Source organism: Kribbella pratensis (assembly GCF_004365355.1).
Classification (GTDB): Bacteria; Actinomycetota; Actinomycetes; order Propionibacteriales; family Kribbellaceae; genus Kribbella.
In genome coordinates this window covers 734189-791859 of record NZ_SODP01000001.1, presented here as the reverse complement: position 1 = coordinate 791859, position 57671 = coordinate 734189, and the positions used below count along the sequence as shown (strand labels likewise).

The window sequence follows — 57671 nt, the reverse complement described above, 5'->3', positions numbered from 1 at the left end:
CGGGCTGACCATCTGCTACAACGGCGAGCTCTACAACTACAAGGAACTGCGGGCCGAGCTGTCCAAGGCCGGCGTCGGTTTCCGCACCAACGGCGACACCGAGGTGGTTCTGGAAGCGTGGCGCCGCTGGGGTCCGGATGCGCTGAAGCGGTTCCGGGGCATGTTCGCGTTCGCGATGCTCGACGAGGACAGCGGCAGCATGTACCTCGCCCGCGACCCGCTCGGCATCAAGCCGCTGTACTTCCTGCGCCGGCAAGACGGAGTTGTCTTCGCGTCCGAGCTGAAGGCACTTGTCACGGCAGTCGGGTCCGAGCTGCGGACCGAGCCCGGGGCGTTGATCGCGTCGATGCTCTATTACTGGCTGCCGGAGCAGCGTTGCGCGATCGACGGTGTGGAGAAGCTTCCGCCGGGTTCGTGGGCCGAGTTCCGCCCGGACGGCAGCAGCCGGCACGAGATGTACTGGCGGGTGACCGACGTCGCCACCGAGGCCGCGGCCGGTCCGCCGGCCGACCTGCGCACGATCATCGAGGAGTCGGTCGCCGCTCACATGGTCGCAGATGTCCCGGTCTCCACGTTCCTCAGCGGCGGGCTGGATTCCAGCTTGGTGACCGTGCTGGCGAAGCGTATGGATCCGAGTGTCGACTCGTACACGATCACGTTCCGCGCGCAGGACCAGAAGCTCGAGGCGATGCCCGACGACGCGATCTACGCGCGCAAGGTGGCGCAGCAGTTCGGCATCGACCTGCACGAGATCGAGATCGCTCCCGATGTCGTGGAGTTGCTTCCGCGGATTGTCGACATCCTGGACGAGCCGATCGGCGACCCGGCCGCGATCAACACGCTGCTGATGTGCGACACCGCACGCGACGCCGGCGTGAAGGTCCTGCTGTCCGGGATGGGCGCCGACGAGCTGTTCGGCGGTTACCGCAAGCACCTCGCGTGCGTGATGGGAGCGCAGTACCAGCGGCTTCCCGGCGTACTGCGGAACGGTGTGATCGGGCCCGCCGTACGACGCTTGCCGGTGACGGTGAACGGGCGCGGACTGCGGTACGCGCGGTGGGCCAAGCGGTTCGAGACGTTCGCGAACCTCTCCGAGGAGACGGCGTTCCGGCGCAGCTACACGATGTACGACGGGGACCAGCTCGCCGGGCTGCTGAGCCCGGACCTGGAACCGTACGTCGGGAAGCTGCTGTCCGAGCACGCCGACATCTACCACGACACCACGCTCGACGATCACGTGAACCGGATGTGCCTGGCCGACTCGCGGATGTTCCTGCCGGGGCTGAACCTCGCGTACACGGACCGGTCCAGCATGGCGGCGTCGACCGAAGTACGGACGCCGTTCGTGGACCCGATCGTCGCGCGCGCGGCGTTCTCGATCCCGGGCAGCGAGAAGATCCACCGCCGGGTCAGCAAGCTGGCGCTGAAGAAGGCGGCCGAGGCGTGGCTGCCGAAAGAGATCATCTACCGGCCGAAGGCGTCGTTCAGTGCGCCGCTGCGGGCCTGGGTGCGGAACGACCTGCGCGAGCTCGTCGACGACACGCTGCTGCGCGGTGAGCTGGTCGGCAGCGGGTTCCTGCAGCGGGCCGCCGTACAGAAGCTCGTCGACGACGAGCGGGCCGGGCGCGAGGACTACTCGAAGCAGATCTGGCAGTTGCTGACCTTGGAGACCTGGACCCGCCACATGCGGTCGCTGGGCGTGACCATTACTTCCCTCTGACAATTTGGCAAGGACGGACATGAAGCAGGTTGCACAGAACTACAAGTCCGGTGAGCTGGCTGTGCTGGACGTGCCTCCGCCCACCTGTGCGCCCGGTGGCGTGCTGATCCGTTCGCTGTACTCGCTGATCTCGACCGGCACGGAGCTGATGAAGGTCGGCGAAGCGAAGCTGTCGCTGGTCGGCAAGGCGAAGGCGCGGCCGGACCAGGTGCGGAAGGTGCTGGACTCCGTTGCGCAGCAGGGTGCGTTGAACACCTACAAGAAGGTGATGAACAAGCTCGACTCGTACACGCCGCTCGGGTACTCGCTGTGCGGTGTGGTTGTCGAGGTCGGCGCCGGTGCGGAGGAGTTCAGTGTCGGGCAGTTGGTTGCCGCGGCGGGGAACGAGTTCGCGTTGCATGCGGAGTACAACTGGGTGCCGCTGAACCTGTGCGTGCCGGTGCCGGACGGCGTGCCGGCTGAGCAGGCTGCGTTCTCGACGGTTGGTGCGATCGCGATGCAGGGTGTGCGGCAGGCTGAGGTGCAGCTTGGCGAGACTGCGGTGGTGATCGGGCTCGGTTTGGTCGGGCAGCTCGTGGTGCGGTTGCTGGTCGCGGCCGGGGTGCGGGTGTTCGGCATCGACACGGTCGCGGACCGCTGCCGGATGGCGGAGAAGGCCGGTGCGCTCGCGTGCTCCTCCCCCGACGAGGCTGGTATCGCTTCGCTGGAACGGTCGTTGCTGGAGGCATCGAACGGGCTGGGCGCCGACCGCATCCTGCTGGCTGCGGGCGGTCACTCCAACGGTCCGGTCGAGACGGCTGCCCGGCTGGCACGCGACCGTGCCCGGGTTGTCGACATCGGCAAGACCAAGCTGGACCTGCCCTGGAACGCGTACTACGACAAGGAACTAGACGTCCGGTTCTCGCGCTCCTACGGCCCCGGCCGCTACGACGACCGGTACGAACTCCAGGGCATCGACTACCCGGCCGGCTACGTCCGCTGGACCGAACGCCGCAACCTCGAATGCTTCATCGACCTGATCGCCCGCGAACAGATCGACGTAGGCTCCCTCATCGCAAACACCTTCCCCATCGCCGACGCCACCAACGTCTACCAACAGCTGAGCTCAGGCGCCCTCCCCGGCGTCGGCTTCCTCTTCGAATACCCCAACGACGCGCCGGCCCCGGCGCTCCGCGCCGAAACCGGCGCGGAAGAAGCTGCGCTGGACTCCGGCCTTGACACCAACCGCCGGCGGGAGCCGGCCGGGCGACCGGCTCCCGCCGGCGCCGCTCGGATGGGATTCATCGGGGCTGGGAACTATGCGTCGAGCATGCTTCTGCCGCATTTGCAGAAGGATGAGGATGCGGTGTTGGCTCGGGTGGCGACCAACAAGTCGTTGTCGGCCGCCAATGCTCAGCGGCGGTTCGGGTTCGAGCAGATTTCGACGGATGCGCAGGAGGTGCTGTCCGACGACAGCCTCGACGCGATCTTCGTGGTGACCCGGCACAGCTCCCACGCCGAGCTGGCGTGCCGGGCGCTCGAGACCGGGAAGGCCGTCTTCGTCGAGAAGCCTCTGGCGCTGACCGACGAGGAGCTGGACCGGATCGTCGCCACGGTCGATGCCACCGGCAACGACCGGCTGATGGTCGGGTTCAACCGCCGGTTCGCGCCGCTGCTGACCGACCTGAAGGGCCGCTTCGGCGACCCGGGCGGCGCGTTCTCGCTGCGCTACCTCGTCAACGCCGGCAAGCTCGACTCCACCAGCTGGTACCTCGACGCCGGCAAGGAAGGCACCCGGTTCGCCGGCGAGGGCGGGCACTTCATCGACACCCTGACCTGGTGGCTGAACAGCCTCCCGACCGAGGTGTACGCCGTACCCGGTCCCGACACCGGCGACGTGATCGTCACGCTCCGGTTCGCAGGAGGCTCGGTCGGCACGATCAACTACGTCGCCGGCGGCAACTCGCGCTTCCCGAAGGAGACGCTCGACATCACCGGCGGCGGCCGCAACGGGCGACTCGACAACTTCCAGAGCGCCTCGGTGTGGACCGGCCGCAAGCCGTCGACGAAGAAGACCCGCAGCACCGACAAGGGCCAGCGGACCGAGCTGGCACAGTTCGTCGCCGCGGTGAAGTCCGGCGGCCCGATGCCGATCTCCTTCGACGAACTCGTCGCAACCACTCGCGCCACCATCGCGGTGGACCGGAGCCTGGCTTCAGGTAAACCGGAGAAGGTGTGAGCCGCCAGCCCCTGGGCTGGTACGTCCGCCGCCTGCGCCGGATGTCCCCCACCGAACTCGTCCTGCGCGCTCGCGATACCGGACGCCGTACTGCCTGGGCCTACCAACAGGTCAGGCCCGGGCAGAACACGGCAACCCACCTGCCCCTCCGCAAAGAGCTGACCTTCAGTACGACGCTCCCGGCGCACACCGCCTGCATCGCGCCGGAGGACGCCCGCAAGGCCGTGATCCGGACGGCCGACGCGATCATGGCCGGCAACCTCGAAGTACTCGGCGTCGACCGGACCGACCTGACGAAACCGGACTGGTTCCGCGACCCGATCACCGGCCGTCGCTCGGACCCGGCGCAGTACGTCTTCAAGCTGAACCACCGCAACGAGGAAGCGGTCGGCAACATCAAGCAGGTGTGGGAGCTGTCCCGCCACCACCACCTGACCCAGCTGGCCGCCGCCTGGTTCCTGACCCACGACGACCGGTACGCCGAACGCGTCGCCGACCACCTCAACGACTGGTGGCGTACGAACCCGTTCCTGTCCGGAGTGCACTGGGCCAGCGGGATCGAGATCGGCATCCGTCTGATCAGCTGGACGTGGATCCGCCGGCTGCTGAACGACTGGCCGGACATCACCGACCTGTTCGAACACAACGAACTGGCGCACCAGCAGATCTACTGGCACCAGCGCTACCTGGCCGCGTTCCAGAGCCACGGGTCCTCGGCCAACAACCACGTGATCGCCGAGGCCGCCGGTCAGCTCGTCGCCGCCTGTGCGTTCCCCTGGTTCACCAAGAGCACCCGCTGGCGCCAGGACGCGACAGCCCTGCTGGAGAAGGAACTCGACGCCAACACATTCCCCTCCGGGGTGAACCGTGAGCTGGCCACTGACTACCACCGCTTCGTCTCCGAGCTCGGCCTGTACGCCGCCCTGGAGGCAGACTGGTCCGGTCACCCGCTCAGCCGGCACACCTGGGCACTCCTGACCCGCACGGTCGACGTTGCCGCAGCAATCGTCGACACCTCGCTCCGGCCACCGCGCCAGGGCGACGACGACGAGGGCATGGTGCTGGTCCTCGATCCGCCGGACATCCACCACTGGTCGGCGTTCCTGTCGCTCGGCGCGGCGGCTGTCGGTGCAGCGCCCTGGTGGCCGGACAGCCCGCCCACTGCGACGTCGTACATCATCAGCTCGCTGGTCGAGAAACAGCAGCCGGACCGCCCCGCCGTACGACCGGATCACTTCGAGGACGCCGGTCTGACGATTCTGCGCAGTGACGACGCCGGTCCGGAGATCTGGTGCCGCGCGGACGCCGGTCCGCACGGTTTCCTCTCCATCGCCGCGCATGCGCACTCCGACGCCCTCTCGCTCGAGGTCCGCGTCGGCGGCGTCGACATCCTGGCCGACCCGGGCACGTACTGCTACCACGGTGAAGAGGAGTGGCGGAACTACTTCCGCTCCACGATCGCCCACAACACCGTCGAGGTCGCCGGCGCCGAGCAATCCACCCTGGGCGGAGCGTTCCTCTGGCTGCGCGGCGCGACAGGCAAGGTACGCCGGTACGCGCCCAACACCTGGGAAGCCGAGCACGATGGCTACCGGGTCGGCGATGCACCCGTCACGCACCGGCGGACCGCAGTACTCGACCACGGCGTACTGCGGGTCGAGGATCGGCTCGATGCGGCGTCCGACGTACGTATTGCCTGGCATCTGGGGCCAGAGGTGTCCGTCGAGCTGGACGGGTCGAGCGGACGGCTGGAGTGGTCCACCGGCTCGGCGACCGTCGAGTTGCCGGCTGGACTGACCTGGACAGCGCACCGCGGTGGCGACGATCCGTTGCTGGGCTGGTACTCACCGCGATTCGGTCGCAAGGTCCCGATCACGACACTCGTCGGAACCGGAAACCTGGCCGCCGAAGAGCCCGCGGTAAGCACCTTCCGATTCCGGTCCTAACTGCATCACGCAGCATCAACCTGTATCAGCCTCTGGCCGACGCCCTCTATTAACACGACAGAAAGTGGCGTTCGACTGGAGGGGACTGTGAGCACACAGCAGCTCGACGTCAAGAAGTCTTGGCGGGCCATCCGCAGGCATCGCTGGATCGTGGCGGCCGTAGCGGCGGCAGGCCTGTTCGGCGGGGTCGCCGTCGGGTTCTTCGTGCCGCCCCTGCACACCGCCACCTCGCTGGTGGTGCTGCCGCCCGCGCCGACGACCGACGCGCAGAAGGCCGCCGGCACGCAGAGCACCGACACGCAGGTGTTCATCGCGGAGAGCGAGCCGGTGCTGAAGAGCGCCGGGCAGAACCTGAACCCGCCGCTGTCGACCGAGGTCGTCCGCAGCCGGGTCAAGGTCACCGCCGTCACCCAGGACGTCATCAAGATCGACGCCAAGGGTACGACGGCCAGCCAGTCGATGGCGCTGGCGAACGCTGTTGCCGGGGTTTACCTGGTCTTCGTCACCACGGACCAGAACCTGCCCGGCGATCTGGGGAAGAAAACGGGGGCACGGATCTTGGAGCAGGCGACAACCGCACGCGGTGGAAGCGTGCCGATTCATCTCGGCATCTACGGACTTCTCGGCGCCCTGATCGGCGCGGTGGTCGGATCGATCGGCGTACTGGCCAAGGAGCGCGGCGACCGCCGGCTGCGGCTGCGGGACGAGATCGCCGACGCGGTCGGCCTGCCGGTGCTGGCATCGGTCTCGTCGTACCAGGCGAACGACGCCTCGGACTGGGCCTATCTACTAGAGCATTACTCGCCGACAGCGGTCGAGGCATGGGGGCTGCGCAAGACGCTGCACCACCTCGGCCTGGACGTGAAGGACCGGGCGCCGGTTTCGCTGGCCGTCCTCTCGTTCGCCGGCGACGACAAGGCGCTGCCGCTCGGCCCGCAGCTGGCCAAACTGGCCAACTCCATCGGCATCTCCACCTCGATCGTGGTCGACTCGCACCAGGAACCGTCGGGTGACTCGATGCTGAGCATCCATCTGATCGTCGTCGACCGGGAGGACCCGATCGTGGTCGGCTCGGAACCGACGACCAACACGATCATCGCCCTGTCGGCCGGCACCGTCACCGCCGAGGAACTCGCCCGGCTGGCGGTTGCCGCCGCGGCCGACGACCGCTCCATCGACGGCATCGTCGTCACCGATCCGGACCCGACGGACCGCACCATCGGACGCGTCTCGCAGTCGATGCGCCGGTCGAGCTCGCGGCTGCCCACCCTCCTCACCGGCACTGCGAGGAGGACCAAATGAGCAACCAGCCCTACACCGAACCGGTGGTGAGCGATCCGGCGTGGGCGGACGACGACGGGCTGTTCGACGACAAGCCAACGAACGCACACCCGCCCGACGCACTGGTCACGCTGCGGTTCCTCCGCGACGCGATCCGCCGCCATCTGCGGATCTGGCTCATGCTCGGGCTGGTGGGCTTTCTGCTCGGACTCGGGTCCACCATCGCGGTGCCCGCTCCGAGCGTGTCGGCCACGCGATTGCTGATCACCCATCGCGACGGTGAGGACCCGACCAAGGCGATGGCCACGGATGTCAGCCTGGCGACCACGCACACCGTGGCGCAGCGCGTGATCGACCTGCTCAAGCTGCCGATCAGCCAGGACGACCTGCTGAAGGAATACACCGTGGTCTCCGAGACCGACCGGGTACTCCAGATCAGCGCAGCCGGGAAGACCAGCGACGAGGCGACCGCGCTGGCCGGCGCGATCGCCAAGGTCTTCCTGACCTACCGCAAAGAGCAGATCGCCTTGCAGGACGCCCCGCTCCTGCGTGACGAGGCCGCGGCCAAGGACGACCTGACCTTGGCAGAGCAGGCAGTCAAGGCAACCGGCGACGACCCGACCGCGAACGAGTTGAAGCACCCGAACAGCCCGGAGGGGGTCCGGCTCAGCGCCGCGCGCGACCAGTATGTGTACGTGCGGCAACAGCTGCTCGACTCGCAGGTCGAGGCGCTGCGGATGAACAGCAGCCGGGTGCTCGACGTGGCTGCACCGGTACGGGTCTCGATGAAGCGCACGCTCGTGATCAACGCCGCCACCGGCCTGATCGCCGGTCTGTTCATCGGCCTGGCGTTCGTCGTCGTGCGCGCGCTGATCTCCGACCGGCTGTGGAAGCGCCACGACATCTCGCAGGCACTCGGCGCACGGATCCGGCTGAGCAGCCCGCGACCCTCGCGTCTGCGGCTCCTGCCCCGGCCGCGGTACCTGCGCCCGTCGCAGCGGACCGCGCCGGAAGTGCAGCTGATGGTGCAGCACCTCGATCAGCGCATCTTCTGGGGTGAGCACCCGACGCCGGCGATGGCCGTGGTCAGCGTCGACGACGTGCAGACCTGTGCGCTCGTCGTGGCGTCGCTGGCGGTGGCGCTGGCCGAGGACGGCAAGCATGTGCTGGTGGCTGACCTGACCGAGTCCGGCCGGCTGGCCGCAATGCTGGGGGTCAAGAGTCCCGGCACGCACGAGTCGCGCTTCAGCGCGCCCGGCCAGCGTGTCGACGTCCACCGGCCCGACCAGACCCGCGGACCGGCCCAGGGCTGCTACCTGCACCTGAGCGACAGCAACCGGCCGTCGAGTTCCGGCGACATCCAGCTCGACTCGGCCTGGGAGGTCGCCGACGTCGTCCTTACCCTGACCACGTTGACCCCGGAACTCGGCGCCGATCACCTGGCCACGTGGGCGTCCAACGCCACCGTCGTGGTGACCGCGGGTGAGTCGACCACGACCAAGATCCAGGCCACCGGCGAGATGCTGCGGCTGGCCGGGCTCGAGATCAGCAGTGCCGTCGTACTGCGTCCTGACCGCACCGACGAGGGCGTCGGCGTGACCGAGGCCGAGGCCGGACGTCCGCTGACCGTGGATGTCGAGATGTTCCGCCGATGACGACGATCACCACCCGCCTCGGTACCCAGGGGACCACCCGGGTCCGCCACCGCCCCACCAGGCGCGTCGTCGCGCCGGAGGTACGGCGGCGGCACCGCGTCCAGTTGGCGTGGGCGCTGCTGGTGCTGAACGTGATGACGTTCTTCCCGGGCGCGCCGCACATCCTGCCGATCCCCGGATCGGTCGGCAAGCTGCTCGCCCAAGGAGCGCTGGTCGGCGCGTTGATGGTGGCGTTGTCGGTGAACCGGCCGGTGCGGATCCGGCCGAGCGTCTTCATCTTCCTGGTGATGCTGCTGGCGGCGGAAGCGCTGCTGGCCAGCATCCGGGCCGAGTTCCTGCTCGGTGCGCTGTTCCGGGCCGGACGGCTGTGCGGATTCGCGCTGGTGCTGTGGCTGCTGACGCCGTGGTGGCCGCGCCGCGACCTGCTGCTGGTGCGGACGCACCTGATGGTCCTGTGGGCGATCGTGGCCTCGGTGGTCGTCGGCCTGCTGGTCGCACCAGGCCTGGCGATGACCGAGAATCGCCTCGCCGGCGTCCTCTGGCCGATCCCGCCGACCCAGGTCGGGCACTACACCGCGGGTGCCGCCGGCCTCACGATCGTGCTCTGGATGTCCGGCCACCTCCGTCGGTGGATCGCACTGACCAGTGTGCTGGTGTGCTTCCCGGTTCTGCTGCTGACCCACACCCGGACCGCATTGCTCGCGCTGGTGGTCGGCGTGCTGGTCGCGGGACTGAGCCTGTTCACCGGACGCTCGCGGGTCCGCAAGGCATTCACGATCGGCATCGTCGTCTTCTCGGTCGGGGCGCTCACCCTCAGCTCGGTCGTGACGACCTGGCTCGCCCGCGGGCAGGACGCCCAGGAGCTCGGCGCACTGACCGGACGCAAGTTGGTCTGGGACGCGATCCTGGCCCAACCGCGATCGACCTTCGAGACCCTGTTCGGCTTCGGGCTGTCCAACAAGTCGTTCAACGGCCTGCCGATCGACAGCAACTGGCTCGGCACCTACTACGACGTCGGCCTGGTCGGCGTCGCGATCACGATCATGCTGGTGCTGTTCGTGCTGATCGCCGCCTGGTTCCGGCCGCAAGGCCCGCATCGGGCGCTCGCACTCTTCCTGGTCACGTACTGCGTGATCGCGTCGTTCACCGAGAGCGGGCTGAGCGAGGCGTCGTCGTACCTGCTCGACCTGACGCTGGCCGCGTCACTCGTCTACAACACGTCGACCCGCGAGGGACCGCGATGAAGATCCTGCTGGTACACAACAGATACCGGTCGACCGCGCCGAGCGGCGAGAACCGGGTCGTCGATCAGGAGAGCGCGGCGCTGACCGCACTCGGGCACGACGTCCGGCACTTCGAACGGCACAGCGACGACATCGAGGACTGGCCTGCCTGGCAGAAGGCGACGCTGCCCGGCCGCGTGGTCTGGAACCCGGCAAGCCGGCGCGATCTCGCGACCGCGCTGGCGGAGGAAAGGCCCGATGTCGTCCACGTCCACAACACATTCCCGCTGCTCAGCCCGTCCGTGCTGTACGCGTGCCACTCGGCCGGCGTACCGGTGGTCATCACTCTGCACAACTACAAACTGCTGTGCGCCAGCGGTGACTTCTTCCGCGACGGCCAGGTGTGCCATGACTGCGCCGGCGGCAATCCGGCCGCCGCGGTCGTCCACCGCTGCTACCGCGGATCCGCGCTCGCAACGTCGACGACGGTGCTCAACGCCCGCGGTCACCGGCGGAGCTGGCAGCGGCTGGTGTCGGCGTACATCTTCATCTCCGAGTCGCAGCGTCGGTTGCTTGGGGCAATGAACTTCGATCCGGAGCGGTCGTTCGTCAAGCCGAACGTCGTGCCGTACGACGGTCCCGTCGGCGGATCGCGGCAGCGGCAGGTGACGTACGTCGGCCGGCTGGACGCGGCCAAGGGCGCTCCGCTGCTGATGAAGGGCTGGGACGCATACCGCGCCGTCGCCGGCGACGACGCGCTGAAGCTCGTGATCGCCGGCGGAGGCCCGATGCTCGACGAGGTGACCGCCTGGGCGGCCACCCGGCCGTCGGTCGAGCTCCGCGGACTGATGAGCAAGGAGCAGGTGTTCGAGCTGATCGGGCAGTCGCGCGGGGTCGTGCTGCCCTCGGAGTGGGAGGAAACGTTCGGCCTGGTGGTGATCGAGGCGATGGCGGTCGGAGTACCGCCGCTGGCCTCGGGCCACGGGTCGTTCCCGGAGCTGATCACCGACGGAGTCGACGGCGCGCTGTTCGAGCCGGGCCGTCCGGATGCGCTCGCCAAGCTGCTGCTCGACGTCGACGCGTCCCCCGCGCGGTACGACGAGCTCGGCCGGCAGGCGCGCACGACGTACGAGACGAAACACCGGCCGGAGCAGAGCATCGAGCAACTGCTCGAGATCTACCGGCACGCGATCGAACACCCTGTCACCGCCCACCGTTGAGGTCGAGGACGCCATGCCCCCCGAAGCACACAGCACCCAACGCCGCGAGCCGCCCGCAGCTCGCGCGTGGTACCGCCGTCCGCCCGTACTGGCCACGGGAGGGCTCGTCGTCGCTGCTGCCCTGGTTGCCGGCGGGATCACCTATTTCAGCAACGATCCGACCGCGAAGGCGGACCCCCCGACGTCCGCACCGGGCGTGTCGGCGACGCCCGCACCGCCGGCTCCGACGGCGCCGCCCGCAAGGATCTGCGGGAACGCGAGCATACTGGCCGGCCCGGCCACGGCCCCGGCCGGCGCAGTCGTGGTCAGCACCACCCAGAACCTGAACGACCTCACCACGCACAACCCGGCCGGCACCACGTTCTGGCTGGCACCCGGCACGCACCGGCTCGGCACCGCACAGTTCGCCCAGGTCATCCCGAAGGACGGAAACGTGTACGTCGGGGCGCCGGGAGCGATCCTCGACGGCGGCAGGAAGAACCGATACGCGTTCACCGGGTACGCCAACGGCGTCACGATCAAGAACCTGACCATCCAGAACTTCGGCGCGCCGCGGACCAACAACGACGAGGGCGTGGTCAACCACGACGCCGGCGCCCGCTGGACGGTGCAGGCCAACACGATCCAGCACAACGCCGGCGCCGGGCTGATGATCGGCGACCACAACGTTGTCCGCAGCAACTGCCTGACCGAGAACGGCCAGTACGGCTTCAACGCCTACAACCCGGGCAAGGTGGCCGGCATCACGATCGACCACAACGAGATCTCCGGTAACAACACCGACGACTGGGAGCGGCTCAAGGGCGGCTGCGGCTGCACCGGCGGCGGCAAGTTCTGGGAGGTCACCGGCGCCGTCGTGCGCGGGAACTGGGTGCACGACAACCACAGCGCCGGGCTATGGGCCGACACCAACAACACCGGCTTCGTGATCGAGGGCAACTACATCTCCAGCAACTCCGCCGAGGGCCTGATCTACGAGACCAGCTACAACGCCGGGATCCGCGGCAACGCCTTCGTCCGCAACGGCCTCGGCAAGGGGCCGGAGAACGCGGGCTTCCCGACGCCGGCGCTGTACATCTCCGAGTCCGGCAGCGACCCGCGCGCGCCCGGCGTGTTCAACCAGACCTTCGAGATCAGCAACAACGTCTTCACCGACAACTGGGCCGGCGTCGTGCTCTGGGAAAACGCCGACCGGTTCGCCGGCTCAGCCGCGAACACCAGCAGCGGATCAGGCACGCTGGTGAACCCGTCGGTCGTGACGGCGAAGACCTGCAACGCGACCACGATCAACACCCAGCCGTACCGCAGCGACTGCCGGTGGAAGACGCAGAACGTGCGGGTGCACGACAACGTCTTCGCGCTCGACCCGGACAACATCGGGAAGACCTGCGCCGTCCGCACGGGCTGCGGCTACAACGGGCTGTTCTCGAACTGGGGCACGTTCCCGACCTGGTCGCCGTACCAGAAGGCCACGATCCAGGACGCGATCACGTTCCACCAGGGCAACCGGTTCTTCAACAACACCTACTCCGGCCCGTGGAACTTCATCGTGCACGAGCAGGGCAACGGGGTGAACTGGGCAAGCTGGCAGGGCGCGCCGTACGGGCAGGACACCGACAGCGTGATCAAAGTCAGCGGTGAGCGGTGATGATCGGGCCACCGGAGCGTGCGGTCGGTGAGCAGATCGCCTTGCTCCGCTCGGTCGGCTACGCCGCGTTCGGGCGGCACGAGCGGGATCTCGACGTACTCGACCTGATCTTCGACAGCATCATCGACGCGCCCGGCTCCGGCGACGTACGCCGGCTGCGGTTCTCCGGCCACGGCATCACGCTCGACGTCGACATCCACGAGAGCGGCCGCACCGGTCTGACCATCGAACTGCGGGTCACGCCGTCCGGGCCGCTCGTGGTCGAGTCCCGCGGCGGCGACGCCGAGGGACCGAACGGCGCCCGGCTGGTCAGCTTCCTGCTCCGCTGGCCGGGCACAGCACAACGCCCGGTCCGGACCGCGTGGATCATGCTCTGAGCTGAACACGAACCACTGCGCGGCCCGGACCGGGCTCTGCTGCCTCAGGAGGCAAGCAGCAGTCTGAGTTTCTCCAGGCAGCGGCCGCGGATCGGGCCGATGCTGCCGATCGGGATCCCGATCGTCGCGGAGATCTCGGCGTACGGCGCCGGCGGGTCGGCCATCAGCATGCCGAGCAGCTGCTGCCACCGGTCCGGCAGGCTTTCCAGCGCCCGCCGTACGTCGTCGGCCCGCTCGCCGGCCAGCAGGTCGGCGTCCAGCTCGGGCAGGTCACCGGCCACGTCCTCGAACGCCGTCGCCTCGTAGGTCAGCAGCACCCGCTTGCGGAACGCCAGCACCCGCAGGCATTCGCGCCGGGTGGTGACGACCAGCCAGGCGCCGACCCGCTCGGGGTCGACCCGGTTGATGTGTTCGAGCAACCGCAGCCAGACCATCTGCGAGACGTCAGCGGCGTCGCTGTCGCTCAGCCGGAAACTGCGGGTTACGGCCCAGACGAGCCGCGCATAGTGGTCGACCAGCCGGCTCCAGTCCCCCTGGTCCCCCGCCGCGGCCCCGATCACCAAGGTCGCGGCGTCGGATCGGGCCACGCCTGATCCTTCCAGTACAGCAGTCACGAATTCCCCCCTCGGGAATGCACATCCATAAAATTGCGTCGCTTCAGTACGCGCCGTCGCTCCCCAGCACGGCACGAGCGGTTTTCCACAAAATGAGCAGATCCAGTGCGATCGACCAGTTGTCGGCGTAGCGCAGGTCGAGCCGCATCGACTCCTCCCAGGTCAGGTCGCTGCGACCGCTGACCTGCCACAGGCCGGTCAGACCCGGCTTGACCAGCATCCGGCGCGCGTCGTCGATCGCGTACTGCGCGACCTCGGCCGGTAGCGGCGGCCGCGGTCCGACCAGTGACATGTCCCCCCGGAGCACGTTCACCAGCTGTGGCAGCTCGTCGATCGAGAACCGCCGCAGGTACTTGCCGACCTTCGTGATCCGCGGGTCGTCACGCATCTTGAACAGGATCCCGTTGCCCTGGTTCAGCGCGTGCAGCTCGGCCTTGCGGGCCTCGGCGTCGGCCACCATCGTGCGGAACTTCAGCATCTGGAACTCCACACCGCCGCGGCCCACCCGGGTCTGCCGGAACAGCACCGGCCCGCGACTGGTGAGCTTCACCAGCACAGCGGTGACCAGCAGGATCGGCGAGACCCCGAGCAGCAGCAGGCATCCGACCACGCGGTCGAAAATGCTCTTCAGCATGTGCGGCCCGCCGCTCACCGACGGCCGCTCCAGGTGCAGCAACGACAGGCCGGCGACCGGCCGGATCGAGATCCGCGGACCGGCGACCTCGACGATGCCCGGCGAGACGATCAGCTCGACCCCGCGCTGCTCGAGCGCCCAGGACAGCTTGCGCAGCGAGTGCCCGGCGAGCTCCGGATCGGCAGCCACCGCAACCACTTCGACGTCGAACTGGTCGACGCCGGCCAGGATGTCCATCTCGGTCCGGCCGAGCCGTTCGAACTCGGCGTCCTCGAACACGTCGCCGCGGGGCAGACAGCTCGCCACCACGACGTACCCGTCGGCCGGCCGCTCCTCCAGGTGCCGCGTCAGCGTCATCACCTGGTCGTTGCGTCCGACAACGAGCACCCGGCGCATGCAGCGCCCGGCGAACCGCCGCCAGGAGATCTGCCGGTGCAGGAACCAGCGGCCGACCATGGCCGCGAGACAGGTCGTCGGCACCGCGAGGATCACGAATCCTCGGGCCACCTCACTCTTGGTCGCGTACGACGTGATCGCGACCACCGCGGTCAGTGCGACCGCGGCCCGGATGATCGAGCGGAATTCCTCCGGTCCGGTGCCGAAGTACCTGGTTTCGTAGCCGCGCTGCAAGGCCACACACGCGATCCACGCGATCGGCAGCAAAGCCCCCAGCACGAAGTAGCCGAGGTTGATCGAGGCCCCGAACCGGGCCACCAGCGCCAGCGCGGCGCCGATCACCCCGGCGCCGAAATCAGCCGCCAACGATGCCCGACGGTACTTCGCCACCCACCGTGCCTCGGTGAACCGGGCCGAGCGCGGCAAGACTGCCGGCACCTCGTCCGGAACGACCCAGACCGGCCGACGACGCTCCCCTGACGGCGCCGGCCGTAGATCAGCCGGCTCAGCGAGCCCTTCGGACATGACAAATTCGGTCACGCACAGTCACCCCCCACAGGTGATACCGAAACCCGCGACCAACCCACTCCCCGTCACGGACCTCGTCCAACACCGCCCCCACAACGGCGTGTCCCGAACAGTACTACGGGAACGCGGCAGACAAAAGCACTGATGACCAGTGTTTACCGGCGCGCCACCGCGCTCACAGCAAAAGACCCCCGGAACCCGTTTTCGGGTCCCAGGGGTCTCGTTCGGCTACTGGAAGTGATCAGCCGGCGATCAAGCCATCGCCGCTGATCAGTTCACGCATCTCGGCGAGCGAGCTGTCCGACGGGGGCAGGATGGCGTCGGAGTCGTGCAGCTCGTCGTCCGGCACCTTCTCACCGGAGCGGACGAAGTCCAGCAACGCCGCGAAGGCGGACTGGTACGCGGTCTCGTCACCCGACGACACGGCCTTCTCGAGGTCGCCGTCGACGGTGTTGAGCGCGTCGAGCTTCTCGTCGGCCAGTCGCCACTGACCCTCACCCATGATGCGAACGATCACCGAACATCTCCGTCCTGAGGTCTCACCGGCTCGGCGGCCGGCTGTTGCACTGGCTGCTGGGCGGTCTGGGCGGACTGCTGGGCCGCGCCCGGTGCCTCACCGGAGATCTCCTTCGGCGCCCCGCCGCCGGAGAGCTGGGCCTTCATCGCGGCCAGCTCGTTCTCCACGTCGGAGCCGGACGACATCCGGTCCAGCTCCAGGGTGATGTTGTCCTTGACCGTGCCGCTGGCGTCGTCCAGCGCGCCGGAGGCGAGCAGCTCGTCGATCGCACCGGCCCGGGCCTGCATCTGCTGGGTCTTGTCCTCGGCCCGCTGGACCGCGAGACCGACGTCGCTCATCTCCTCGGAGATGCCGGAGAAGGCCTCGTTGATCCGGGTCTGCGCCTCGGCCGCGGTGTAGGTGGCCTTGATGGTCTCCTTGCGGGTCCGGAACGACTCGACCTTGGCCTGCAGCCGCTGGGAGGCGAGCGTCAGCTTCTCCTCCTCACCCTGCAGCTGGGCGTGCTGGGTGGTCAGGTCGTCGATCTGGCCCTGCAGCCCGGACTTGCGGGTCAGAGCCTCCCGGGCCAGGTCCTCACGGCCCATCGAGAGCGCCTTCTGGGCCTGCTCCTGCAGCTTCGCCGACTGGGACTGCAGCTGGGAGGCCTGCAACTCCACCCGCTTGCGACTGGTGGCCACGTCGGCCACACCCCGGCGTACCTTCTGGAGCAGCTCGAGCTGCTTCTGATACGAGTAGTCAAGGGTTTCGCGAGGATCCTCGGCCTTGTCCAGGGCGGAGTTCGCCTTGGCCTTGAAGATCGTCGACATCCGCTTGAAGATGCTCATCGATATCCGTACCCCTTCTGTGCCGGACTGACGACCCGGCGTGCGTGTCATCCACCCTATGTGCCTATGGGTCACCAGACCATCAGGACCGGCCCCGATGCTGTCCCCTATAAGATTCGGGGTAACGAGGTCCGGGGACCACCCCGAGTCGTGACCTTCCCTGCGAATGAGGTTCTGACCCCGTGTTCCGTCGTTCCAAGTCTGAATCAGATACCACCGTACCTGCCGAGCCCCAGGGCAAGGCCGGAGGCAAGGGTCGCCCGACCCCGAGCCGCCGCGAGGCCGAGGCAGCGCGCAAGGCCGCGTTCAAAAAGCCGCGCAACCGCAAGGAGGCCTCGGCGATCCGCCGGGAGAAGGTGCGGACCGAGCGCTCCAAGATGCAGGCGGCCATGCAGACCGGCGACGACCGGTACCTGCCCGCCGCCGACAAGGGCCCGGTGCGCCGGTTCGCCCGGGACTACGTGGACGCGCGGTACTCCGTGATGGAGTTCGCGCTGCCGATCCTGCTGGTGGTGTCGCTGGTCGGCGTGGTGTTCTCGCCGCAGTTCCCCTGGCTGGCGGGGCTGGTCAACCTGCTGTTCCTGGCGATGATCCTGCTGATCGCGGCGGACTGGTTCCTGCTGACGGCCGGCCTGCGGAAGTCGGTCGGGATCAAGTTCCCCAAGGAGTCCACCAAGGGCCTCGGGTTCTACGCGGTCCGGCGGACCATGCAGATGCGCCGCTGGCGGCTGCCCAAGCCGATGGTGAAACGCGGCGAGAAGCCTTCCTGATCGGACGGTAGGGTCGGCGTATGGACTTTCGCTTTCTCGGCAACAGCGGTTTGAAGGTCAGCGAGATCTCGTACGGGAACTGGCTCACGCACGGGTCGCAGGTGGAGAACGAGCAGGCGAGGGCCTGCGTGCGGGCGGCGCTGGACGCCGGCATCACGACGTTCGACACCGCGGACACCTACGCCAACACGGCGGCCGAGTCGGTGCTCGGCGAGGCGCTGGCCGGTGAGCGACGCGAGTCGCTGGAGATCTTCACCAAGGTGTACTGGCCGACCGGCCCGAAGGGCCCGAACGACACCGGCCTGTCCCGCAAGCACATCCACGAGTCGATCAACGGCTCGCTGAAGCGGCTCGGGACCGACTACGTCGACCTGTACCAGGCCCACCGGTACGACACCGAGACGCCGCTGGAGGAGACGATGGAGGCGTTCGCCGATGTCGTCCGCCAGGGCAAGGCGCTGTACATCGGCGTCTCGGAGTGGACCGCGGAGCAGCTGCAGGAGGGCCACAGGCTGGCCCGCGAGCTGCGCATCCCGTTCGTCTCGAACCAGCCGCAGTACAGCATGCTGTGGCGCGTGATCGAGGCCGAGGTGGTGCCGGCCTCGGAGGAGCTCGGCATCGGCCAGGTGGTGTTCTCGCCGATCGCGCAGGGCGTGCTCACCGGTAAGTACCTGCCCGGCCAGCAGCCGCCGGAGGGCTCGCGGGCCACCGACGAGAAGGGTGGCGCGACGTTCATCAAGCGGTTCCTGACCGACGACGTGCTCACCCGGGTGCAGGAGCTGAAGCCGATCGCGGACGAGGTCGACCTGTCGCTGTCGCAGCTGGCGGTCGCCTGGGTCCTGCAGAACCCGAACGTCTCCTCCGCGATCGTCGGCGCCTCCCGGCCCGAGCAGGTCACCGAGAACGTGAAGGCCTCCGGCGTGAAGCTGGACGACGGCCTGCTGAAGCGGATCGACGAGGTTCTCGGCGGCATCGTCGAGCGCGACCCGGCCAAGACCGCGCAGAACTCACCGCAGGCGCGGGTGGCGTGATGAGCTGGAACTGGCGGTTCGAGACCGCGTCCGGTGCCCTGGTCGACCCGGGTGAGGTCGGCGGGGCGGAGTTCTCGGCCCAGGGCGACGCCGAGAGCTGGCTGGGCGAGGTCTGGCGCGACCTGGCCGACCGCGGCGTCAGCCAGGTCTACCTGCTCGAGGACAACCGCGAGGTCTACGGGCCGATGAGTCTGTCGTCGGCAGAGTAGAGTTCCGGTCGAACCACACGTCTGCGTCACAGGGAAGCCGGTCGAAGTCCGGCGCTGACCCGCAACCGTAGGCCGCCCTCGGCATCTGTCCGAGGGCGGCGAGCCGGAACACTGGGACACAGGCAGACAGGCTCACCTACCCGCCGTGGTCCGCGGGTGGAGCCCCTACCCTGCCGGTGCAGGCGGGACCTCCTCCACCGGGCTGCGGCCCGAACGAGGACACGAGATGACTGCACATCGGACCGTACGACTGGTCTTCAGCCTGCTGGCGGGTCTCCTGCTGGCTGGGACTGTCGCAACCGTCACAACCAGCGCTGCTCAGGCCGAGGACGGCTACCGGTTCTGGGGTTACTACCAGTGGACCAACGGCGCGTGGACCTTCTCCCAGAAGGGCGCCGACGCCTTCGTACCGGCCGACGGCGGCGTCGAGGGCTGGCGGTTCGCCGTCGGCGGCGCCAAGCCGCGGGTGCCCCGGGCCGCCGGCGACTTCGACGCGATCTGCGGCAAGACCCCGGCCGAGACCGGCAAGAAGCGGGTGGCGCTGGTCGTCGACCCCGGTACGCCGGAGGACGCGGTGAGCGGTGACACTCCGGCCCAGCCGACCGGCACCTGTGTGGTGACGGATCCGAAGTCGAACGGCGCACAGGTCCTGGCCGCGGTCGCACCGGTCCGGATCGAGAAGGGCCTCACCTGTGGCATTGCCGGCTACCCGTCCAAGGGCTGCGGCGACCAGGTGAAGAGCATCAACGTCCCCGCTACCGACGCCCCGGTCACGCTGCAGGTCGGTCCGGCAGTGGGTTCGACGGCCGTCCAGCCGACACCGGCCGCGTCCTCGAAGGACGACAGCGGAGCGCCCTGGACCGGCATCATCATCGCGGCAGTCGTCGTGATCCTGCTGGGCGGAGGCGGCTTCTTCCTCAACCGCCGCCGTGCTGCGGCCAAGTAGTAGCCGAGTAGCAGTGCGCGCCGTCCACCGCCTGACACTCCCCCGGGCACTCCACCCGGGGGCCTGGTGGTTGTGGGCACTCTGCATGGCTGTGGCGGCCAGCAGGACCCGCAACCCGGTCCTCCTGGTCCTGATCCTCGCGGTGACCGGATTCGTCGTGGCAGCGCGCCGGAGCGATGCTCCGTGGGCCTACAGCTTCACTGCGTTCCTGAAGCTCGGCCTGCTGGTGATCGGCATCCGCGTGGTCCTGCAGGCGCTCCTGTCGACCCGCTCGCAGGGCACCACGGTGCTGTTCACACTCCCGCAGCTCCCGTTGCCTGATTGGGCTGCGGGCGTCAAGCTCGGCGGGGAGGTGACCGCAGAGGCTCTGGTGACCGCTCTGTACGACGGTGGGCAGCTGGCCGTCATGCTCTGCTGCGTGGGTGCTGCCAACGCACTGGCCAGTCCACGGCGCCTGCTGAAGTCGTTGCCAGCCGCCCTCTACGAGATGGGCGTGGCCTGCGTGGTCGCACTGACCTTCGCACCTCAACTGGTGACCGACGGCCGCCGCATCCGCGCTGCCCGCCGTTTGCGCGGCCGTACGCGCGCCTCCTTCCGTACAACAGCTATGCCGGTGCTGGAAGGCGCACTGGACCGGTCGGTCGAGCTCGCTGCTGCAATGGACTCCCGCGGCTACGGCCGTACGGCGCATGCCCCGCGGGCTCAGCGTCGGCTCACAGCGCTGTGTGTGTTGCTCGGGCTGCTGGGCATCCTGCTCGGCGTCTACGCGTTGCTGACCGACTCCATGTCGTTCCCGCTCGCCGGGGGCGCACTGGCGATCGGCGTACTGCTGGCGGTCGGTGCGATGGCGGTCGGGCGCCAGCGCGTGGCCCGGACGCGGTACCGGCCTGACCCGTGGGCGCTGCCCGAGTGGCTGGTCGTGGCGGCCGGTGCGGTGGCTGCGGGCGCGATGGTGACTGCCGCGGTGCGTGGAGTGCACGGTTTGCTGCTGGACGGTCCGTTGGTCGTCCCACCGGTTCCACTGCTGCCGGTTGTCGGCGTACTGATCGGACTGGTGCCTGCGTTGGCCGCACCTCCGTTGAAGAAGGCGGTCGCATGATCGAGTTCGACCGCGTGTCTGTGACCTACGACGGCGCCAGCGAGCCGGCGCTGCGGGACGTGAGCCTTATCGTCCCGGAGGGTGAGCTGGCGCTGGTGATCGGGCGGACCGGGTCCGGCAAGTCGACACTGCTGCGGGCAATCAACGGACTGGTGCCGCACTTCACCGGCGGCACGCTGTCCGGCCGAGTGCTCGTCGACGGACGGGACACCCGGGAGTACCGGCCGCGGGACCTCGCGGATGTGGTCGGGATGGTCGGCCAGGACCCGATGGCGGGGTTTGTCACCGACACCGTCGAAGACGAGCTCGCGTACAGCATGGAGTCGCTGGGCATGGCGCCGGACGTGATGCGGCGGCGCGTCGAGGAGACGCTGGACCTGCTGGGGCTGGCCGACGTACGGGACCGTGCGCTCACGTCGTTGTCGGGCGGCCAGCGGCAGCGGACCGCTATCGGGGCAGCGCTCACGTCGCATCCCGCCGTACTCGTCCTGGATGAGCCGACGTCTGCACTGGACCCACAGGCGGCCGAGGAGGTGCTGGCTGCGCTGCAGCGGTTGGTGCACGACCTGGGTGTCACTGTGGTGCTGGCGGAGCACCGGCTCGAGCGCGTCATCCAGTACGCCGACCGCGTGATCGAAGTACCGGGTGGTGCCGCTGCTGTCTCGACAGGGCTGCCTGGCGAGCGCATGGTCACCGCACCGGTCGCACCACCTGTCGTCGAGCTGGGGAGGCTGGCTGGTTGGTCGCCGCTCCCCCTGTCCGTGCGGGACGCCCGGCGGGCTGCGGTCGCGCTGCGTCGTCAGCTGGACAGTGCTGCACCGGTGCGGGCAGCTGCTGAGCTAGGTGATGAGCTGGCCCGGTGCAGTGATCTGGTTGTTGGCTATGGCAACGTGATGGCGTTGCGTGGTGTGTCGCTCAGCGTCAAGTCCGGTGAGGTCGTCGCACTCATGGGCCGCAACGGCGCAGGGAAGTCCACATTGCTCAACACCCTCGTCGGCATCCTGCCGGCTCGGTCGGGCACTGCGGTCGCATCCGGTACAGACCCGCACCAGATGAAGCCGGCGCAACTGGTGAAGGCCGTTGGCCTGGTCCCACAAGAGCCTGCCGATCTCCTGTATGCCGCCACGGTCGCCGACGAGTGTGCTGCCGCGGACTCCGACTTCAAAGTCCCCGCAGGTAGTTGCCGTGCACTCCTCGAGCGGCTGGCACCAGATGTGGCTCTGGATCTGCATCCGCGGGACTTGTCCGAGGGACAGCGGCTCTGCCTGGCGCTGGCCGTCGTATTGTGTGGAGCTCCGCCATTGCTGTTGCTGGACGAGCCGACGCGCGGGCTGGACTACGGCGCCAAGCGGCGGCTGGTGGCGATCCTGCGGGAGCTGGCCGCGGCCGGCCATGCGGTGATTCTGTCGACGCACGACGTGGAGATGGTGGCCGAGGTCGCCACTCGGGTGATGGTGCTCGCCGAGGGCGAGTTGGTGAGTGACGGCGAGGCGGCCGAGGTGATTGCCGGGTCGCCGACGTTCGCGCCGCAGGTGGCGAAGATCCTTGCTCCGTTGCCGTTCCTGACCGTCGGAGAGGTCGCGGACGCATTGGAGCGGGCGTCGTGAGGCTGATCCGGCTCAAGCCACGGAGTACGGCGACGCTGCTGGTGGCGTCGCTCGTCGGCGTACTCGCGTTCGGGTGGCCGCTGTTCTTCCGGACGTCGCAGGCGGGTGCGTCCGCGATCGGTCACACGACGGATGCGCCGTGGTTGTTCGTGTTGCTGCTGCCGTTGCTGGTGGCCGTCGTACTCGCGGAGCTGTCCGAGTCCGGGATCGACGCGAAGGTGATCTCGCTGGTCGGCATGCTCGCCGCGGTCGGTGCGGCGTTGCGGGCGTTGGGTCCGGGTACGGCGGGGCTCGAGCCCGGGTTCTTTCTGCTGGTGCTGGCGGGACGGGCGTTCGGCGCCGGGTTCGGGTTCGTGCTCGGGGCGGTGTCGCTGCTGGGCGGGGCGTTGATCAGCGGAGGGGTCGGGCCGTGGATGCCGTTCCAGATGTTCGCGTGCGCGTGGGTGGGGTGTCTGGCGGGGTTGTTGCCGCGGGTCGGCGGGCGGTTGGAGTTGCTGCTGCTGGCGGCGTACTCGCTGGTCTCGGGCGTGCTGTACGGCGTGATCATGAACCTGTGGTTCTGGCCGTACGCGACGTTCGGCAGCGCGTTCTCGTTCGTCCCGGGTGACGCGCTGGCGGCGAACCTGCATCGGTATTTCCTGTTCGTGGTGGCGACGTCGCTGGGCTGGGACATCCCGCGCGGCATCCTGTCCGCCGTGCTGGTCCTGGTGCTGGGGCGTCCCATCCTGAACGCATTCCGTCGTACGGCGCGGAAGGCGGCGTTCGAGGCGCCTGTGGTTTTCGAGCGGAGGACCGATGTCTGACCGAAACCTGATCCTGGGCGGAGCCCGCTCGGGCAAATCCATCGCCGCCGAACGCCTGCTGTCCGCCGAGCCCGACGTCCTGTACGTCGCCACCGGCGGAGACGACTCCGGCAACGCCGAATGGGCCGCCCGGGTCGCCAAACACCAGTCCCGCCGGCCGGCGTCGTGGGGTCTGGCCGAGACGATCGACCTGATCCCGCTCCTCGCAACACCTGGCCCGCCGCTGCTCATCGACTGCCTGACCCTGTGGCTGTCCCGGACCATGGACGCCGCCGACGTCTGGACCAACCTGCACGGTGCCGACGCCATCGAGCAACAGATCGCGGAACTGGCCGACGCCTGGTCCGCCACTCCCCGCCGAGTGGTTGCCGTTAGCAACGACGTAGGCTCCGGCATCGTCCCCGCCGACCCCGGCACCCGCCTCTTCCGCGACCTGATGGGCCGCCTCAACACCACCATCTCCCTCGCGTCCGACCAGGTCCTCTGGACCATCGCCGGCCGAACCCTCCCCCTCACATGACGCAGCCACCCCAAGACCCCCCTCCGGACGCACCAGACGGCCCCCGGCCGCACAGCCCCGGCGCCACCGGCCAGCCGCGGTCGGACGGCGCAGACACTGGCCGGCCGCACACCCCCGGATCCACCGGACGATCCCCCGGCTCTGCCGGACAACCCACGGGCTCCGCCGAAGGCGCTCAGCCCGTTAGCCGGGCCAGTGACCCACTGCCCGCCTCGAGCGGATGGCTTGATGCGGTGCGGCTGGCTTTTGGGACGCTCACGGTGCTGCCGTCGGGTATTCCTTCGCGGGTTGATCGAGTGGTTGGTGGGCGAGCTATGACGCTCGCCCCGCTTGTCGGACTGGTGATCGGTGGGGTTGCGGCGGGCGTGATCGCTCTGGCCCAGCTGGTGAAGCCTGAGGCGGACCTGTTGGCGGCCGTGTTGGGAGTCCTGGTGATTGCCGCGCTGTCGGGTGGATTGCACCTCGACGGATTGGCAGATTTCGCGGATGCGCTCGGGTCCCGGCGGGATCGCGAGACCATGTTGCGGATCATGAAGCAGAGCGACATCGGCCCGTTCGGTGTCGTCGCGATCGTCGGCGTACTGCTCCTCGACGTCGCCGCCCTCACCGCCTGCATCCAGTCCGGCTACGGCTGGCAGGCCAGCCTGATCGCCACCACCGCAAGCCGCCTCACCCTCCCCTGGTCCTGCCGTACGTCGGTCCCCGCAGCGCGCCCCGACGGCCTGGGCACGTTCGTCGCCGGCACAGTCCGCCCGCTCACAGCCACCATCGCCACAGCCGTCGTACTCGCCGCCGCCGTCGCCGCCGCACTGACCTGGCCGTCCCCGAGCCGTCTCGCAGGCTCGGCCGCCGCGGTCCTGCTGGCCGTCGCGACGAGCCTCGCCACCACCCGCCGCGCGAGGACCGCCCTCGGCGGCACGACCGGCGACGTCCTCGGCGCGACCATCGAACTGGCCCTCCCCGCAGCCCTCCTCAGCCTCGCCCTGACCCCCTGACCCACCCCTGTCCTCGCCCCACCCCCAGTCCGCCCCCGTCCGCGCACCCCTGGCCCGTCCCCCTTCCCCGCACCCCGCCCCGTCCCCGGCACCCCGCCCCGTCCCCGGCACCCCGCCTTCGCCCCACCCCCCGCATTTGGCTGGTTCACCCATCAGTTCGGGGGTTAATGACCCTGATTCCGGGTCAGGAACCACTCAATTGGTGGGTGAACCAGCCAAATGCGGATCTGGTAGCGGGGTGTGTGCGCTGGAGTGGTTTAGTCTCGCGGTTGAACGATCCAGCGGGGTAGTGACAGCGAGGTTGCAGACGATGTTCCTGGTTCACGAGCGCGGAGCGGCCACGCTCGCCCCGCGATCCGTTATCTTTATGTAATGAACGCAACCCGCCCGGCGCCGGGATCGCAGGCTTCGCTCCGCGAAGCCAACCGTGCGCGCGTTCTCGGAGTCGTCCGGCAGCACGGCCCGCTGACCCAGGTCGAGATCGCCGCTGCCTCCGGCCTGTCCGCGGCCACCGTCTCGAACATGGTCAAGGAGCTGGACCAGGCCGGCATGGTCGGCCTGTCCCGCAGCATCCGCAACGGCCGCCGTGCCGTCCTCGTCTCGCTCGCGTCCGGCGGCGGTCTGCTCGCCGGTGTCGCGTTCGGCGAGCGGGACGTCCGGGTCGCGATCGCCGACGAGTCGCGCGAGATCCTCGCTCAGCAGCTGATGCCACTGCAGGCCGACCACGTCGCCGACGACGGCATGGAGCGGGCCGCCCGGCTGCTCGCCGACCTCGCCGAGACGGTCAGTTCGGGGGTGGAGAACATCTCAGCGATCGGGTTCGGGCTGCCGATGCCGGTGGACTCGGTCAGCGGCGAGGCCGGCTCCGACGCCGTACTGCCGGGCTGGCGCGGCGTCAACGTGACCGAGGCGATGGCCGGTCACCTCCGTGCCCCGGTGGCCCTCGACAACACCGCAAACCTTGCTGCGCTGGGCGAATTGCGGGCCGGCGCGCTCCGCGGCGTACGCAACGGCTGCTACCTGAAGTTCTCGTACGGCGTCGGCGCGGGGATCGTGATCAACGGCGACGTGTTCCGCGGTTCGGCCGGGACGGCGGGCGAGATCGGCCACGTCACGATCGACGAGAACGGGCCGATCTGCCGGTGCGGCAACCGCGGCTGCCTGGACACGTTCGTCGGCTCGCGGGCGCTGATCAACAGCCTGGCCGCCTCGCACGGACCGCTGCGACTGAAGGACATCGTGATCCGTGCCCTCGGCGGCGACGTCGGCTGCCGCCGCGTGATCGAGGACGCCGGCCGACGGGTCGGCGTCGCGGTGGCCGGCGTGGTGAACCTGCTCAACCCGGAGGTTGTGGTCGTCGGCGGCCTGATGGCCGAAGCCGGCGAACTCATCCTGGCGCCGCTGCGTGAAGCGCTCGACCGGTGCGCGATCCCGAGCGCCGCCGCGACCGTCGAGCTGCGCCCCGCCGAGCTCGGCGACGAGGCCGACATCGTCGGCGCGATCCACCGTGCATCGGTGCTGAGTCACAGCAATATCTCTATTTCTTGAATTCAAGTCTTGACGCCAAGACGCAGGGGAGCTTGACTTCGGGCAGGCCAATCGGGCCGTCTCGTCAAGGAGCCGCCATATGTCCTTCTCTGCAACTCGTCTCGTCGGGCTCGGCATCGCCGTCTCGGCCCTGGCCGTCTCCCTGGTGGGCTGCGGCTCGAACGACGACTCCGGCAGCGGCTCAGGCAGCGCGAAGAAAATCGCGCTGTTGCTGCCCGAGTCCAAGACCACCCGCTACGAGGCGCTGGACCGCCCGCTGTTCACCGAGGCCCTCAAGGCCGCCTGCGGTAACTGCGAGCTGATCTACAGCAACGCCGACCAGGACGCGTCGAAGCAGCAACAGCAGGCCGAGGCCGCGCTCACCCAGGGGGCGAACGTGCTCGTCCTCGACCCGGTCGACGGTAAGGCCGCCGCGGCGGTCGTCAGCTCCGCGAAGGGGCAGAACGTCCCGGTCGTCGCATACGACCGGTTCATCGAGAACGCCAACTACTACGTCTCGTTCGAGAACGAGGCCGTCGGCAAGCTTCAGGCGCAGACCCTGGTGGACGACCTGAAGGCGGCCGGCAAGACGTCGGGCAACATCGCGATGATCAATGGCTCGCCGACCGACCCGAACGCGGCCGACTTCAAGAAGGGCGCACACAGCGTGCTCGACTCGAGCGGGTTCAAGATCGCCGCCGAGTTCGACACCCCGGACTGGAGCCCGGACAAGGCGCAGGCCTGGATGGAAGGCCAGCTGAGCGCGATCAAGAACGGCCTGGTCGGCGTGTACGCCGCCAACGACGGCACCGCGGGCGGTGCGATCGCGGCGCTCAAGGGCGGCGGCGTGAAGCCGCTGCCGCCGGTCACCGGTCAGGACTCGGAGCTGGCCGCGATCCAGCGGATCGTCGCCGGCGACCAGGCGATGACGATCTACAAGGCGGTCAAGCCGCAGGCCGAGGCCGCCGCGAAGGGTGCGGTGGCGCTGGCCAACGGCGGCAAGCCCGAGTCGACGACTGAGAAGAGCGGTGTGCCGTCGACGATCCTCGACCCGGTCGCGGTGACCAAGGACAACATCAAGGACACCGTGATCAAGGACAACATCTACAAGGTCAGCGACATCTGCACCGCGTCGTTCGCCGCCGCCTGCGCCGCGGCGGGTCTGTCCAGCAACTAGTCGGAACCGACCGCCCTCGGCGTAGCCCCCCGCAGTGAGGTGCGGGGGGCTACGCCGGACCTCTCCCCAACCGCGCCCCCGGCGAGGATCATGGCGTGAAATAAGTCCTGGAGGCTGATCTCGTGACACTTCCCTCGGCTACCCCGGCCCCTCCCGATGTGGGCGCCGGTACCGTGCTGGCTTTGCAAGGGATCTCCAAGCGGTTCGGCGCCGTACAGGCCCTGAAGAACATCGAGCTGGACGTCCGAGCCGGCGAGGTACTGGCGCTGGTCGGCGACAACGGCGCCGGCAAGTCGACGCTGGTGAAGACCATCGCCGGCGTCTACACCGCCGACGACGGGACGATGGTGTTCGACGGCCGCGCAGTACGCGTCGGCAGTCCGGCCGAGGCGCAGCAGCTCGGGATCGCCACCGTGTTCCAGGACCTGGCGCTCTGCGACAACCTCGACGTCGTCGCGAACCTGTACCTCGGTCGCGAGCTCCGCAAGGGCCGCGTACTCGACGAGGTCGAGATGGAACGCCAGTCGTGGGAGCTGCTCCGGCAGCTGTCCGCGAAGATCCCGTCGGTCCGGATCCCGGTCGCCAGCCTGTCCGGCGGCCAGCGGCAGACCGTCGCGATCGCCCGCAGCCTGCTCGGCCGGCCCAAGGTCGTGATGCTGGACGAACCGACCGCGGCCCTCGGCGTCGCTCAGACCGCCGAAGTCCTCAACCTGGTCGAGCGGCTGCGCGAACGCGGCCTGGCCGTGATCCTGATCAGCCACAACATGGCCGACGTGATGGCGGTCGCCGACCGGGTCGCCGTACTGCGTCTCGGCCGCAACAACGGCGTCTTCGTGGTCAGCGAGACCAGGACGCAGGACATCATCGCCGCCATCACCGGCGCCACCGACAATGCGGTCTCGGAGCGTGCAGCGCGCCGAAGCCGGGAGGAGGGTCCCGCATCATGAGCCTGCACGGATCGGGCACCCGTCCCCAGGACGTCACCGGTACGCCGGCCATACCGGAAGCGAACGGGATCGACCAGCTTCCGGCCGACCTGCAGGACGAACGGCTGATCGCGACCAGCGGGATCAGCGGCGCCGTCTCCGCCTTCACCGCCCGGCTCCGCTCCGGCGACCTGGGTTCGGTGCCGGTGGTCGTCGGTCTGATCATCATCTGGGCGGTCTTCCAGATCGCGAACGGCTCCTTCCTCTCCAGCCGGAACCTGGTGAACCTGACGCTGCAGACCACCTCGGTCGGAGTAATTGCCCTAGGCATCGTCCTGGTTCTGCTCCTCGGCGAGATCGACCTCTCCGTGGGCTCGGTCAGTGGCCTGTCGGCCGCGGTACTCGGAGTCACTTTCGTCAACAAGGGCTGGCCGCTCGTGCTCTCGCTGCTGGTCGGTGTCGCACTCGGCCTGGTGATCGGCATGTTCTACGGCGCGCTCTACACACGCTTCGGCGTGCCGAGCTTCGTGATCACGCTTGCCGGTCTGCTGGGATTCCTGGGTCTGCAGTTGCTGGTGCTCGGCAAGGAAGGTTCGCTCAACCTTCCCTACGACTCGGCGCTGGTCGGCTTCGCGACGAGGAGCTTCCTCTCCCCGGCGCTCGCCTACGCCCTGATCGCGGTCGTCGTCGCGCTCTACGTGCTGACCCGGCTCCGCACTCGCACCGCCCGGGCCACGGCCGGTCTCTCGACGGCGCCGACCTCGATGATCGCGATCAAGGCAGCCGCGCTGGCGCTCGTCCTGCTGATCCCCGTGCTGATCCTCAACGGTGACCGCGGTGTCTCGTCGATGTTCCTGCTCTTTCTCGCGCTCGTGGTCGCGACCGATCTGATGGTGCGGCGTACCCGGTGGGGCCGCTCCGTCGTCGCGGTCGGCGGCAACGTGGAGGCCGCCCGGCGCGCCGGCATCAACGTGCGGATGATCTACCTGTCCGTGTTCGCGGCCTGTTCGACGTTTGCCGCCGTCGGCGGTCTGCTCGCCGCGGCCCGGTTGGTCGCGGTGAACCAGAGCAGTGGTGGCGCGGATACCAACTTGAATGCGATCGCGGCAGCCGTCATCGGTGGCACGAGCCTGTTCGGGGGCCGCGGCTCGGCGTACTCCGCGCTGCTCGGCGCGCTGGTGATCATGTCGATCTCCAACGGCCTCGCGTTGCTGAGCCTGGACTCGAGCGTCCGCTACATGGTGACTGCCGGCGTACTGCTGATCGCCGTCACCATCGACTCCCTCAGCCGCCGAAGCCGCCAGGCCCACGGCCGCGCCTGAGGGCGCCACGGGCGAACAGCGCCGCCTCGCTCCGGTCGGCGACACCGAGTTTGCCGAAGACCGTCGACAGGTTGGCGGTCTTCGGCGTGACAGCGAGCCGGGCAGCCATGGCAGTTGTCGACAATCCGCTCGCCAGCCCGACGTCGTCCAGCGCGGACGGATGCAGCTGGTTGATCAGCCGTCGTACGTCGGCAATCGCAGTGTCGACAATCGCACGGATCTCGGCGGCGAGCGATCGCGCCGGATCGTCCGTGAGGTTCATCACCGCGTCGGCGCGGAACCCGATCCCGGTCAGCGCCGGACCCAACCCGTCGTGCAGATCCTGCCGCAACCGACCTCGCTTCCCCTCGCCCGCGGCGACAAGTCTCCGCCGCGACTGCTGCGCGGCATCGGACAACGCCTGCGCTCGCAACGCCACCCCGAGCGGCGCCGCCATTAACTCGAGCACGACCCGATCTGCCGCGGACAACCGGCTCTCCCCCGGCCGTACTCCGACCTGAAGCTCACCGACTCGTTCAGCCGCGTGCAGCAAAGGAACCGCCACCAGCATCACCGGCCGGCGCTGCCGTGCTCCCCGCGAATCAGGCCGGCCTCATCCGTCAACGCGGCGTACGGAAGGCGCAACGCATGGCACACCGCCGGCAGTACGTCGGCCGGCTCCGCGCCCCGCCAACTGCGCCGCAACCGACGACGCCGCGCGGACCGGATTGGCGCGATCCCTGTAGAACAAGCGATCCACGAGCCGCTGCAGCCGAACGCGCACCGGATTGAACCCGATCGCCACGAGCAGCGTGGCCAGCACGGCTCCGCTCGCACTGATCCGGGGGAGCAAGCGATCGGCCAGCTCCACCAAGGCGAGGTAGGTCGCCGCGACCGCGACCGTCAACAGCAGAACGTCACCGTCCGGGACCAGACCAGCCGGATGTCGAGCAGTTGATACCGTCTGCTGGACCACACTCGGCGCGATGCTCGTCGCCGAACAGCACTGGCCAATCCACGAGAAAGCCCCCGTCGTCGATGACGGGGGCTTTCTCCGTTGGTCACGCGGAGGCGGCGGTCAGGTCGACCTTGGGCTCCGCGAAGTGGCAGGCGGCGGTGTGGCCCGGGGTCGACTGCGGCTTGATCTCCAGCAGCGGTTCCTGGGTGGCGCAGATGTCCTCCGCCTTCCAGCAGCGGGTCCGGAACCGGCAGCCGCTCGGCGGGTCGATCGGCGAAGGTACGTCGCCGACCAGGCGGATCCGCTCCTTCGGCGGAACGCCGCGGATCGTGCCCAGGTCCGGCGCCGCCGACAGCAGAGCCTGCGTGTACGGGTGCTGCGGGGCGTTGTAGATCTGGTCCCGCGAACCCTGCTCGACGATCTTGCCGAGGTACATCACCGCGACCTCGTCACAGAAGTGCCGGACCACGCCGAGGTCGTGCGCGATGAACACGAACGCGATGCCGAGATCGCGCCGCAGGTCCTCGAGCAGGTTCATCACCTGGGCCTGGATCGACACGTCCAGTGCGGACACCGGCTCGTCGGCGATGATCACCTCGGGCTCCACCGCGAGCGCCCGGGCGATGCCGATGCGCTGCCGCTGGCCGCCGGAGAACTCGTTCGGGTACCGGTTGTGGTGCTCCGGGTTCAGACCGACCCGCTCCAGCAGCTCCTGGACCCGGGCGAGCTCCTTGCCCTTCTTGACCAGGTTGTGCACGCGCAGCGGCGTACTGATGATGTTGCTGACCGTCTGGCGCGGGTTCAGCGAGCTGTACGGGTCCTGGAACACGATCTGCAGCTGCCGGCGGAACGGGCGCAGGTCCCGCTCCTTCAGCTGCGCGATGTCGGTGCCCTTGAACAGGATCTGGCCGGCCGTCGGGGTCAGCAGCCGGGTGATCATCCGGCCGGTCGTCGACTTACCGCAACCGGACTCACCGACCAGGCCCAGGCTGGCGCTCTGCTTCAGATCGAAGCTGACGCCGTCGACGGCCTGCACGACCTTCTTGGTCCGGCCGAGACCCGCCGCTTCCTTGATCGGGAAGTGCATCTTCAGGTCGCGGACCTGCAACAGAGTTTCGCTCATGTCTCCTCAGTCCCCTCGTCAGCCCAGTCTCGGCGCGACCTCGGCCTCGTAGATCGAGGCCTTGTCGTGTAGGTGACAACGGGATACGTGCGCGCCGGCGCCGTCGACCGGCAGCAGTTCCGGCAGTTCGGTGCTGCAGAGCTCGCCCTTGACGCGGTCGACGTACGGGCAGCGTGGCCGGAACGAACATCCGCTCGGCAGGTTCAGGAGGCTCGGCGGCAGGCCCGTGATCGGCCGCAGTCGTTCGTTCGCCGCAGAAACGGTCGGGATCGACTCGAGCAGACCCCAGGTGTACGGCATCCGCGGGTTGGCCAGGACGTCCTCGGCGGTGCCGTACTCCACGCACCGCCCGGCGTACATCACCAGCACGTCGTCGGCCATCTCGGCCACCACGCCGAGGTCGTGCGTGATCAGCACGATCGCGGAGCCGAACTCCTTCTGCAGGTTGTTCAGCAGGTCCAGGATCTGCGCCTGCACGGTCACGTCGAGCGCGGTGGTCGGCTCGTCGGCGATGACCAGCTTCGGGTCGTTGATCAGGCTCATCGCGATCATCGCACGCTGCCGCATACCGCCCGAGAACTCGTGCGGGTACTGACCGAAGCGGCGCTGCGGGTTCGGGATACCGACCAGGTCGAGCATCTCCAGCGCCCGCTTCTTCGCGGCGTCCTTGGAAACCTTGTGGTGCACCCGGTACCCCTCGACCAGCTGGTTGCCGATCGTGTACAGCGGGTGCAGCGACGACTGCGGGTCCTGGAACACCATCGACACGGCGTCGCCGCGGATCTTCATCAGGTCGTTCTCGGACAGACCGATCATCTCGTCGCCGCCGAGCCGGATCGACCCGGTGATCCGGGTGCGCTTGCGGTCGTGCAAGCCCATCACGGCCATGCTCGACACGGACTTGCCGGAACCGGACTCACCGACGATCGCCAGCGTCCGGCCGAGCGGGACCGAGTAGCTCAGCCCGTTCACCGCGCTGACCAGTCCGTCAGCGGTCGGGAACTTCACGGCCAGGTCCTCGACCACCAGGTACGGCGTCTCGCCGCTGGGGTTGATGGAACCCTGCCGGCGTTCGCGGGTGGCGACCGACGGCCCACGCTTCGCCGCTACGGCATCAGTGGCGGCCGGCGGAGTGGCTGCACTATCGGCCATGCTGTCCTTCCGGTCTTCAGGGACCTGCCGGTCCTGCGGTGCTGGTGTGCTCATGCCAGCCTCACTCGCGGGTCGATCAGGCTGTATCCGATGTCCACCAGCAGGTTCATCACGACGATGAGCACAGAAGCGACGAGGACGGTGCCCATGATCACCGGCAGGTCGTAGTTGTTCAGGCTGTCGAGCACCAGTTGCCCGAGCCCGGGGAGGTCGAAGATCCGTTCGGTGAAGATCGCGCCGCCGAGGCTGGCGGCGATGTCCAGACCGAAGATCGTCACGACCGGGATCAACCCGGACCGGAGCGCGTGCTTGTAGGTGATCACGCGGTCGGACAGGCCCTTGGCCCGCGCGGTCCGGATGAAGTCTTCACTCAGCGTCTCGACCATGGAGCCGCGTGAGTACCGCGCGTACTGGACGCAGTTGTAGATGCCGAGCACCAGCCACGGCGTCAGCATACCGGCGAACCACTTCCCCGGGTTCTCCGACGGTGGTGTCCATTCACCCCGTGGAAGGATCGGGTAGAGCACGGTGAGGTAGAGGGCGACCATCAGCGCCACGATGTAGTAGGGCACCGAACTGACCACCAGTGTGCTGGTCATCAGCGCCCGGTCGCCGAGGGTGCCGCGTCTCTTGGCCGCCATCGATCCGACGAACACACCGATCGTGAGGACCAGTACGGCGTACCCGAGCACCAGCGACAGTGTCACCGGGAACCGGGACTTGATCATGTCGGTGACCGGCCGGTCGTTCTTGAACGAGAAGCCGAGGCAGGGCGCCGCGCAGTGCTGCTTGACGCCCGAGGTGGTGAAGTCACGACCGGTGAAGATTCCCGCGGTGTACTCGGCGAACTGCTGCACCTTCGGCTGGTCCAGGTGCAGGTTGGCCTTGATCTCCTGGTACCGCTGCTGGGTGCAGTTGCGGTCACCACAGATCGCACCGGCCGGATCGGTCGGCGCGACGAAGAACAACGCGAAGGTCGCGATCAACGTCGCGAGCACAACACTGAGCGCGCTGACCAGGCGGCGCGCCACGAAATAGAGCACGGGATTGTCTCCTCACCGATGATCGGCGTGGTGCCCGGACTTTGTGGTCCGGGCACCACGCCACCGTTCAGTGGATCAGTACTTCAGAACGGACTTGGATCAGGGCTGCTTCAGGAACAGCGAGGTGAACTCGGGCATACCCTGTGTCGGGTCGTTGATGGCGTGCCCGATGTTCTTGCCGACCGGGAAGTTGCTGTTGCTGTAGTACAGCGGGAGCACCGGGAGGTACTTCTCCAGGATGTCCTTGTCGACGTTCTTCCATTCCTTGACCTGCTCGTTCGGGTCCTTCGCAGACACGGCGTCGATCTCGGCGTCGAGGGCCTTGTCCTGCAGTTGGCCGACGCTGTTGCCCAGGGCGATCGCGTCCGAACGGAACAGCACCGGGAACCAGCTGGTGCCGCTCGGCCAGTCGGAGCACCAACCGGTCGGGGTCTTGCCGATGTTCACCGGAGCGTTCTGGTCACCGGTGAAGGTACGGATCTTGGCCTTCGGGACACCGATCGCCTTGACCTTGAAGCCCGCCTTCTCGAACATCTGCTTGCGGAACTGCGTGACCTGTGTGGAGATCTTGTCGTCGATCGAGTAGTACCAGCTGAGCTCGAAGTTCGACTTGCCGAGCTTGGCCAGCTCGGACTTGACCTCGGCGGCCACCGCGTCGTCCTCGGCGCCCTTACCGGTACCGGTCAGCCCCGGCAACTCGTACTTGTCGAAGCCCGGGACGGCCGGCGGCAGGATCGTCGAGGCCGGCGGGTCGTCGGTCGGGTTCAGGCCGGCCACCTTGCGCCAACCGTCGTACGGGTGCGCCTTGGCGATCAGCTTGCGGACCTCCAGCGGAATCTTCCGGGTGTCCATCGTGTACATGATCGTGCACGGTCCCTGGCCGTGGACCAGCTGCGACTGGTCCTTGACCTCAGGCAGCAGCGAGACGTCCAGGTTGCTGTAGTTCAGCGCGTTGGCGTCCGGGCCGGAGCTGGCCAGCACCTGCCGCTGGACCTTGATCAGGTCCTGGCTGAACTTGAAGTCGAAGCCGTCGACGTACTGGTGCCGCACCGGGTCGGTGTTCGGGTCCCAGCTCGGGTTCTTGATCAGCTTGAGCTCGCTGCCCGGCTGGTACGACGACACCTGGTAGGGGCCGGTCACCATCGGGTGCTGCTCGTAGTTCTTCTGGGTGTCCTTGGCCTGCGGGATCGGCGTGAACATCGGGAACGCCGCGTAGTAGGGCAGGTCGTCGAACTTCTTCGCCAGGTGGATGACCAGCGTGTTGTCGTCCGGCGTCTCGACACCCTTGTAGTTGGCGCCACCGGCGCCGTACGGGCCCTTGTACTTGTCGCCGTCCAGGAAGAACTGCTGCTGGTACGTCGGTCCGGCGTCGTACAGGTCGTGCGCGAAGGACCGCTTGATCGCGTACGCGTAGTCGGCGGCCTTGACCGGCGTGCCGTCCTGGTACTTGATGCCCTGCTTCAGCTTGAACGTCCAGGTCAGGCCGTCCGCGGACTTCGTGCCGAGGTCCTCGGCCAGGTCCGGAACCAGGACCGGCTTGTGGTCCGGGCCGTCCAGGCGGTACTGCGTCAGCGCCCGGTAGAACAGCTTGCCGATCTGGTTACCGTCGACGTAATAGATGTTCGTCGGGTCGAAGGTGTCAGGCGTCACGTCGCTCAGGATCGTGATCGTGCCGCCCTTCTTCGCGCCGTCAACGTCAGGTGCAGGGCCCTTCGCAGTGGGGTCCGTAGCCTTGGCCTGAGCGCCCCCCACATTGTTGGTGTCACCTTTGTTGCCGCTGTTCGAGGACGGGCTGCCACAGGCCACGGCGGCCAGCATGACCGTCGCCGCAACCGCGGTTATCCGTTTCCACTGCATGGTCGGGTTTCTCCTTTTCTGCCGCTGGGGCAATCGCCGAACTACCGGCGAGTCTTGGGGTCGAAGGCGTCCCGGATGGCGTCTCCGAGCAGGGCCAGGGCGAGCACCAGTGCGGTGATGCCGACCACTGGCAGCCAGAGGTAGAGCGGGTCTGCCTTGAACCAGTTCGTGGCGACGGCGATCGTCTGACCCCAGGAGGGGATCGGTTCGACCAGTCCGACACCGAGGAAAGAAAGACCGGCCTCGGCGGTCACGTACGAGGGCACCGCCAGTGAGGCCGAGATCACGATCGGGGCGACCAGGTTGGGCAGCAGTTCCTTGAACAGGACCTGCCGGGTCGGCACACCGATCGCCTTGGCGGCGAGCACGAACTCACGTTCGCGCAACGACAGCACCTCGCCACGGATGATCCGGGCCAGGCCTGCCCAGCCGAAGAACGAGAGCACGAAGATCAGTACGTAGAAGCGGATCGATGCCTGCTCGTTCGGCGTCAGGTTGAACGAGCCGCCGCGCATCGACTCGACGATCGGCACCAGCGCAATCGCGAACAGCAGGAACGGCAGGCTCAGCACGAAGTCGATCACCCAGGAGATCACCCGGTCCGTCCAGCCGCCGAGGAAGCCGGCCAGCAGGCCCATCACGACGCCGATGATGGTGCCGACCACGGTGGCGAGGAAGGCGATGATCAGCGACGGGCGGGCGCCGTAGACCCAGCGGGCGAAGTTGTCACGGCCGGTCTTCGGCTCTACGCCCAGCCAGTGCGCGCTGTTCACGCCGATCGTCGGGTAGCCGTACTCGTCGACCAGGTCGGTGTGGAAGGTGCTGTAGTCCTGACCCTCGAGCTTGGCCAGCAACGGCGCGAAGATCGCAATCAGGATGAAGAACAGCACGATCGAGGCACAGATCATCGCGATCCGGTCCTTACGCAACCGGTCGAAGGCGATCCGGCTCGGCGACTTCCCGTGCGGGGTGGCCGCGGTGCGGACCGGTTCGGCCGACGCCGGGTGGTCCTCGATCCCTACGGTCGAGTCAGGCGACCCAATACTCATTCGCACTCCGTCAGTCAGTCGGCCGGATTTCGGTCCGCGGATCCGGCACTTATCGGTGGATAGCGTGCCGAGCCTTTGCTTTGTGGAGGGCCCGCGTCAAATCCCCTTGACAGAGCCGATCTCCCACAACCGCGGGCTAGCCTGCCTGACACTGTGACACCAAACCAGCGGTGCCCGGCACCAGTGCACAAATCGTTACCGGAACGGGTACTGGAACGGAACATTTGCCCCGATTCGTCACTGCTTGCAGTCAATTCTGCGCAAAACGCGTCGGCACAGTACCGACAGTGTCCAATTTGTGCCACGATATTACAGAATGTGACCAAAATCGCCTTACCGGACGTGGACGGTGACGAACGGCGGTTTGACCACGTCGAACAGTTCCTGACGGCCGCGGATGTCGACCCTCACCTGTTCGCCTTCCTTTACCGCCGCGTCCAGGAGCGCCAGCGCGACGCCTTTCTTCAGGGTCGGAGAGAACGTCCCGGACGTGACTTCACCGAGCGTCGTTCCGGATTGGTCCAGAACCGTCATGTGCGGCCGCGGAATACCCCGTCCGGCCGCCCGCAGCCCGCGCAGGATCCGCGCCGGTCCGCTCTCCTTCTCGGCACGCAGGGCCGCGTCGCCCCAGAAGTGCTCCTTCTTCCACCCCACGGCCCATCCGGAGCGCGCCTGTACCGGCGTGATGTCGGGCGTGATGTCCTGGCCGTGCAGCGGGTAGCCCATCTCGGTCCGCAGCGTGTCTCGGGCGCCGAGGCCGGCCGGCACGATGTTGTGCGGCTTCCCGGCCTCCAGCAGCGCGTCGAACACCGCGACCGCGGCCGCGTTCGGTACGACGAGCTCGTACCCGCGCTCGCCCGTATAGCCAGTGCGGCACACGACAACCGGCGTACCGCCGAAGTCGGCTGTGGCGAAGGCCATGTAGTCGTGGCCCGTGGGAAGGCCGATCGCGGCCACGACGTCATCGCTGTTCGCACCCTGGACGGCGAGGATCGCGTAGTCGTCGTGGACGTTCGTCACCTCGACGCCGTCGGGGGCATCGGCCTGGAGCAGCCGGACGACCTCGGCGGTGTTGGCCGCGTTCGGGATCAGGAACACGTCGTCGTCACCGTGCAGGTACGCGATCAGGTCGTCGACCACACCCCCGCGCTCGTTGCAGCACAGTGTGTACTGCGCCTGGCCCGGCGCGATCTTGCCCAGGTCGTTGGTCAGGCAGGCGTTCACGTACGCCGCGGCGCCCGGACCCTTCACGGTCGCCTTGCCCAGGTGGCTCACGTCGAAGACGCCCACCGACGTACGGACCGCGGTGTGTTCGGCGACGACACCGGAGTACTCCAACGGCATCTCCCAGCCGCCGAACTCGGCGAACTTGGCGCCGAGCGCGACGTGGCGCTCGTGCAACGGGGACTTCTTCAGAACAGGCGACTCGGTCATGGAGGGGAAACTACCCGACGCGTAGCATGCGGAGGCAGCATGCACGTACCGTCACGACCGGCTGTCTGCCCGCCGGTCAAGGAGGACTGAGGATTTCGTGACCACCATCACCCTGAGCAAGTCAGATGCCGCCGGCGTCAAGACCGACGCCGTAGTCATCGGCGTGGTCAAACTCGGCGGCAGCGTCGCCCTGCCGGCCGGCACGGAGTCGCTGAACGCCGCGTACGGCGGGAAGCTGGTGGAGGTGCTGTCCGGACTCGGCGCCACCGGCAAGGCCGGGGAGGTGACGAAGGTGCCCGGGCCGAAGCCGGGCAAGTCGGCGACGCTGATCGCGGTCGGTCTCGGGGCGGCCCCCGACGGCGAACTGAAGACCGAGGACCTGCGGACCGCGGCCGGCACCGGTGTGCGCGCGGTGAAGATCTCGCAGTCGGTCGCGTTCGCGCTGCCGACCCCCGACGCGGAGTGCGTGCGCGCGGTGGCCGAGGGCGCCTTGATGGGGCGCTACGCGTTCACGGCGTACAAGTCGTCGGACAGCTCCGAAGCGCCGGGCAACCTGACCCTGCTCACCGACCTGGCCCGCAACAAGGAGGCCAAGGCCGCGCTCGAGCGCGCCGAGGTGACCGCGGACGCCGTCGCGCAGGTGCGCGACTGGGTCAACACCCCGCCGTCGGACCTGCACCCGGTCGAGTTCGCCGCGGACGCGGTCAAGCTCGGCAAGGAGTACGGCGTCAAGGTCGAGGTGCTCGACGAGAAGGCGCTCGCCAAGGGCGGGTACGGCGGCATCCTCGGCGTCGGTCAGGGCTCGACCAACCCGCCGCGGCTGGTCCGGCTGAGCTACACGCCGCGCAAGCCGGTCACGCACCTCGCATTCGTCGGCAAGGGCATCACGTTCGACTCCGGCGGCCTGTCGCTGAAGACGTCGACCGGCATGGTCAGCATGAAGTCCGACATGGCCGGCGCGGCCGCGGTCATCGGCGCGACGCTCGCCATCGCGCGGCTCGGCCTGCCGGTGCAGGTGACGGCGTACGCCGCGATGGCCGAGAACATGCCGTCCGGCTCGGCGGCGCGGCCCTCCGACGTCCTGACGATGTACGGCGGCAAGACCGTCGAGGTGCTGAACACCGACGCCGAGGGCCGGCTCGTGCTCGGCGACGCGCTGGTGCGGGCGTCCGAGGACCAGCCCGACCTGATCGTCGACGTGGCGACCCTGACCGGCGCCTGTGTCGTTGCCCTGGGCACCAAGGTGGCCGGCGCGTTCGCGAACACCGACAGCGCGCGCGATCGCGTGGTCGACGCCGCGATCGCGGCCGGCGAGTCGATGTGGCCGCTGCCGATCCCGGCCGAGATGCTCGAGAAGCTGAAGTCGCACTCGAAGGTCGCGGACCTGGCCAACATCACCGGCGAGGCCTGGGGCGGCGCGCTGGCCGCGGCCGCCTTCCTCGGCGACTTCGTTGCCGAGGGCATCGACTGGGTGCACCTCGACGTGGCCGGCCCGGCCTTCAACGACGGCGGCGCCTCCGGCTACACCCCCAACGGCGGCACTGGTTACGCGGTTCGCACCCTGGTAGAACTGGCCGCCTCAGCGAGCTGAGTAACGAATCTCCAGCATGATGCAGCCGGTCGCCGTTCGGTAGGGACCGTGCGGCATGCCTGGCGGCCGGCACGCATAGTCGCCGGGCCGGAACGTCTGCTCGAGGGTGAGATCGGTCAACTCACCCTCGAGCAGGTAAACCTCTTCGACATATTCGTGGCGGATGATTTCCTCGCCCGACAACGTGCCGGGCGCCCAACGGGCCAGCCTGGTCAGCGTTCCGTCGGGATCGCGGCTCAGCACTCGCTCCGAGATCCCGTCGGCGGCCGTGTCCACCCAGGCGAGCTCGCCGGTGGCGAAGAATTCCTTCTCGTCCTTCATCCTGCTGCCCCGGGTCACCCGGTCCTTACGCCAGACCGTTCTTCTTCATCCGGGCGTTGTACTCGCGCATCCGGGGCGGATACCCGACCACGGCCGCGTCGTACGACGGGATGCCGAGCTTGTTGGCGAAGTTGTGGGCCCACTGCACCGACGGGACCCGGCGACGGGTCCACTCACCGTCGATCGCCACCAGGAGCAGGGTGTACTCCGTGACTGCCGTCCGCGGCTCGACGAATCCCTCGACGCCCTGGCGGGTCTGGACGAACTCCTTCAGGTGCGCCTGGTCCGGAGTCTCCGCCCGGCGCATCGTTCCGGCCTTCCGCCGGCGACCGAACCACTTCATGAGGTAAGTGTCCACTATGTGTGCAAGTCACGGCCGAAATCCTGGATAACGGTTGCGGGCGGTAGCGACGTGCCCGGTCCGGGACGGCCCCGGCGTGGATCGGGGCCGGATCGGTGACAAGATTGCGCCGGGCCGGAACCGCGATCCGGGACCGCCTGCCTTGGACCTGACTCACGGAGGAACCTGTGACTGACAGTGGGACGACGTACGACCTGGTGATTCTCGGCGGCGGCAGCGGTGGCTACGCCGCCGGACTGCGCGCGGCGACGCTCGGTATGTCGGTGGCGCTGGTGGAGAAGGACAAGGTCGGCGGGACCTGTCTGCATCGCGGATGCATCCCGACCAAGGCGCTGCTGCACGCCGCGGAGGTCGCCGACTCGGCGCGCGAGGGTGAGCAGTTCGGTGTCCGGACGACGCTCGAGGGCGTCGACATGGGCGGCGTGAACAAGTACAAGGACGGCGTGGTCGACCGGCTGTTCAAGGGCCTGCAGGGGCAGTTGAAGGCGCGCGGCATCACGGTCGTCGAGGGCGAGGGGCGGCTCACCTCCCCCACCACGGTCCAGGTCGGCGACACGACGTACACCGGCCGTAACGTGATCCTTGCCTCCGGCTCCTACTCTCGTTCGCTGCCGGGCCTGGAGATCGACGGGAACCGGGTGATCGCGAGCGAGCACGCGCTGACGCTCGACCGCGTGCCGGAGTCGGCCGTCGTCCTGGGCGGTGGCGTGATCGGCGTCGAGTTCGCTTCGGCGTGGACGTCGTTCGGCACTCGCGTGACGATCGTCGAGGCGCTGCCCCGGCTCGTCCCGGCCGAGGACGCGGACTGCTCGAAGACGCTCGAGCGGGCGTTCCGGAAGCGGAAGATCGCCTTCAAGACCGGTACGCCGTTCGAGTCGGTCGCCGTGACGGATTCCGGCGTACAGGTGACTGTCGCGGGGGGTGAGGTGATCGAGGCCGAGGTACTGCTCGTCGCCGTCGGCCGCGGACCGAACACCACGGGCCTCGGGTACGAAGAGGTCGGGGTCGCGCTTGATCGCGGCTTCGTGACCGTCGACTCGACGCTGCAGACGAGCGTGCCGGGCGTGTACGCGGTCGGCGACATCGTGCCGGGACTGCAGCTCGCACACCGCGGGTTCCAGCAGGGCATCTTCGTCGCCGAGCACCTCGCGGGTCTCGCGCCGACCCCGATCGACGAGGCCGGTATCCCGCGGGTGACGTACTCCGAGCCGGAGGTCGCGTCGGTCGGACTGACCGAGGAGCAGGCCCGGGCGCGGTACGGCGACGTGGAGATCCTCAACTACAACCTCGGCGGCAACGGCAAATCGCAGATCCTGAAGACGTCCGGCTTCGTGAAGCTGGTCCGCGCTCGCGACGGCGCGGTGGTCGGGCTGCACATGGTCGGCTCGCGTGTCGGTGAGCTGATCGGCGAGGCGCAGCTGATCTACAACTGGGAGGCGTACCCGGCCGACGTCGCGCCGCTGGTCCACGCCCACCCGACCCAGAACGAGGCCCTCGGCGAAGCGCACCTGGCGCTCGCCGGGAAACCTTTGCACTTCCATGACTGACCCTGCTGGTTGGTCCCAGTAGGTTTGAGCTGCTGGAGCGTGACGGGCCCGTGACCCGGATCCCGCCCGCTCAGGCGGCACCGTAGGCTGACACTCGACCGATCAGACGAAGGAGCAACGACCGTCATGCCGACCTCTGTATCCCTGCCGGCCCTCGGGGAGAGCGTCACCGAAGGAACCGTCACCCGCTGGCTCAAGCAGGTCGGCGACACGGTTGCCGTCGACGAGCCCCTGCTGGAGGTCTCGACCGACAAGGTCGACACCGAGATCCCGTCGCCGGTGGCCGGCACCCTACTCGAGATCAAGGCCGCCGAGGACGAGACCGTCGAGGTCGGCGCCGAGCTCGCCGTCATCGGCGACGCGGGCGAAGCCACCTCCGCTCCGGCCGAATCCGCTCCGGCCGAGGCTGCCCCGGCCGCCGAGCAGCCCGCCGCCGAGCAGCCGGCCGCCGAGGCCGCTCCGGCACAGGCCGCTCCCGCCCAGGAGCAGCCGGCCGCCCAGCAGCAGGAAGCTCCCGCTCCGCAGGAAGCCCCGGCCCAGGAGGCCCCGGCCCCGGCAGCTCAGGAGGCTCCGGCCGCGTCGGGCGGTGGCTCCGCTTCCGGTACGCCGGTCACGCTGCCGGCACTCGGCGAGAGCGTCACCGAGGGTACGGTCACCCGCTGGCTCAAGCAGGTCGGTGACGACGTCGCCGTCGACGAGCCGCTGCTCGAGGTCTCCACCGACAAGGTCGACACCGAGATCCCGTCCCCGATCGCCGGCAAGCTCCTCGAGATCAAGGTCGCCGAGGACGAGACCGTCGAGGTCGGCGCCGAGCTGGCAATCGTCGGCTCCGGCGACGCCGCCCCGGCCCAGTCCGCCCCCGCCGAGACCCCGGCCCCCGCAGCCGCTCAGGCTCCGGCCCCCGCCGCCCAGGCCTCGGCACCCGCCGCTGCCCCGGCACCCCAGGCTTCGGCTCCGGCCGCCGCCGCTCCGGCTCCCCAGGCCTCGGCACCCGCGCCGCAGGCCGCACCTGCCCAGGCTCCGGCCCCGCAGGCCGCACCCGCACAAGCTCCTGCTCCGCAGGCGGCGCCCGCACAGGCTCCGGCCGCGCAGGCACCCGCCCCGGCTGCTGCGCCGGCGCCGTCGAGCGCTCCGTCGCCGAACGGTTCTGCGACCGACGGTCCGAACTACGTCACTCCCCTGGTCCGCAAGCTGGCCGCGGAACACCAGGTCGACCTCAACGCCGTACAGGGAACCGGCGTCGGCGGCCGGATCCGCAAGCAGGACGTGATCGCCGCCGCCGAGGCCAAGAAGGCTGCGGCCGCAGCCCCGGCCCCCCAGGCAGCTGCGCCGGCCGCCGCGCCCGCGCAGGCTGCGACGATCAGCCCGCTGCGTGGCACGACCGAGAAGATGAGCCGGATCCGCAAGGCGATCGCGACCCACATGGTCAACTCGCTGAAGGTCTCGGCCCAGCTGACCACCGTGGTCGAGGTCGACGTCACCGAGATCGCCAAGCTGCGCAACGCGAAGAAGGCGGAGTTCGAGGCCCGCGAGGGCACGAAGCTGTCGTTCCTGCCGTTCTTCGCCCTCGCCGCAGTCGACGCGCTCAAGCAGTACCCGAAGCTGAACGCGTCGATCGACGAGGAGAAGGGCGAGATCACCTACCACGCCGCCGAGCACCTGGGCATCGCGGTAGATGTCGAGCGCGGCCTGATGGTCCCCGTCGTCCACAACGCCGGTGACCTGAACATCGCCGGCCTGGCGAAGAAGATCGCCGACCTCGCCGACCGCACCCGCAACAACAAGGTGCTGCCGGACGAGATGGCGGGCGGCACGTTCACGATCACCAACACCGGTAGCCGGGGCGCGCTGTTCGACACCCCGATCCTGAACCAGCCGCAGGTCGGCATGCTGGGGACCGGAGCCGTGGTGAAGCGCCCGGTCGTCATCACCCACCCGGAGCTCGGCGAGACGATCGCGATCCGGCAGATGGTGTACCTGGCGCTGACCTACGACCACCGTCTGGTCGACGGGGCCGACGCGGCCCGTTACCTGACCGCGGTCAAGAAGCGCCTCGAAGAGGCCCAGTTCGACGTCTGATCCGATCAGCTGAGGCGCCGGTGCATTGTCTCCCCGGAGACGGGCACCGGCGCTTTTGTGTTCAGCGAACCTCACAAGGAGCGAAGCGGGATGAAGTACGTGCTGGCCGGAGCATCCGGCTTCCTCGGCAAGGCCCTGACCCGCGACCTGGTTGCCGACGGCCACCAGGTCCTCCGCCTGGTACGCCGTACGCCGTCGACGTCCGACGAGATCCGCTGGAATCCGGCCACCGGTGACCTCGACCCCGCGTCCCTCCGCGACCCCGATGTCGTGGTCAACCTGGCCGGGGCGAACATCGGCCGGCCATGGACACCGACGTACCGCAACGCGATCCGCGAGAGTCGCGTGAGTACGACGTCGACGCTGGCGACGGCCGTGTCGCAGCTCGACCGGCACCCGGTCCTGATCACGCAGAGCGGGATCGGCGGCTACGGGACGGACCTCGGCGACCGCATCCTCACCGAGGACTCCGAACTCGGCGACGGCTTCCTCTCCGACGTCGTCCGCCTATGGGAAGGCGCGCTGGAGCCCGCCCGTGCCGCAGGTAGCCGGGTCGCCGCTCTCCGCACCGGCGTCGTACTCGATCGTCAGGCTCCTGCGTTCCAACTCCTCTCCCTTCCTTTCCGTCTCGGTCTCGGCGGCCGCCTCGGGTCCGGCACCCAGTACTTCCCCGTCGTGTCGCTGACCGACTGGATCCGAGCCGTCCGCTTCGTCGCCGATACCGACTCGATCAGCGGCCCGGTGAACGTGACCCTCCCGACGCCGACCACCAACAAAGAATTCACCGAGGCCCTCGCGACGGCGCTCAACCGACCCGCGTTCGTGCCGGTCCCGGCCTTCGCGATGAAGGCTGCGTTGGGCGAGTTCGCGTGGGAACTCCTGGGAAGCAAACGAGCGCTGCCAACTCGCCTTCAGTCAGCCGGCTTTCCCTTCCACCACCCGACCGTCACCACCGCCCTTTCTGCTGCGCTCGCCTAATAAGCTGCCTCGGTTCTGTTGCTTGATGCGGGTCAGGCTTGGGTGATGGCCGTGATTCGCCAGACCTTCGTGGTTGGGTTGGTCGTCAGCGTGATGAGTCTGGTCGTCGGGGCTCCGCGGGGAAGTTGGGTCTTGGCGCCGGTCTGATCGACCGCTTGGCCGGCGGACAGGTGGTCGGTTGTCTTGAGGGTGACTGTGGTTGGGGTGCGGCGGGCGATTGTGGAGCTGTCGATCTGAACCCGGAGGCCTTCCACTCGGATCTGCTGCTCGCGGTAGCTGGACAGGAGCGCATGGTCGGACCGCCAAGGCGAGCTGCCGGGCACGTAGATGCGGTCGAGGGCTCCTAAGTCGAGCGTCCAGAACGCATGAGCCCGCTGGGCATCGAGCGCCTGAAGAGTCCTCGTCCAGGCAGCCGGATCACCGCTCGCCGCAGCGGTCGTCTCAGGCTGTCCAGTCGGTTGCACGCTCGCCGCGGCGGTCGCCTCAGGCTCTCCAGTCGGTTGCACGGTCGCCGTGGCGGTCGGCTCAGGTTGTGCGGTCGGTTGCACGGTCGCCGCTGGCACCCGGGTGATCTGGGGATGAACGGGGTCGGCCTGGGCGGTCGCCGGTGCGTCCAGGGTCCGGATCGTGACGGTGGCGATCGCGAGCACGACGACAGCACCCAGTCCAGCTGCGGCAACGGTGCCGTACAGCGGGCGTCGGCCGCGGCGGCGGACGACGAGGCGCCGGACAACTAGGCGCCGGACAACTAGGCCGCGGATGGTGGCGAGGACGGCGGCGAGGACGGTGGTGTGCGGCGACTGTGGGCGGCGTCTGAGCACGCGGCCGCGGCGGGATTTCGTACGACGGTTCGGGCGGCGCTTTGAACCTCCAGTCGGAGTCGCGGACTGCTCGCGGCGAACGGGCGGGGTCGGGGGTGCTGTAGGCGGCTTGGGTGGAGGTGCGGCAAGCGGGCCACGGGACAGGGCGATCGGATCGTCGTCGCCCGGTGTGTCGTCAGACGTCTTCGGACGTGGGGCGCTGAGAAGAGTAGACAGATCCGGCCCGCCGGAGGGCTTGGGTAGTGCGGTGGCGGAGGTTGGGGTCTCACGGACTGCCAGGTCAATGGGGGTTGGGGCGGCCAGAGACAGAAGCTCGCGGGGTAGGGCGGCGGGTGCGGTGTTCGTGAAGAGGTCCGCGGCGAACACCGTGGGATCTGCGCCTGCCTGATGGGCTAGGGCGGCCAGGGCGGTCAAGTCGGTGGCTGGTGGGGCGGGATGGAGGGCCGCGTCGGTGAGGACGGGACGGCCGTCGGCGTCGAGGAGGACGTTGTGGGGAGTGATGGCGCCGTGGCTCAGGTGCGAGCGGTGGAGGAAGCTGACGGCCTCGGCCAGAGGCGCGAGGAGGGTCACCAGCTCGCCGCGCGACAAGTGGCCGCGGCGGGACAGGAGCCTGGCGAGGCTGCCGGCCGGAAGGTACTGGCTGATGACGATCAGGTGAGTCTCGGTCTCACGGAACTCCATCACCCGCGCGATGTGCGGGTGGCGGATGCGGCTCAGCACGCTCAGGTCTTCACGGAGTCTCCTCAGGTCGGGAACGGCGGTGATCGGGATCTGTTTGAGTACGGCATTGCGGCCCGTCGTACGGTCGCGCACCTGCCAGACGGTGCCGGCCGGTCCGGACCCGAGCTGTCGGCGCGGGCTGTACCCGGTGAAGTCGGCGAGGTCCATGACCAAGAGGATGCACCGATCGCGACACCCGCCGTCGAAGTTATCCACAGGCAGGTGGGGGTGATGCCGGGGCTCGACCGAGGGCGTGGGCGGAGGCGCTTACACTCGATCGGGTGAGGGTTATCAAATACGTGGAAGCGGGCTTCGGGGCCGACGCGGTGGACTACGAGACTGCGTGGGCGGAGCAGCGGCGGCTGCATGCGGAGGTTGCCGAGGGCACCGGGTCGGACACGGTGATCCTGCTCGAGCACCCGCCGGTGTACACGGCCGGCAAGCGCACCGAGCCGCAGGAACGGCCGTTCGACGGGACGCCGGTCGTCGACGTGGACCGCGGCGGGAAGATCACCTGGCACGGACCGGGCCAACTGGTGGGGTACCCGATCGTGAAGCTCGCCTCACATGTGTACGTCGTGGACTACGTCCGACGGCTCGAGGAGGCGCTGATCGCAGTCTGCGCGGACTTCGGGGTGAAGACCGGGCGGGTCAAGGGCCGTAGCGGTGTCTGGGTCGCGGCCGACGAGCGCGGCCGGGAGCGGAAGATCGCGGCGATCGGGATCCGGGTCGCGCAGGGCGTGACGATGCACGGGTTCGCGCTGAACTGCAACAACGATCTGGCCTGGTTCGACCGGATCGTGCCGTGCGGGATCTCGGACGCGGACGTGACCACGCTGTCGCAGGAGCTCGGCCGCGAGGTGGCGGTGACCGAGGTGCTGGATTCGGTCCGTCGGCACCTTGACGAACTTCTCGCCTGGGACGAGTACGAGCGCAGCCCCGACATCGAGCACGCGGACGAGGGTCCGACGGCGATCACGTACGGCCTGACCGTCTGAGAGGCCTCAGCTAGCGGGCAGGCCCACCTCAGCGCGCCAAGCGGTGTGCAAGTCGTGTAGGCGCGCGACAACGTCCGGATGCCCGGCGTACTGGTTGGCTTGTTCGGCTAGGTCGGTGGACAGGTCCGTCAGGAACCAGCCGTTGCCCATGGGCGCGTGTTCGTAGGACTTCAGCTGCTGGGTGTTGGTGTCGTCGGCGACCCAGCTGAGCTTCCAGGAGCCCGAGCGGACGGCCCACTGGAAGCCACAGTCCCAATGGAGGGTGTCGTGGGCTGTGGATGACGTGCCGGTCAGGGCCGGAAGGATGTCCAGGCCGTCCGTTCGGGTGACGCTCGCGCCGGCTGCGCGGGCCAGCGTGGGGACGAGGTCCATGCTGCTGATCAGTGCGTCGGTACTGCGGCCCGCGGGCAGCTGAGCCGGCCAGCGCCAGATCATCGGGATGCGGATGCCGCCGTCCCAGAGCGTGTACTTCGTGCCGCGGAGTGGAGCGTTGTCGCCGAAGTTGCAGGTCGAGCCGCCGTTGTCGGTGATGTAGACGACGATGGTGTTCTCGTCAGCCACGTCGAGCAGGCGTCCGATTTCCGCATCCATCAGCTCCAGCTGGGCGAGGTAGTACTCGCGGCCGTGCGGGAGGTTCGGCACGATCACGTCGTCGTACCACTCCATGAAGGACCCGTCGGTGTCCGGCGACCAGTCGCGGAACGGCGGTAGGCCGCGTGCCTCCAGCTCGGAGTCCGGCAGTTGCCAGCAGAAGTTGTGCACTGCGTTGAACGCGACCATGCAGAAGTACGGGCGCTCGTCCGCAGTACTCATGAAATCGGCTGCTCGTCGGCCGAACTCGGCTGTGAGGAAGCCCTCGTGTTCGACCGGGGTGTCGCCCGACAGCAACGGTTGCACAGCCATGTGGTGCGCCGCCGGCTGTCCGTACGACGCCATTGCGTCCTCTGAGTGGTGCAGGTAGTTCAGGCGCCCCGAGGACTGGCCGGCCAAGCCATAGAGGGTTTCCTCGAAGCCGTGGTGTGGTGGGCAGCCCCTGTCCCCCACGTCCTCCTTGCCGTAGTGCACCTTGCCGAAGTACCCGGTGCGATAGCCCTGGTTCTGCAGGATCTCCGCCAGGCTCGGTACGTCGTCCGGCGGGAAAGAGGCCGAGTCGAACCATTGGCCGCCCCACCGCTGCTGGTACAGCCCAGAGATGATCGCGGCGCGGGACGGGCTGCAGATCGGCGCTGTCACGTACGCATCGGTGCAGGTCACGCCCTCGGAGGCGAGGCGGTCGAGGGACGGAGTGTGTACGTCGGGGTGCAGTCCGAGGCTGCCGCGGTCGGCGTACCCGTGGTCGTCGGAAACGATCAGCAGAATGTTCGGAGCAGACTTTGGGGCAGACAAGGGCTCAACCTCTCGTGGAGACAGCCATGCGGGCGGCCTGGTCGGACTTCGCTCGTTCGTCGGTCGCGTCTGGGTCCAGTAGCAGTCGTAGCTCGGCGTCCAGGCGTCGTACCAGAGCTGTGTCGGCGGAGAGGTCGTTCTGCTCGAGTGGGTCGTCGTCGAGGTTGAAGACCTGCGGCGCGTTGGTGGGCCCGTAGTAGCAGTACTTCCAGGGGCCGGACTTGAGCATGAAGCCGCCGTCGAGCATGCCTTGGGCGTGGTACTCCGAGAGCACTGGCCGATCCATTGGGTCGAGCAACGAATGGCCTGGCAGCGCAGGATCGGATTCCAGCCCGGCAATGTCCCTGAGGGTTGGCAGGAGGTCGACGAGGCTCACGTGGGCATCGGTGCGGCCGCGCGCGATGGCTGGGTGCCGGAGCAGGAGAGGGATGCGTACGGCAGGCTCGTAGAAGCACTGTTTCTGCCAGATCCCGTGTTGGCCGGCCATTTCACCGTGGTCGCTGGTGTAGATCACCACTGTGTCGTCGGGGACCGCGTTGAGCAATCGGCCGATCTGATGGTCGAGGTGACTGACCAGGGCCCAGTAGCAGACCGTCGCCTCCCGGATCTGCTCCTCTGTCAGAGGTTCGTCGTTGCGGAAGCCGTGGCGTAGCAACGAGATCACCGGGTGCTGCTGGTCCGCAACAGAGGGCAGTTCGACGTCGGCGGGGTCGTACAGCGCGCGGAATTCCGGTGGGGCGACCAACGGGAAATGCGGGTGCATGTAGCCGACGTACAGCAGGAACGGATCTTCGCCGGGAGCACGCAGGAAGTCCACTGCTGCGTCGGTTGCGGCTATGTCGTGCTGCGTGTGGATGTGGTCGCCAGCGCCTTGTTCGGTGACGTGTGAGTTGGACGGGCGCCGCCAGTCCGGCGTACGACGGGGTGGGCGGCCACTGTGGTCGAGCCAGAAGTCCAGGTCGTCCGTGAGGCGCTTGTCAAAGCCCAGCAGGCGGTCCGGGCCGTTGAAGTGCGTGCGACCGGCGATGACCGAGGTGTAACCGGCCTCGCGCAGATGGTGACCCCAGGTGCGGTACGTCGGGCCGGGGATCACGCCGTTGTCCCAGGCCCCGATCTGGTGCACGTACCGTCCAGACATCAGCGAGAGCCTCGACGGGACGCACATCGGGCTGTTCGTGTACGCGCGGTCGAACGAAACGCCCTGTGCGGCCAGGCGGTCCAGATGCGGCGTTCGGACGTGCGGATGACCGGCCCAGCCGGCTGCCGCGGCGGTGTGCTCGTCGGACAGGACTACGAGGATGTTCGGAGGACGGTCCACGGGAACAGCCTAGGCAAACGATTGCCGGTGCGCTTGGGGCAGATGTGTCTGGTATGGCGTACCGAAGTGTCTGCACGGCGTGACGGCCGATCGTCGCTACCTTGGGTTTGTGGCCAAATTTCTTGGGTTCTTGCTCGGCGTAGCCGTTGCTCTGGCCGGACCGGCCGTTTTCGGAGTGCTCTCGGCGCCGGGTGGTATCGAGCTGAACGCGAAGGAGCTGGCGCTTGCCTTCGGCATCGGCGCGCTGGTCTTCTGGGCCGTGGTGTCGTACTTCTCCGGCGCCGGCGCGCTCGGGGCGTTCGTGGCCTTCGGCACGCTGGTCTACTGCTGGCTGTGGATCCCGAACCGGACCACGAACTTCCTGAACGACGTTCCCGGCGTCACCACCGGGATGATCGCCGGGTCGAAGCAGTACACGCTGAACGGCGTCGTACCGATTCTCGGGGTCATCTCGCTGGTGTACGCGATCCAGCTGATCGTCCGCAGCGTGCAGCGGCGTCGGCGCGAGCGCGCCGAGGCGGAGCGGCTGCAGCGCGAGCAGGAGGCAGTGCAGGCCCAGCAGGAGGCGGACGTCGCGGCGGTGTACCCGGTTGCCGGGGGCACCTATGCGGAGCCGGCCGGGTACGAGAGCCACACGCGGTACGACGACCTGTTCGACGAGCCCGAGCCGGTCCGGCCGCGCAATCAGGCGGACGAGCAGACGCGGCAGTTCCCGGCCGGTGCCGAGTTCGAGCAGACGCGGCAGTTCCCGGAGGCAGATGCTCAGGGCAACTACGTGGGTGACGAGACGGTCGCCGCGCCCGCGCAAGAGGACGAATCAGCCACCGCCGAGGCACCGCGGGCTCAGGAGCCAGTTGTAGAGCACGGGGAGCTCGTAGCGCAGGAGGCTCCGGCGACCGAGCCCGAGCCGGCCGACGAGACGCAGGCCATGCCGGTCCCGCAGTCTGAGCCGAAGGCCCCGGAGGCCAAGGCCGAGGAGGCCCCGCCCGCCGCGCAGACGAAGCCGGTCGAGCAGACGCAAGCAATGCCCGTCCAGGAGACGCAGCCAGTCCCCGTCGAGAAGACGCAGGCCATGCCCGTCGACGAGACGCAGGCCATGCCCGTCGACGAGACGCAGGCGATGCCCGTCGAGAAGACGCAGGCAGTGCCGGCGGCTCAGCCCGAGACCGCCGCGGCGAGCGCGCCGGCGGCCAAGGATGCCGAGGCAGCTGAGGCCAAGCCGGTCGAGCAGCCCAAGCCGCAGTCCCCGGTAGAGCAGCCGAAGCCGCAAGCCGCCGTTGAGCAGCCCAAGCCGCAGGCCCGGGTTGAGCAGCCTGAGCCGCAGGCTCAGGTCGAGCAGCCCAAGGCAGTTGAGCAGCCGAAGGCGGCGGAGACGACCGTGGCTCCCATGGAGCAGGTGGGTTCGCAGTACAGGGAGAGGATGGAGAACCCCGAGGACACCGGGGAGTTTCACCTGGCGTTCGAGAATCCGGTCGTCAAGCCTGCTTGACGCTCAGGCGACGTGCATGCGTTGCTGGTGCGCGCCTCGGCGGGCGTGCTCGGTGATCGCCTCGTCGTAGGCGGCGCTGGCCATGCCGAGGACGTCGGCGGCCATCTGGGCGCGCGGTGAGTCCGTGCTCCACGCGAGCACCAGCTTCCGGTGGATCGGATCGCCCACCAGCGTGCGCGTCGTGACGTCCGACGACAACATCCGGTACGACGTCGGCGAGATCAGCGCGACGCCCTGCCCGCTCGTCACGAAGCCCATCAGGACCGACGTGTCCACCGAATGATGCTCGACCTTCGGCTGGAAGCCGGCCGCCTCGCACGCTGCGCGGAACAGCACATGGAACCCGCTGTCGTCCGGCGGCTCCCCGATCCATTCCTCATCGGCCAGCGACGCCAGGTCGACCTCGCCACGCGTGCGGGTCGACTCGGCCACCGGGTGATCGGCCGAGAGAGCGACGTACGCCGACTCCGACTCGACGACCGTGGTGGACTCGACCCCCGTCGGCAGTCGCAGCTCGAACCCGGGGAACTCACGGAGCAGCGCGAAATCCAGCCGCCCGCTCTCCAGTTGCTGCAGCAGCACACTGGTGGACCACTCGACCTCGATGCTGACCTGCTCGATCTCGCCGTGCGAGCGCAGCCGGGATGCGATCCCGGACATCGGCGCGGTCGGGAATCCACCGAGCCGTACGGCGGACGACTCGACCGCCGTCATCGCGGACACCGTCGCGGAAAGGTGGTCGACGTCGACCAGGATCGCTCGCGCGCGATCCACGGCGTACCGGCCGAGCGGCGTCGGCGTGACCCCGGTGCGGGAGCGCGAGAACAGCTCGCCGCCGAAAGCCGCCTCGATCCGCTTCAGCTGCGCCGTCAGGCTCGGCTGGCTGACCTTGAGCCAGCGGGCGGCCCGTCCGACGGACCCCGCTTCTGCCACCAGGACCACCACCCGCAGGTGGCGCAGCTCGACGTTCATGCGTTGAGACCGTAGTCCAGGTGTGGGCACAGCACACAGGCACCCTACATTGCGGTTCTGTCACAGCCGGGCCCGTTGCTGTAACGCCGGACCCGGCTGTGACGATGTGCTACCTCGATTCGAGGGCGAGGGCCTCGCGGTAACCGAGCCGGCGGCCCGTCTGCAGCAAGGTCCGCTCGTACAGCCGCGCGCCGAGCCGGACGATCAGCACGGTCGCGCCGAGCAGCAGCGCGATCGCGACCAGCGGCTGCCAGATCGGCACGTCCTCAGTCAGCATCCGGCCCGGCATCGACATCGACGACGCGATCGGGACGAAGGACGCCACCGTCTTGGCGGACGACCCCGCGAACACCGAGAAGAAGAACGGGATCATCAGGATCATCTGCCCTGGCAGCGTGGTCGACCCGAGGTCCTCCTGCCGCGTGGCCAGCGAACCCGCAACCGCCCACAGCCCGGCCAGCGCCACGAAGCCGAGCACGAAGAACACCACGAACCACCCGGCGACCGGCGCGACCACCTCGAGGATGTCGGCCTGATCAGTGGCCAGCAGCCCGATCAGCGAGGCGGCCGCGATCACGACGATCTGCGACAACGCCAGGACGGTGTTGCCGAGCACCTTGCCCCACAGCAGCGACCGGATCGGTACCGCGGCGGCCAGGATCTCGACGACCCGGCTCTCCTTCTCCTGGACGACGCTCTGCGCGATCATCATGCCGAAGCCGAGCGCGGTCATGTAGAACACCAGCGCGAGCCCGATGTTGACGAACTGCGAGACGAGGTCCGGCAGCGGACCGGGCTTCAGCAGTTGTACGTCGACCTTCGTACCGGAGTGCAGCTGTTCCGGGGTCAGGCCCGCCTTCGCGGCGTTCGCCTCCATGCCGACGGCCGCGGCCGCCTCGCGCAGCGCGCTCTCGATCCCCGCGTCGACGCGATCCTTGCCGAGGACGACGTACCCGTCCGGGCCCGGCAGCAGCGCCGCCTTCACGTCACCATCTGTGACCTGCTGCTCGGCAGCCGGCCTGTCGGCCACCCGCACCACCTCGTAGCCGTCGCCGCCCTGCGTGGTCGACGCCTGCTGGACCACCTTCGCGCCTGCGTCGTCGATGACCGCGATCTTGTCCGCGCCGCCCCGGCCCGCGAGGATCGCCGGCAGGATCACCGCGACCATCACGATGAACAGCATCACCAGGGTCGACCCGATGAAGGTTTTGTCCCGGAGCTTCGTGCTGATCTCGCGCTCGGCGATCAGCGCCCACGGCCTGTCCAGCACGTTCATCGGGTCGCCTCCCGGAAGACGTCGCTGAGCGCCACCCGCGCCGGCCCGAACTCGCGGACCGGCCCACGGCTGAGCGCCTCCTGAAGGATCTTCTGCTCGACTGCCTCGTCCAGTACGTCGAACAGCGCCGTACCGCCGGCCACATCACGTACTTCGATGCCTCGCACGTCACGCAGCCAGCCCGCGTCGCCGTCGACCACGAGCCGGTACGTCGACGTCGATCCGGCGGACAGGTCCGCGACCGAACCGGCGGCGACCACCTTGCCGCGGGACAGCACGACGAGGTCGTCGCACAGCCGCTCGACGAGGTCGAGCTGATGACTCGAGAACAGCACCGGCACCTCGGAGGTGACCTCCTCGCGGAGCAGGTCGACCATCGCGTCGACCGCGAGCGGGTCGAGGCCGCTGAACGGCTCGTCGAGCACCAGCGCGATCGGCTCGTGCACCAGCGCGGCCGCGATCTGCACCCGCTGCTGGTTGCCCAGCGACAGCGTCTCCAGCGCGTCGGTCGCCCGCTCGGCGAGACCCAGCCGTTCGAGCAGCTTGTCGGCCCGTTCCGAAGCCCGGTCCGGCGAGAGCCCGTGCAGCCGGCCGAAGAACACCAACTGGTCGCGGATCTTCATCTTCGGGTACAGCCCGCGTTCCTCGGGCATGTACCCGACGTCGCGCCGTACCTCCTGGGTCAGCAGTTCGCCGTTCCAGAGCACCTCGCCGGCGTTCGCGGCCAGGACGCCGAGGATGATCCGCATCGTCGTCGTCTTACCGGCACCGTTGGCCCCGACGAATCCGGTCATCCGTCCAGGTACGACGTCGAAGGTCACGTCGTCCAGCGCCAGATGATCACCGAACCGCCGGGTGAGCCCAGCCACCCTCAGCATGTGTCACCGTTCCCTACAGGTCAGCCCTCGCCGGGCGTGCACCCGACATTGACAAACCTAGTGAGGACCTGCCTCCCGGTACGTCGCCCGCGAGGGTGATCGCGCAGGTCACCCCCTAGACGGAGGTGTCGTCCCCCGGGGTGACCAGGCCGCACTCGTAGGCGAAGACGACGGCCTGGACCCGGTCGCGGAGGCCGAGCTTGAGCAGGACCCGGGAGACGTGGGTCTTGACGGTGGCCTCGCCGACGAAGAGCTGGGTCGCGATCTCGGTGTTGGTCAGGCCGCGGGCGATCAGGCCGAGGACCTCGCGCTCGCGCTCGGTCAGCTCGGCGAGGAGGTCCGGCCGGTACACGCGCTCGCCGCCGCCCGTGAACCGCTTGATGACCCGGCGGGTCACCTCCGGCGCGAGCAGCGCGTGCCCGGAGTGGACGATCTGGATCGCCTCGACCAGATCCTCGGGAGCGGTGTTCTTGAGCAGGAAGCCGCTGGCGCCGGCCCCGAGCGACTCGAAGAGATAGTCGTCGCGATCGAAGGTCGTCAGGATGACCACCTTCCCGGCGTCCTCCGAGACGATCCGCTGGGTCGCGCTGATCCCGTCCATACCGGGCATCTGGACATCCATCAGTACGACGTCCGGCCGCAGCGCCAGCGCCAGCTCGATCGCCTTCTCGCCGTCGGACGCCTCACCGACCACCTTGATGTCCGGCTCGACCGACAGGATCATCCGGAACCCGGCGCGGACCAGATCCTGGTCGTCCACCAGCAGGACCCGCATCGCGTCGTCAGTCATCGAGCCCTCCAGCCAGCGGTTGGTCCAGCATCGCGTGGTCCAGCGGGATCCGGACCCGGACCCGGAATCCTCCCACGGGCCGGGGGCCGATCTCGCTCTCGCCGCCGAGCAGGCCGACCCGTTCCCGGATCCCGACATGGCCGAGCCGGCTGCCGACCGGCGCGTGCTTCGGGCGGCCGTCGTCGAGTACTTCGAGCTCGACCGTGTCACCGAGATAACGCAGCGTGAGATGGGCGCTGCGGGCCGTCGAATGCTTCCGGACGTTCGCGAGCGCCTCCTGGGCGATCCGGTACACCGACACGGACACAGTCTTCGGCAGCTCGGCCGGCGCACCGATCTGGTGGAAACCGACCTCGAGCCCCTGCCCGTTGACCTCCGAGATCAGCGCGGGCAGCCGGTCGGCACCCGCTTGCGGTGCCTTCGGGTCCGGCGCGGTGACGTCGACATCGGGATCCGCCGCGCGGAGCATGCCGAGCAGTTGGCGCATCTCGTTCACGGCGCTCCGGCTGGACTCCTCGATCACGTTCAGCGCGTTCTTCGCCGCGTCCGGGTCGGTGTCCATCACCCGCCGGGCTCCCCCGGCCTGGACGCCGATGCTGCTGATGTGGTGCGCGACGACGTCGTGCAACTCCCGGGAGATCCGCAGCCGCTCGTCGATCACCGCACGCCGGGAGTTGGCCTCCTGTTGCGCGGCCAGCTCGGTCGCCTGCTGCTCCAGCTCGGCCCGCTGCCGGGCAGTCCCCCAGGCGGTCCGGCCCCAGAAGTACGCGCCGAAGAAGTAGAGGACGTTCAGCGCGACGGCCAGCACCACGTTCGAGACGTACGGCGAGAACAGCGCGTGGTTCGGCCCTTCGATCGAGTTGTTCTGCAGCGCCTTGACGAAGTTCAGCGTCAGCCAGCCGAACATCGCCAGGAAAACGACCGCGACCGCCGCCTTCATCAGCCGCCGGTCGCGGGACCAGGCCACCGCCGCGTAGATCGCCATGAACATGGTCGCCTGGGTGACGAGGTTGCCGCCGAACGCGAACAGCGCCCGCTCCCCGTTCACGACGAACAGCACCGCGACCACGAGCACCACCGGGATCGGCCACCGGCGCCGGAAGCACATCGGCAGGGCGATCGCAGCGCTCAGCACGTACGGCTCGACGCCGCCGATGCCCAGGTCGACGTGCGTCGGCGAGCCGCCGCGGGCCAGCTCGGTGCCGAGCAAGGACGCCAGCGCCATCCCGAGGCCGAGCAGTACGTCGTACCGCTGCTCACGGGCTGTCGGCGCCGGCCGGGTCCAGGTGCTCGGGGACATAGCTCATCAGCGTACGGGTGAAACGGTCGTGAGCCGGGACGCGTACCCTTGGGGGCGTGACCATCGCCCCAGAAGGACGGAAACTGCTCAGGCTCGAGGTGCGCAACGCGGAGACCCCGATCGAGCGCAAACCCGAGTGGATCAAGACCCGCGCCAAGATGGGCCCGGAGTACCAGGCGCTGCAGAAACTCGTGAAATCCGAGGGACTGCACACGGTGTGCCAGGAAGCCGGCTGCCCGAACATCTTCGAGTGCTGGGAGGACCGCGAGGCGACCTTCCTCATCGGCGGTGACCAGTGCACGCGGCGCTGTGACTTCTGCCAGATCGACACCGGCAAGCCGGAGGCGCTGGACCGCGACGAGCCGCGCCGCGTGGCCGAGTCGGTCCGGACCATGGGCCTGCGGTACGCGACCGTGACCGGTGTCGCCCGCGACGACCTGGACGACGGCGGCGCCTGGCTGTACGCCGAGACGATCCGGCAGATCCACGAGCTCAACCCGGGCACGGGTGTCGAGATG

51 protein-coding genes and 1 riboswitch (2 of these 52 running past the window's edge) are annotated in these 57671 nt (G+C 68.6%); of the genes, 29 read left to right on the top strand and 22 right to left on the bottom strand.

Annotation, left to right across the window (positions count from 1 at the left end; translation table 11 throughout):
- The 9 genes from asnB to EV653_RS03665 form a co-directional block, all read left to right on the top strand.
- On the top strand, positions 1 to 1720 hold the 3' portion of the coding sequence (gene asnB / locus EV653_RS03705) for an asparagine synthase (glutamine-hydrolyzing) (protein ID WP_134097952.1). Its footprint begins 200 nt before the window's first position; the window shows 1720 of its 1920 coding nt (coding positions 201–1920); its start codon lies off the left edge, out of view; the stop codon is at positions 1718 to 1720.
- Positions 1721 to 1739: 19 nt separating this feature from the next.
- A complete protein-coding gene (locus EV653_RS03700) occupies positions 1740 to 3938 on the top strand; it encodes a bi-domain-containing oxidoreductase (RefSeq protein WP_134097950.1) in 2199 nt (732 codons plus the stop codon).
- On the top strand, positions 3935 to 5884 hold the full coding sequence (locus EV653_RS03695; protein WP_202871470.1) for a heparinase II/III family protein: 1950 nt from the start codon (positions 3935 to 3937) through the stop codon (positions 5882 to 5884). Before EV653_RS03700 ends, EV653_RS03695 begins: the two co-directional genes overlap by 4 nt.
- An 87-nt stretch (positions 5885 to 5971) precedes the next feature.
- Positions 5972 to 7186, top strand: coding sequence for a Wzz/FepE/Etk N-terminal domain-containing protein (locus EV653_RS03690; RefSeq protein ID WP_166679277.1), 1215 nt, complete (start codon positions 5972 to 5974; stop codon positions 7184 to 7186).
- Positions 7183 to 8820, top strand: coding sequence for a hypothetical protein (locus EV653_RS03685; protein ID WP_134097946.1), 1638 nt, complete (start codon positions 7183 to 7185; stop codon positions 8818 to 8820). The genes EV653_RS03690 and EV653_RS03685 overlap by 4 nt, the downstream gene beginning before the upstream one ends.
- The gene (locus EV653_RS03680; RefSeq protein WP_134097943.1) at positions 8817 to 10064 is read left to right on the top strand and encodes an O-antigen ligase domain-containing protein; all 1248 of its coding nucleotides are present in this window, start codon (positions 8817 to 8819) and stop codon (positions 10062 to 10064) included. The genes EV653_RS03685 and EV653_RS03680 overlap by 4 nt, the downstream gene beginning before the upstream one ends.
- Positions 10061 to 11263, top strand: a complete 1203-nt coding sequence (locus tag EV653_RS03675; protein ID WP_134097941.1) for a glycosyltransferase — start codon at positions 10061 to 10063, stop codon at positions 11261 to 11263. The genes EV653_RS03680 and EV653_RS03675 overlap by 4 nt, the downstream gene beginning before the upstream one ends.
- A 13-nt stretch (positions 11264 to 11276) precedes the next feature.
- The gene (locus EV653_RS03670) at positions 11277 to 12911 is read left to right on the top strand and encodes a right-handed parallel beta-helix repeat-containing protein (RefSeq protein WP_134097939.1); all 1635 of its coding nucleotides are present in this window, start codon (positions 11277 to 11279) and stop codon (positions 12909 to 12911) included.
- Positions 12911 to 13288, top strand: coding sequence for a hypothetical protein (locus tag EV653_RS03665; RefSeq protein ID WP_134097937.1), 378 nt, complete (start codon positions 12911 to 12913; stop codon positions 13286 to 13288). Before EV653_RS03670 ends, EV653_RS03665 begins: the two co-directional genes overlap by 1 nt.
- Positions 13289 to 13332: 44 nt before the next feature.
- On the opposite strand, the gene EV653_RS03660 is transcribed toward EV653_RS03665, so the two are convergent.
- From EV653_RS03660 to EV653_RS03645, 4 genes are all read right to left on the bottom strand, one after another.
- Complete coding sequence (locus tag EV653_RS03660) at positions 13333 to 13875, bottom strand: RNA polymerase sigma factor (protein WP_166679276.1); 543 nt, start codon at positions 13873 to 13875, stop codon at positions 13333 to 13335.
- Positions 13876 to 13945: 70 nt separating this feature from the next.
- Positions 13946 to 15472, bottom strand: a complete 1527-nt coding sequence (locus EV653_RS03655) for a sugar transferase (RefSeq protein ID WP_238159538.1) — start codon at positions 15470 to 15472, stop codon at positions 13946 to 13948.
- A 229-nt stretch (positions 15473 to 15701) separates the two neighbouring features.
- Positions 15702 to 15977, bottom strand: coding sequence for a PspA-associated protein PspAA (pspAA, locus tag EV653_RS03650; RefSeq protein WP_134097933.1), 276 nt, complete (start codon positions 15975 to 15977; stop codon positions 15702 to 15704).
- Positions 15974 to 16801 carry a PspA/IM30 family protein gene (locus tag EV653_RS03645; protein WP_134097931.1) on the bottom strand — a complete coding sequence of 276 codons (828 nt, stop codon included), beginning with the start codon at positions 16799 to 16801 and terminating at the stop codon, positions 15974 to 15976. Before EV653_RS03645 ends, pspAA begins: the two co-directional genes overlap by 4 nt.
- A gap of 182 nt (positions 16802 to 16983) precedes the next feature.
- Here EV653_RS03645 and EV653_RS03640 point away from each other — a divergent pair, with 182 nt between their 5' ends.
- From EV653_RS03640 to EV653_RS03580, 13 genes are all read left to right on the top strand, one after another.
- Positions 16984 to 17571 carry a DUF3043 domain-containing protein gene (locus EV653_RS03640; RefSeq protein WP_134097929.1) on the top strand — a complete coding sequence of 196 codons (588 nt, stop codon included), beginning with the start codon at positions 16984 to 16986 and terminating at the stop codon, positions 17569 to 17571.
- A 20-nt stretch (positions 17572 to 17591) separates the two neighbouring features.
- Positions 17592 to 18602, top strand: coding sequence for an aldo/keto reductase family protein (locus EV653_RS03635; RefSeq protein ID WP_134097927.1), 1011 nt, complete (start codon positions 17592 to 17594; stop codon positions 18600 to 18602).
- On the top strand, positions 18602 to 18811 hold the full coding sequence (locus tag EV653_RS03630) for a hypothetical protein (RefSeq protein WP_130446846.1): 210 nt from the start codon (positions 18602 to 18604) through the stop codon (positions 18809 to 18811). The genes EV653_RS03635 and EV653_RS03630 overlap by 1 nt, the downstream gene beginning before the upstream one ends.
- A riboswitch (cobalamin riboswitch) is annotated at positions 18800 to 18933 on the top strand. It overlaps the preceding gene by 12 nt.
- 104 nt (positions 18934 to 19037) lie before the next feature.
- Positions 19038 to 19757 (top strand): SCO2322 family protein, encoded by a 720-nt coding sequence (locus EV653_RS03625; RefSeq protein ID WP_134097925.1) that lies wholly within the window; start codon positions 19038 to 19040, stop codon positions 19755 to 19757.
- The gene (locus tag EV653_RS03620; protein ID WP_370357173.1) at positions 19741 to 20856 is read left to right on the top strand and encodes a CbiQ family ECF transporter T component; all 1116 of its coding nucleotides are present in this window, start codon (positions 19741 to 19743) and stop codon (positions 20854 to 20856) included. Before EV653_RS03625 ends, EV653_RS03620 begins: the two co-directional genes overlap by 17 nt.
- Positions 20853 to 22463: an ABC transporter ATP-binding protein gene (locus EV653_RS03615; RefSeq protein ID WP_134097921.1), complete on the top strand. Its 1611-nt coding sequence runs from the start codon at positions 20853 to 20855 to the stop codon at positions 22461 to 22463. The genes EV653_RS03620 and EV653_RS03615 overlap by 4 nt, the downstream gene beginning before the upstream one ends.
- The gene (locus EV653_RS03610) at positions 22460 to 23266 is read left to right on the top strand and encodes an ECF transporter S component (protein WP_134097919.1); all 807 of its coding nucleotides are present in this window, start codon (positions 22460 to 22462) and stop codon (positions 23264 to 23266) included. Before EV653_RS03615 ends, EV653_RS03610 begins: the two co-directional genes overlap by 4 nt.
- Positions 23259 to 23786 (top strand): bifunctional adenosylcobinamide kinase/adenosylcobinamide-phosphate guanylyltransferase, encoded by a 528-nt coding sequence (locus EV653_RS03605; protein ID WP_134097917.1) that lies wholly within the window; start codon positions 23259 to 23261, stop codon positions 23784 to 23786. Before EV653_RS03610 ends, EV653_RS03605 begins: the two co-directional genes overlap by 8 nt.
- A gap of 233 nt (positions 23787 to 24019) precedes the next feature.
- Positions 24020 to 24781: an adenosylcobinamide-GDP ribazoletransferase gene (cobS, locus tag EV653_RS03600; RefSeq protein ID WP_238159536.1), complete on the top strand. Its 762-nt coding sequence runs from the start codon at positions 24020 to 24022 to the stop codon at positions 24779 to 24781.
- Between the two features lie 372 nt (positions 24782 to 25153).
- Entirely contained in the window at positions 25154 to 26329 is a 1176-nt protein-coding gene (locus EV653_RS03595; RefSeq protein WP_134097913.1) for an ROK family transcriptional regulator, read from the top strand.
- A gap of 79 nt (positions 26330 to 26408) precedes the next feature.
- Complete coding sequence (locus EV653_RS03590; RefSeq protein WP_134097911.1) at positions 26409 to 27485, top strand: ABC transporter substrate-binding protein; 1077 nt, start codon at positions 26409 to 26411, stop codon at positions 27483 to 27485.
- A gap of 173 nt (positions 27486 to 27658) precedes the next feature.
- Positions 27659 to 28432, top strand: a complete 774-nt coding sequence (locus tag EV653_RS03585; protein WP_134103854.1) for an ATP-binding cassette domain-containing protein — start codon at positions 27659 to 27661, stop codon at positions 28430 to 28432.
- A complete protein-coding gene (locus tag EV653_RS03580; protein ID WP_202871469.1) occupies positions 28429 to 29733 on the top strand; it encodes a sugar ABC transporter permease in 1305 nt (434 codons plus the stop codon). The genes EV653_RS03585 and EV653_RS03580 overlap by 4 nt, the downstream gene beginning before the upstream one ends.
- Here the strand turns inward: EV653_RS03580 and EV653_RS03575 are convergent.
- From EV653_RS03575 to gcvT, 8 genes are all read right to left on the bottom strand, one after another.
- Positions 29696 to 30277 (bottom strand): histidine kinase, encoded by a 582-nt coding sequence (locus EV653_RS03575; protein WP_166679275.1) that lies wholly within the window; start codon positions 30275 to 30277, stop codon positions 29696 to 29698. The genes EV653_RS03580 and EV653_RS03575 overlap by 38 nt on opposite strands.
- Before the next feature lie 48 nt (positions 30278 to 30325).
- Positions 30326 to 30619, bottom strand: coding sequence for a hypothetical protein (locus tag EV653_RS03570; RefSeq protein ID WP_134097907.1), 294 nt, complete (start codon positions 30617 to 30619; stop codon positions 30326 to 30328).
- Between the two features lie 154 nt (positions 30620 to 30773).
- Positions 30774 to 31793, bottom strand: coding sequence for an ABC transporter ATP-binding protein (locus tag EV653_RS03565; RefSeq protein ID WP_134097905.1), 1020 nt, complete (start codon positions 31791 to 31793; stop codon positions 30774 to 30776).
- 18 nt (positions 31794 to 31811) lie between these two features.
- The gene (locus tag EV653_RS03560; RefSeq protein WP_238159535.1) at positions 31812 to 32999 is read right to left on the bottom strand and encodes an ABC transporter ATP-binding protein; all 1188 of its coding nucleotides are present in this window, start codon (positions 32997 to 32999) and stop codon (positions 31812 to 31814) included.
- A complete protein-coding gene (locus EV653_RS03555) occupies positions 32996 to 33988 on the bottom strand; it encodes an ABC transporter permease (RefSeq protein ID WP_134097903.1) in 993 nt (330 codons plus the stop codon). Before EV653_RS03555 ends, EV653_RS03560 begins: the two co-directional genes overlap by 4 nt.
- 99 nt (positions 33989 to 34087) lie before the next feature.
- Positions 34088 to 35845, bottom strand: a complete 1758-nt coding sequence (locus EV653_RS03550; protein ID WP_134097901.1) for an ABC transporter substrate-binding protein — start codon at positions 35843 to 35845, stop codon at positions 34088 to 34090.
- A 41-nt stretch (positions 35846 to 35886) separates the two neighbouring features.
- Positions 35887 to 36894, bottom strand: a complete 1008-nt coding sequence (locus EV653_RS03545; protein WP_134097899.1) for an ABC transporter permease — start codon at positions 36892 to 36894, stop codon at positions 35887 to 35889.
- Positions 36895 to 37227: 333 nt separating this feature from the next.
- Positions 37228 to 38328 carry a glycine cleavage system aminomethyltransferase GcvT gene (gcvT, locus tag EV653_RS03540; RefSeq protein ID WP_134097897.1) on the bottom strand — a complete coding sequence of 367 codons (1101 nt, stop codon included), beginning with the start codon at positions 38326 to 38328 and terminating at the stop codon, positions 37228 to 37230.
- A gap of 97 nt (positions 38329 to 38425) precedes the next feature.
- Here gcvT and EV653_RS03535 point away from each other — a divergent pair, with 97 nt between their 5' ends.
- Complete coding sequence (locus EV653_RS03535; RefSeq protein ID WP_134097895.1) at positions 38426 to 39919, top strand: leucyl aminopeptidase; 1494 nt, start codon at positions 38426 to 38428, stop codon at positions 39917 to 39919.
- Here EV653_RS03535 and EV653_RS03530 read toward each other — a convergent pair.
- Positions 39908 to 40240: a cupin domain-containing protein gene (locus tag EV653_RS03530; protein ID WP_134097893.1), complete on the bottom strand. Its 333-nt coding sequence runs from the start codon at positions 40238 to 40240 to the stop codon at positions 39908 to 39910. The two genes, EV653_RS03535 and EV653_RS03530, sit on opposite strands and share 12 nt — an antisense overlap.
- A gap of 25 nt (positions 40241 to 40265) precedes the next feature.
- On the bottom strand, positions 40266 to 40583 hold the full coding sequence (locus EV653_RS03525; protein WP_134097891.1) for a hypothetical protein: 318 nt from the start codon (positions 40581 to 40583) through the stop codon (positions 40266 to 40268).
- A gap of 185 nt (positions 40584 to 40768) precedes the next feature.
- Here EV653_RS03525 and lpdA point away from each other — a divergent pair, with 185 nt between their 5' ends.
- The 3 genes from lpdA (at position 40769) to EV653_RS03510 (ending at position 45205) form a co-directional block, all read left to right on the top strand.
- Positions 40769 to 42148 carry a dihydrolipoyl dehydrogenase gene (gene lpdA, locus EV653_RS03520; protein WP_134097889.1) on the top strand — a complete coding sequence of 460 codons (1380 nt, stop codon included), beginning with the start codon at positions 40769 to 40771 and terminating at the stop codon, positions 42146 to 42148.
- Between the two features lie 126 nt (positions 42149 to 42274).
- A complete protein-coding gene (gene sucB / locus EV653_RS03515) occupies positions 42275 to 44227 on the top strand; it encodes a 2-oxoglutarate dehydrogenase, E2 component, dihydrolipoamide succinyltransferase (protein ID WP_134097887.1) in 1953 nt (650 codons plus the stop codon).
- Between the two features lie 90 nt (positions 44228 to 44317).
- Positions 44318 to 45205: a TIGR01777 family oxidoreductase gene (locus EV653_RS03510; RefSeq protein ID WP_134097885.1), complete on the top strand. Its 888-nt coding sequence runs from the start codon at positions 44318 to 44320 to the stop codon at positions 45203 to 45205.
- A 32-nt stretch (positions 45206 to 45237) separates the two neighbouring features.
- On the opposite strand, the gene EV653_RS03505 is transcribed toward EV653_RS03510, so the two are convergent.
- Positions 45238 to 46914 (bottom strand): serine/threonine-protein kinase, encoded by a 1677-nt coding sequence (locus EV653_RS03505; protein ID WP_134097883.1) that lies wholly within the window; start codon positions 46912 to 46914, stop codon positions 45238 to 45240.
- A gap of 113 nt (positions 46915 to 47027) precedes the next feature.
- Here EV653_RS03505 and lipB point away from each other — a divergent pair, with 113 nt between their 5' ends.
- Positions 47028 to 47744, top strand: a complete 717-nt coding sequence (gene lipB, locus EV653_RS03500; RefSeq protein WP_134097881.1) for a lipoyl(octanoyl) transferase LipB — start codon at positions 47028 to 47030, stop codon at positions 47742 to 47744.
- A gap of 6 nt (positions 47745 to 47750) precedes the next feature.
- Here the strand turns inward: lipB and EV653_RS03495 are convergent, their stop codons facing one another.
- Together EV653_RS03495 and EV653_RS03490 are read right to left on the bottom strand one after the other, a co-directional pair.
- The gene (locus EV653_RS03495) at positions 47751 to 49130 is read right to left on the bottom strand and encodes a sulfatase family protein (protein ID WP_238159534.1); all 1380 of its coding nucleotides are present in this window, start codon (positions 49128 to 49130) and stop codon (positions 47751 to 47753) included.
- A gap of 4 nt (positions 49131 to 49134) precedes the next feature.
- Positions 49135 to 50448, bottom strand: coding sequence for a sulfatase-like hydrolase/transferase (locus tag EV653_RS03490; protein ID WP_134097879.1), 1314 nt, complete (start codon positions 50446 to 50448; stop codon positions 49135 to 49137).
- A 109-nt stretch (positions 50449 to 50557) separates the two neighbouring features.
- On the opposite strand from EV653_RS03490, the gene EV653_RS03485 reads away from it, so the two are divergent.
- The gene (locus tag EV653_RS03485) at positions 50558 to 51937 is read left to right on the top strand and encodes a hypothetical protein (RefSeq protein WP_134097877.1); all 1380 of its coding nucleotides are present in this window, start codon (positions 50558 to 50560) and stop codon (positions 51935 to 51937) included.
- Positions 51938 to 51940: 3 nt separating this feature from the next.
- Here the strand turns inward: EV653_RS03485 and EV653_RS03480 are convergent, their stop codons facing one another.
- The 5 genes from EV653_RS03480 to EV653_RS03460 all read right to left on the bottom strand — a co-directional run bounded on the left by EV653_RS03480 (position 51941) and on the right by EV653_RS03460 (position 57153).
- The gene (locus EV653_RS03480; protein ID WP_134097876.1) at positions 51941 to 52909 is read right to left on the bottom strand and encodes a LysR family transcriptional regulator; all 969 of its coding nucleotides are present in this window, start codon (positions 52907 to 52909) and stop codon (positions 51941 to 51943) included.
- Positions 52910 to 53018: 109 nt separating this feature from the next.
- Positions 53019 to 54185 (bottom strand): ABC transporter permease, encoded by a 1167-nt coding sequence (locus EV653_RS03475; RefSeq protein ID WP_134097874.1) that lies wholly within the window; start codon positions 54183 to 54185, stop codon positions 53019 to 53021.
- A complete protein-coding gene (locus tag EV653_RS03470) occupies positions 54182 to 55063 on the bottom strand; it encodes an ABC transporter ATP-binding protein (RefSeq protein ID WP_134097872.1) in 882 nt (293 codons plus the stop codon). Before EV653_RS03470 ends, EV653_RS03475 begins: the two co-directional genes overlap by 4 nt.
- 115 nt (positions 55064 to 55178) lie before the next feature.
- Positions 55179 to 55853, bottom strand: a complete 675-nt coding sequence (locus EV653_RS03465) for a response regulator (RefSeq protein WP_134097870.1) — start codon at positions 55851 to 55853, stop codon at positions 55179 to 55181.
- Entirely contained in the window at positions 55846 to 57153 is a 1308-nt protein-coding gene (locus EV653_RS03460) for a sensor histidine kinase (RefSeq protein WP_134097868.1), read from the bottom strand. Before EV653_RS03460 ends, EV653_RS03465 begins: the two co-directional genes overlap by 8 nt.
- Before the next feature lie 56 nt (positions 57154 to 57209).
- Here EV653_RS03460 and lipA point away from each other — a divergent pair, with 56 nt between their 5' ends.
- Positions 57210 to 57671 carry the 5' portion of a lipoyl synthase gene (gene lipA / locus EV653_RS03455; protein ID WP_134097866.1) on the top strand. The gene runs 477 nt beyond the window's last position, so the window shows 462 of its 939 coding nt (coding positions 1–462); the start codon lies at positions 57210 to 57212; its stop codon lies off the right edge, out of view.

Bases quoted from the DNA above. Each gene is read 5' to 3' on its own strand.
- EV653_RS03700 (WP_134097950.1), top strand. From the start codon at position 1,740: ATGAAGCAGGTTGCACAGAACTACAAGTCCGGTGAGCTGGCTGTGCTG.
- EV653_RS03685 (WP_134097946.1), top strand. From the start codon at position 7,183: ATGAGCAACCAGCCCTACACCGAACCGGTGGTGAGCGATCCGGCGTGG.
- EV653_RS03680 (WP_134097943.1), top strand. From the start codon at position 8,817: ATGACGACGATCACCACCCGCCTCGGTACCCAGGGGACCACCCGGGTC.
- EV653_RS03675 (WP_134097941.1), top strand. From the start codon at position 10,061: ATGAAGATCCTGCTGGTACACAACAGATACCGGTCGACCGCGCCGAGC.
- EV653_RS03670 (WP_134097939.1), top strand. From the start codon at position 11,277: ATGCCCCCCGAAGCACACAGCACCCAACGCCGCGAGCCGCCCGCAGCT.
- EV653_RS03665 (WP_134097937.1), top strand. From the start codon at position 12,911: ATGATCGGGCCACCGGAGCGTGCGGTCGGTGAGCAGATCGCCTTGCTC.
- EV653_RS03645 (WP_134097931.1), bottom strand. From the start codon at position 16,801: ATGAGCATCTTCAAGCGGATGTCGACGATCTTCAAGGCCAAGGCGAAC.
- EV653_RS03635 (WP_134097927.1), top strand. From the start codon at position 17,592: ATGGACTTTCGCTTTCTCGGCAACAGCGGTTTGAAGGTCAGCGAGATC.
- EV653_RS03630 (WP_130446846.1), top strand. From the start codon at position 18,602: ATGAGCTGGAACTGGCGGTTCGAGACCGCGTCCGGTGCCCTGGTCGAC.
- EV653_RS03625 (WP_134097925.1), top strand. From the start codon at position 19,038: ATGACTGCACATCGGACCGTACGACTGGTCTTCAGCCTGCTGGCGGGT.
- EV653_RS03615 (WP_134097921.1), top strand. From the start codon at position 20,853: ATGATCGAGTTCGACCGCGTGTCTGTGACCTACGACGGCGCCAGCGAG.
- EV653_RS03605 (WP_134097917.1), top strand. From the start codon at position 23,259: ATGTCTGACCGAAACCTGATCCTGGGCGGAGCCCGCTCGGGCAAATCC.
- EV653_RS03595 (WP_134097913.1), top strand. From the start codon at position 25,154: ATGAACGCAACCCGCCCGGCGCCGGGATCGCAGGCTTCGCTCCGCGAA.
- EV653_RS03590 (WP_134097911.1), top strand. From the start codon at position 26,409: ATGTCCTTCTCTGCAACTCGTCTCGTCGGGCTCGGCATCGCCGTCTCG.
- EV653_RS03580 (WP_202871469.1), top strand. From the start codon at position 28,429: ATGAGCCTGCACGGATCGGGCACCCGTCCCCAGGACGTCACCGGTACG.
- EV653_RS03565 (WP_134097905.1), bottom strand. From the start codon at position 31,793: ATGAGCGAAACTCTGTTGCAGGTCCGCGACCTGAAGATGCACTTCCCG.
- EV653_RS03560 (WP_238159535.1), bottom strand. From the start codon at position 32,999: ATGAGCACACCAGCACCGCAGGACCGGCAGGTCCCTGAAGACCGGAAG.
- EV653_RS03550 (WP_134097901.1), bottom strand. From the start codon at position 35,845: ATGCAGTGGAAACGGATAACCGCGGTTGCGGCGACGGTCATGCTGGCC.
- EV653_RS03545 (WP_134097899.1), bottom strand. From the start codon at position 36,894: ATGAGTATTGGGTCGCCTGACTCGACCGTAGGGATCGAGGACCACCCG.
- gcvT (WP_134097897.1), bottom strand. From the start codon at position 38,328: ATGACCGAGTCGCCTGTTCTGAAGAAGTCCCCGTTGCACGAGCGCCAC.
- EV653_RS03530 (WP_134097893.1), bottom strand. From the start codon at position 40,240: ATGAAGGACGAGAAGGAATTCTTCGCCACCGGCGAGCTCGCCTGGGTG.
- EV653_RS03525 (WP_134097891.1), bottom strand. From the start codon at position 40,583: ATGAAGTGGTTCGGTCGCCGGCGGAAGGCCGGAACGATGCGCCGGGCG.
- sucB (WP_134097887.1), top strand. From the start codon at position 42,275: ATGCCGACCTCTGTATCCCTGCCGGCCCTCGGGGAGAGCGTCACCGAA.
- EV653_RS03510 (WP_134097885.1), top strand. From the start codon at position 44,318: ATGAAGTACGTGCTGGCCGGAGCATCCGGCTTCCTCGGCAAGGCCCTG.
- EV653_RS03505 (WP_134097883.1), bottom strand. From the start codon at position 46,914: ATGGACCTCGCCGACTTCACCGGGTACAGCCCGCGCCGACAGCTCGGG.
- EV653_RS03480 (WP_134097876.1), bottom strand. From the start codon at position 52,909: ATGAACGTCGAGCTGCGCCACCTGCGGGTGGTGGTCCTGGTGGCAGAA.
- EV653_RS03475 (WP_134097874.1), bottom strand. From the start codon at position 54,185: ATGAACGTGCTGGACAGGCCGTGGGCGCTGATCGCCGAGCGCGAGATC.
- EV653_RS03470 (WP_134097872.1), bottom strand. From the start codon at position 55,063: ATGCTGAGGGTGGCTGGGCTCACCCGGCGGTTCGGTGATCATCTGGCG.
- EV653_RS03465 (WP_134097870.1), bottom strand. From the start codon at position 55,853: ATGACTGACGACGCGATGCGGGTCCTGCTGGTGGACGACCAGGATCTG.
- EV653_RS03460 (WP_134097868.1), bottom strand. From the start codon at position 57,153: ATGTCCCCGAGCACCTGGACCCGGCCGGCGCCGACAGCCCGTGAGCAG.